Annotated in this window: 42 protein-coding genes (2 of these 42 cut by a window edge); 17 read left to right on the forward strand and 25 right to left on the reverse strand. The window is 61.7% G+C overall.

The features are described 5' to 3' along the window. The 4 genes from AC5O5R_RS25310 to AC5O5R_RS25325 all read right to left on the reverse strand — a co-directional run. Window positions 1-488 carry the beginning of an IS110 family RNA-guided transposase gene (locus AC5O5R_RS25310; protein WP_494514816.1) on the reverse strand. 538 nt of this gene lie to the left of the window's left edge, so 488 of the gene's 1,026 nt are visible here — the first part of the coding sequence; it begins with the start codon at window positions 486-488; its stop codon lies off the left edge, out of view. Window positions 489-637: 149 nt separating this feature from the next. Further along, a complete protein-coding gene (locus AC5O5R_RS25315; RefSeq protein ID WP_172287480.1) occupies window positions 638-1,234 on the reverse strand; it encodes a DUF924 family protein in 597 nt (198 codons plus the stop codon). Window positions 1,235-1,237: 3 nt separating this feature from the next. After that, window positions 1,238-2,248 carry a class 1 fructose-bisphosphatase gene (locus AC5O5R_RS25320; protein ID WP_012274595.1) on the reverse strand — a complete coding sequence of 337 codons (1,011 nt, stop codon included), beginning with the start codon at window positions 2,246-2,248 and terminating at the stop codon, window positions 1,238-1,240. A gap of 303 nt (window positions 2,249-2,551) precedes the next feature. After that, window positions 2,552-5,002: a glycogen/starch/alpha-glucan phosphorylase gene (locus AC5O5R_RS25325; RefSeq protein WP_172227176.1), complete on the reverse strand. Its 2,451-nt coding sequence runs from the start codon at window positions 5,000-5,002 to the stop codon at window positions 2,552-2,554. Window positions 5,003-5,181: 179 nt separating this feature from the next. Here AC5O5R_RS25325 and AC5O5R_RS25330 point away from each other — a divergent pair, with 179 nt between their 5' ends. Continuing rightward, a complete protein-coding gene (locus tag AC5O5R_RS25330; RefSeq protein WP_016712459.1) occupies window positions 5,182-5,586 on the forward strand; it encodes a YkgJ family cysteine cluster protein in 405 nt (134 codons plus the stop codon). 195 nt (window positions 5,587-5,781) lie between these two features. Here the strand turns inward: AC5O5R_RS25330 and AC5O5R_RS25335 are convergent, their stop codons facing one another. The 5 genes from AC5O5R_RS25335 to thiI all read right to left on the reverse strand — a co-directional run bounded on the left by AC5O5R_RS25335 (window position 5,782) and on the right by thiI (window position 11,408). Continuing rightward, on the reverse strand, window positions 5,782-6,282 hold the full coding sequence (locus AC5O5R_RS25335) for a hypothetical protein (protein WP_172227178.1): 501 nt from the start codon (window positions 6,280-6,282) through the stop codon (window positions 5,782-5,784). 94 nt (window positions 6,283-6,376) lie between these two features. Continuing rightward, window positions 6,377-7,207, reverse strand: coding sequence for a hypothetical protein (locus tag AC5O5R_RS25340; protein WP_172227180.1), 831 nt, complete (start codon window positions 7,205-7,207; stop codon window positions 6,377-6,379). A 6-nt stretch (window positions 7,208-7,213) separates the two neighbouring features. Beyond that, entirely contained in the window at window positions 7,214-7,798 is a 585-nt protein-coding gene (locus tag AC5O5R_RS25345; protein ID WP_172227182.1) for a 2OG-Fe(II) oxygenase, read from the reverse strand. Between the two features lie 203 nt (window positions 7,799-8,001). Then, window positions 8,002-9,825, reverse strand: coding sequence for a translational GTPase TypA (gene typA / locus AC5O5R_RS25350; RefSeq protein WP_172227184.1), 1,824 nt, complete (start codon window positions 9,823-9,825; stop codon window positions 8,002-8,004). Window positions 9,826-9,953: 128 nt separating this feature from the next. Beyond that, entirely contained in the window at window positions 9,954-11,408 is a 1,455-nt protein-coding gene (gene thiI / locus AC5O5R_RS25355) for a tRNA uracil 4-sulfurtransferase ThiI (RefSeq protein WP_172227186.1), read from the reverse strand. 470 nt (window positions 11,409-11,878) lie between these two features. On the opposite strand from thiI, the gene glnA reads away from it, so the two are divergent. The 3 genes from glnA to ntrC all read left to right on the forward strand — a co-directional run bounded on the left by glnA (window position 11,879) and on the right by ntrC (window position 16,159). After that, window positions 11,879-13,285 carry a type I glutamate--ammonia ligase gene (glnA, locus tag AC5O5R_RS25360; RefSeq protein WP_172227188.1) on the forward strand — a complete coding sequence of 469 codons (1,407 nt, stop codon included), beginning with the start codon at window positions 11,879-11,881 and terminating at the stop codon, window positions 13,283-13,285. Between the two features lie 355 nt (window positions 13,286-13,640). After that, window positions 13,641-14,726 carry a nitrogen regulation protein NR(II) gene (gene glnL / locus AC5O5R_RS25365; protein ID WP_172286635.1) on the forward strand — a complete coding sequence of 362 codons (1,086 nt, stop codon included), beginning with the start codon at window positions 13,641-13,643 and terminating at the stop codon, window positions 14,724-14,726. After that, window positions 14,723-16,159, forward strand: a complete 1,437-nt coding sequence (gene ntrC, locus AC5O5R_RS25370) for a nitrogen regulation protein NR(I) (protein ID WP_172233324.1) — start codon at window positions 14,723-14,725, stop codon at window positions 16,157-16,159. Before glnL ends, ntrC begins: the two co-directional genes overlap by 4 nt. A gap of 315 nt (window positions 16,160-16,474) precedes the next feature. On the opposite strand, the gene AC5O5R_RS25375 is transcribed toward ntrC, so the two are convergent. Continuing rightward, on the reverse strand, window positions 16,475-16,912 hold the full coding sequence (locus AC5O5R_RS25375; RefSeq protein ID WP_172219831.1) for a hypothetical protein: 438 nt from the start codon (window positions 16,910-16,912) through the stop codon (window positions 16,475-16,477). Here AC5O5R_RS25375 and trmL point away from each other — a divergent pair. Continuing rightward, window positions 16,911-17,372, forward strand: coding sequence for a tRNA (uridine(34)/cytosine(34)/5-carboxymethylaminomethyluridine(34)-2'-O)-methyltransferase TrmL (gene trmL / locus AC5O5R_RS25380; RefSeq protein WP_172219828.1), 462 nt, complete (start codon window positions 16,911-16,913; stop codon window positions 17,370-17,372). The two genes, AC5O5R_RS25375 and trmL, sit on opposite strands and share 2 nt — an antisense overlap. Window positions 17,373-17,535: 163 nt before the next feature. Here trmL and secB read toward each other — a convergent pair whose 3' ends face one another. From secB to AC5O5R_RS25395, 3 genes are read right to left on the reverse strand one after another with little or no spacing between them, the layout of a single operon-like run. Continuing rightward, on the reverse strand, window positions 17,536-18,021 hold the full coding sequence (secB, locus tag AC5O5R_RS25385) for a protein-export chaperone SecB (protein ID WP_172219825.1): 486 nt from the start codon (window positions 18,019-18,021) through the stop codon (window positions 17,536-17,538). Between the two features lie 39 nt (window positions 18,022-18,060). Continuing rightward, window positions 18,061-18,315 carry a glutaredoxin 3 gene (grxC, locus tag AC5O5R_RS25390; RefSeq protein ID WP_003249204.1) on the reverse strand — a complete coding sequence of 85 codons (255 nt, stop codon included), beginning with the start codon at window positions 18,313-18,315 and terminating at the stop codon, window positions 18,061-18,063. Window position 18,316: 1 nt separating this feature from the next. Beyond that, complete coding sequence (locus AC5O5R_RS25395) at window positions 18,317-18,730, reverse strand: rhodanese-like domain-containing protein (protein WP_172219822.1); 414 nt, start codon at window positions 18,728-18,730, stop codon at window positions 18,317-18,319. Window positions 18,731-18,938: 208 nt separating this feature from the next. On the opposite strand from AC5O5R_RS25395, the gene gpmI reads away from it, so the two are divergent. From gpmI to AC5O5R_RS25415, 4 genes are all read left to right on the forward strand, one after another. After that, on the forward strand, window positions 18,939-20,474 hold the full coding sequence (gene gpmI / locus AC5O5R_RS25400; protein WP_172219819.1) for a 2,3-bisphosphoglycerate-independent phosphoglycerate mutase: 1,536 nt from the start codon (window positions 18,939-18,941) through the stop codon (window positions 20,472-20,474). A 241-nt stretch (window positions 20,475-20,715) separates the two neighbouring features. Then, complete coding sequence (locus tag AC5O5R_RS25405; protein ID WP_172219816.1) at window positions 20,716-22,023, forward strand: murein hydrolase activator EnvC family protein; 1,308 nt, start codon at window positions 20,716-20,718, stop codon at window positions 22,021-22,023. Window positions 22,024-22,101: 78 nt separating this feature from the next. Continuing rightward, window positions 22,102-23,427 (forward strand): S41 family peptidase, encoded by a 1,326-nt coding sequence (locus AC5O5R_RS25410; RefSeq protein WP_172219813.1) that lies wholly within the window; start codon window positions 22,102-22,104, stop codon window positions 23,425-23,427. Between the two features lie 8 nt (window positions 23,428-23,435). Continuing rightward, entirely contained in the window at window positions 23,436-24,203 is a 768-nt protein-coding gene (locus tag AC5O5R_RS25415; RefSeq protein WP_172219810.1) for a divergent polysaccharide deacetylase family protein, read from the forward strand. 13 nt (window positions 24,204-24,216) lie between these two features. Here AC5O5R_RS25415 and AC5O5R_RS25420 read toward each other — a convergent pair whose 3' ends face one another. Together AC5O5R_RS25420 and AC5O5R_RS25425 are read right to left on the reverse strand one after the other, a co-directional pair. Further along, window positions 24,217-28,890 carry a dermonecrotic toxin domain-containing protein gene (locus AC5O5R_RS25420; RefSeq protein ID WP_494514817.1) on the reverse strand — a complete coding sequence of 1,558 codons (4,674 nt, stop codon included), beginning with the start codon at window positions 28,888-28,890 and terminating at the stop codon, window positions 24,217-24,219. Window positions 28,891-29,018: 128 nt separating this feature from the next. Beyond that, window positions 29,019-31,022, reverse strand: a complete 2,004-nt coding sequence (locus tag AC5O5R_RS25425; RefSeq protein WP_218584433.1) for a BCCT family transporter — start codon at window positions 31,020-31,022, stop codon at window positions 29,019-29,021. A gap of 476 nt (window positions 31,023-31,498) precedes the next feature. On the opposite strand from AC5O5R_RS25425, the gene betI reads away from it, so the two are divergent. The 7 genes from betI (at window position 31,499) to trxC (ending at window position 42,965) form a co-directional block, all read left to right on the forward strand. Next, window positions 31,499-32,155, forward strand: coding sequence for a transcriptional regulator BetI (betI, locus tag AC5O5R_RS25430; RefSeq protein ID WP_172219801.1), 657 nt, complete (start codon window positions 31,499-31,501; stop codon window positions 32,153-32,155). Window positions 32,156-32,194: 39 nt separating this feature from the next. Then, window positions 32,195-33,667 carry a betaine-aldehyde dehydrogenase gene (betB, locus tag AC5O5R_RS25435; protein WP_172219798.1) on the forward strand — a complete coding sequence of 491 codons (1,473 nt, stop codon included), beginning with the start codon at window positions 32,195-32,197 and terminating at the stop codon, window positions 33,665-33,667. Window positions 33,668-33,744: 77 nt separating this feature from the next. Further along, window positions 33,745-35,442 carry a choline dehydrogenase gene (gene betA, locus AC5O5R_RS25440; RefSeq protein WP_172219795.1) on the forward strand — a complete coding sequence of 566 codons (1,698 nt, stop codon included), beginning with the start codon at window positions 33,745-33,747 and terminating at the stop codon, window positions 35,440-35,442. Window positions 35,443-35,687: 245 nt separating this feature from the next. Further along, complete coding sequence (locus AC5O5R_RS25445; protein WP_172219781.1) at window positions 35,688-37,430, forward strand: potassium/proton antiporter; 1,743 nt, start codon at window positions 35,688-35,690, stop codon at window positions 37,428-37,430. Between the two features lie 35 nt (window positions 37,431-37,465). Next, entirely contained in the window at window positions 37,466-40,774 is a 3,309-nt protein-coding gene (mscK, locus tag AC5O5R_RS25450) for a mechanosensitive channel MscK (RefSeq protein ID WP_172219778.1), read from the forward strand. A gap of 166 nt (window positions 40,775-40,940) precedes the next feature. Further along, complete coding sequence (gene selO / locus AC5O5R_RS25455; RefSeq protein ID WP_172219776.1) at window positions 40,941-42,401, forward strand: protein adenylyltransferase SelO; 1,461 nt, start codon at window positions 40,941-40,943, stop codon at window positions 42,399-42,401. Between the two features lie 129 nt (window positions 42,402-42,530). Beyond that, window positions 42,531-42,965 (forward strand): thioredoxin TrxC, encoded by a 435-nt coding sequence (gene trxC / locus AC5O5R_RS25460; RefSeq protein WP_172219773.1) that lies wholly within the window; start codon window positions 42,531-42,533, stop codon window positions 42,963-42,965. Here the strand turns inward: trxC and AC5O5R_RS25465 are convergent. Further along, a complete protein-coding gene (locus AC5O5R_RS25465) occupies window positions 42,962-43,735 on the reverse strand; it encodes a ParA family protein (protein WP_172219770.1) in 774 nt (257 codons plus the stop codon). The two genes, trxC and AC5O5R_RS25465, sit on opposite strands and share 4 nt — an antisense overlap. Window positions 43,736-43,811: 76 nt before the next feature. After that, window positions 43,812-44,711, reverse strand: a complete 900-nt coding sequence (locus AC5O5R_RS25470; protein ID WP_172219767.1) for a LysR family transcriptional regulator — start codon at window positions 44,709-44,711, stop codon at window positions 43,812-43,814. 165 nt (window positions 44,712-44,876) lie between these two features. Here AC5O5R_RS25470 and AC5O5R_RS25475 point away from each other — a divergent pair, with 165 nt between their 5' ends. Beyond that, entirely contained in the window at window positions 44,877-46,064 is a 1,188-nt protein-coding gene (locus AC5O5R_RS25475) for an MFS transporter (protein ID WP_256678421.1), read from the forward strand. A 114-nt stretch (window positions 46,065-46,178) separates the two neighbouring features. Here AC5O5R_RS25475 and AC5O5R_RS25480 read toward each other — a convergent pair whose 3' ends face one another. The 8 genes from AC5O5R_RS25480 to AC5O5R_RS25515 form a co-directional block, all read right to left on the reverse strand. After that, complete coding sequence (locus tag AC5O5R_RS25480; protein WP_494511789.1) at window positions 46,179-46,526, reverse strand: YgiW/YdeI family stress tolerance OB fold protein; 348 nt, start codon at window positions 46,524-46,526, stop codon at window positions 46,179-46,181. Window positions 46,527-46,642: 116 nt separating this feature from the next. Beyond that, on the reverse strand, window positions 46,643-47,707 hold the full coding sequence (hemE, locus tag AC5O5R_RS25485; protein ID WP_172219758.1) for a uroporphyrinogen decarboxylase: 1,065 nt from the start codon (window positions 47,705-47,707) through the stop codon (window positions 46,643-46,645). 230 nt (window positions 47,708-47,937) lie between these two features. After that, on the reverse strand, window positions 47,938-49,356 hold the full coding sequence (locus tag AC5O5R_RS25490; protein ID WP_172219755.1) for an FAD-dependent oxidoreductase: 1,419 nt from the start codon (window positions 49,354-49,356) through the stop codon (window positions 47,938-47,940). Window positions 49,357-49,478: 122 nt separating this feature from the next. Further along, window positions 49,479-53,924 (reverse strand): glutamate synthase large subunit, encoded by a 4,446-nt coding sequence (gltB, locus tag AC5O5R_RS25495; protein WP_494514818.1) that lies wholly within the window; start codon window positions 53,922-53,924, stop codon window positions 49,479-49,481. Between the two features lie 374 nt (window positions 53,925-54,298). Continuing rightward, a complete protein-coding gene (locus AC5O5R_RS25500) occupies window positions 54,299-55,894 on the reverse strand; it encodes an SPOR domain-containing protein (protein ID WP_172228893.1) in 1,596 nt (531 codons plus the stop codon). 15 nt (window positions 55,895-55,909) lie between these two features. After that, the gene (gene aroB / locus AC5O5R_RS25505; protein WP_172228891.1) at window positions 55,910-57,007 is read right to left on the reverse strand and encodes a 3-dehydroquinate synthase; all 1,098 of its coding nucleotides are present in this window, start codon (window positions 57,005-57,007) and stop codon (window positions 55,910-55,912) included. A gap of 89 nt (window positions 57,008-57,096) precedes the next feature. Next, window positions 57,097-57,615, reverse strand: coding sequence for a shikimate kinase AroK (aroK, locus tag AC5O5R_RS25510; RefSeq protein WP_172228889.1), 519 nt, complete (start codon window positions 57,613-57,615; stop codon window positions 57,097-57,099). Window positions 57,616-57,619: 4 nt separating this feature from the next. Beyond that, window positions 57,620-57,671, reverse strand: the final stretch of a protein-coding gene (locus AC5O5R_RS25515) for a type IV pilus secretin PilQ (RefSeq protein WP_172228887.1). It continues 1,217 nt past the right edge of the window; the window shows 52 of its 1,269 coding nt (coding positions 1,218-1,269); the start codon falls outside the window, past its right edge; the stop codon is at window positions 57,620-57,622.

A 57,671-nucleotide genomic window follows, 5' to 3' on the forward strand; every position in this document is an offset into this window, starting at 1 on the left:
GCAGACAAACGTTTCATGACTGCCAGGCCCTGAGGCAAGCCGATGCCAAACTCAAGCAAGAACCCGTGCATCTGATTGACGGACTTGGTGCGATCGCGGATCAGCGACTCGCGTAGGCGATGCAACACAGAAAGAGTCTGCTGGGCTTCGGACTTGGGCGAAACGAAACGCATTGAAGGGCGCGAAGCGGCTTCGCAGATAGCTTGCGCATCGACGAAGTCGTTTTTGTTGCCTTTGACAAAGGGCTTAACGAACTGAGGAGAGATCAGCTTGGCCTGATGTCCCAGAGCGGTCAGCTCACGAGCGACGAAATGTGCGCCGGCGCACGCTTCCATCACCACGGTGCACGCTGGCAGGTTGGCGAAGAACCGCATCATTTGCTGTCGTGAGAGCTTCTTGCGAAACAGCTCCCGGCCGGGCTTATCTTGGCCGTGCAGATGAAATGTGTGTTTGCCGAGGTCGATACCGACCAGTGCCAAATCGCTCATGATGATGGCCTCCAGAATGAAAACACCCTGCGAAAGCGTAGCCCTCGCAGGGTGTCGGGGTGACCATCTCATTAGCCGCCCCTGTGAGGGGCGGCCTTCTCGTGACAAAGTACCGATCGCAATGGCCTGCTTGGCAGGCCCCGGAGGCTTCAGAACCTGGACCCGGGCTCCAGCAGAAAGTCCATCTCTTCGCTGGTGCTCGGCCGCTCCAGCATCAGGTTGCGGTGCGGGAAGCGCCCGAACCGGGCAATCACCCGCTGATGCTGCTCGGCATAGTCGAGGAAGCCTTCGAACAACCGGCGGTTGGCCTCGGGCTGTTCATCCAGCAGTAGCTGGTAGCGCTCGACACACAGGTTCTGCCAGTCGAGCACCTCGGCGTGCTCCAGCACCAGCAGCACGAACACACGCTGAATCGGCAGCAGCTGATAGTCCCAGCCCTTCTGCAGGCCCTGCATGGCCACCACCTGGGCACGCCGGTCGCCCTCGAAGGCGCGCGGCGTGTCGCGGTAGATCATGCGCGGCAGCTGGTCCAGCAGGATCAGCAGGCCAAGCCAGCCCTGCGGGCTCTGTTGCCACTCGTCGAGGCCGCCCGCCAGGGCGTGCTCGACCAGCTCGCCAAACACTGCCTGGGCTTCGGCATCATGATGCTTGCCGAACCACAGCGTGCTCTTCTCGTCAGCCACAGCCTGGGCACTGGTGCCCCAACCGAACCACCACTCCAGCAACGGCTGCCAAGGTGCGAGCATGGTTTACTCCTTGTGATACGCAGTGACGCGCTCGACCTCTTCCTTCGAGCCGAGAATCACCGACACACGCTGGTGCAGGCTTTCTGGCTTGATGTCGAGGATGCGATCGTAACCGTTGGTGGAAGCGCCGCCGGCCTGCTCGATGATGAACGACATCGGGTTGGCTTCGTACATAAGGCGCAGTTTGCCCGGCTTGCTCGGCTCGCGGGCGTCACGTGGGTACATGAACAGGCCGCCACGGGTGAGGATGCGGTGCACATCGGCCACCATCGAAGCGATCCAGCGCATGTTGTAGTTCTTTTTCAGCGGGCCGGTCTCGCCAGCCAGCAGTTCGCCCACGTAGCGTTGTACCGGGGCTTCCCAGTGACGCTGGTTGGACATGTTGATGGCGAACTCGGCGGTGGTTGCCGGTACCTGGATGTTCTCGTGGGTCAGGACGAAGCTGCCCAGTTCGCGGTCCAGGGTGAAGCCCTTGACGCCGTTGCCCAGGGTCAGGATCAGCATGGTCTGCGGGCCGTAGATGGCGTAACCGGCGGCGACCTGCTCGGTGCCTGGCTGCAGGAAGGCTTCTTCGTTGAGGCTTTCGTTCTGGCTCAGGTACTGGTTAGGGCAACGCAGGACAGAGAAGATGGTGCCGACCGAGACGTTGACGTCGATGTTCGACGAACCGTCCAGCGGGTCGAATACCAGCAGGTAGGCGCCTTTCGGGTACTTGCCCGGGATCTGGTAGGCGTTGTCCATTTCTTCGGAGGCCATGCCGGCCAGGTGGCCGCCCCACTCGTTGGCTTCCAGCAGGATATCGTTGGAGATCACGTCCAGTTTCTTCTGGACTTCGCCCTGCACGTTTTCAGTGCCCATGCTGCCCAGCACACCGCCGAGGGCGCCTTTGGACACGTGATGGCTGATTTCCTTGCACGCACGCGCCACCACTTCGATCAGGAAGCGCAGATCGGCAGGGGTATTGTTGCTGCGGGTCTGCTCAATCAGATAGCGACTCAGGGTAACGCGGGACATGTATGGCTCCGAACGGATTGGGGGATGAAAAACCCCCGCAGTTTACAGGGAGAGTTGCAGGCTAGCGAGTGATGAGACTCGCCACGGCTCTCTGACGGCACAATAGGTCGGTAGTTCAGCGTGCGCCAGGCCGGTGGTCTGATTGCTCCCGGCCTGTGCAACCCCTGTAGGAGCGGCCTTGTGTCGCGAAAGGGCCGCACAGGGGCCCCCGGGCTTCAGCCGCTCTGCAACCATTGCCGGGGCCGCTGTGCGGCCCGTTCGCGACACAAGGCCGCTCCTACAAGGAACGCGCAACCTGCAGCATCAGTCCAGTGCTTTCCAGATCTCGCTGGCATACTCGCGAATGGTCCGGTCCGACGAGAACCAGCCCATCCGCGCGGTGTTCAACACCGCCATGCGCCACCACTCCTGCGGTGTGTGCCACAGCTCCTCGACCCGCCGTTGGGCGTCCCAGTAGGCATCGAAGTCGGCACATACCAGGAAGCGATCGTAAGCCACCAGCCCGTCGATCAACCCGGTATAGCGCGACGGGTCGTCTGGCGAGAACACGCCGCTACGAATTGCCTGCAGCACGTCACCCAGCCGGCTGGACGCCGCAATGGCTGCGCTCGCACCGAAATCCCCGGCGCGTCGGCGCGCTTCGACCTGCTGCGCAGTGAGCCCGAAGATAAACATGTTATCGGCGCCGACATGCTCGCACATCTCCACGTTGGCGCCATCCAGGGTACCGATGGTCAGCGCGCCGTTGAGGCCGAACTTCATGTTGCTGGTACCGGAGGCTTCATAACCGGCGGTGGAAATCTGCTCGGAGAGGTCTGCCGCCGGGATGATGCTTTCGGCCAGGCTGACGTTGTAGTTGGGCAGGAACACCACTTTCAGCAGACCACGCACGGTCGGGTCATTGTTCACTACACGGGCGATGTCGTTGGTCAGCTTGATGATCAACTTGGCCTGGTGATAACTGGCGGCGGCCTTGCCGGCGAAGATTTTCACCCGAGGCACCCAGTTGGTGCCCGGATCGTTGCGCATGGCCTGGTACAGCGCCACGGTGTGCAGCAGGTTGAGCAGCTGGCGCTTGTACTCGTGAATGCGCTTGACCTGCACGTCGAACAACGCCTCGGGGTTGACCGTGACGCCGATGCGGTCCTGGATGATGCCGGCCAGGGCTCGCTTGCTGTGCAGCCGCTGGGCGGCGAACTGCTTGCGGAACCCGGCCTTGTCGGCAAATGGCACCAGGCTGGCCAGGCGACCCTCTGGGTCGTCCTTCAGCTCTGGCCCCAGTGCCTCGACCAGCATCTCGGTCAGCTGTGGATTGGACTGGTACAACCAGCGGCGGAAAGTGATGCCGTTGGTCTTGTTGTTGATACGCTGCGGGTAGAGCTTGTGCAACTCGGAGAACACCGTGCTCTTCATCAACTGGCTGTGCAGCGCCGACACACCGTTGACACTGTGCGAGCCGAGGAATGCCAGGTTGCCCATGCGTACCCGACGGCCATTGTCTTCCTCGATCAGCGACACTGCCCGAAGTACATCGAAGTCGTGCAGGCCTTTGGCTCGCAGGCTGTCGATATGGTAGGCGTTGATCAGGTAGATGATCTGCATGTGCCGCGGCAGCATGCGCTCCATCAGTGCCACCGGCCAGGTTTCCAGGGCTTCAGGCAACAGCGTGTGGTTGGTGTAGGCCAAGGTTCCGACGGTCAGCTCCCAGGCTTTGTCCCACGGGATTTCATGCTGGTCGACCAGCAGGCGCATCAACTCGGCCACGGCGATCGACGGGTGCGTGTCGTTGAGCTGGATGGCTGCCGCATCGGGCAGGTTGAGCAGGCTGTCATGCATGTTCAGGTGCCGGCGCAGCAAGTCTTGCAGCGATGCCGAGACAAAAAAGTACTCCTGGCGCAGGCGCAACTCCTGCCCGGCTTCGGTGCTGTCTGCCGGGTACAGCACCCGCGAAATGCTTTCTGCCCGCGCCACTTCGGCCACGGCGCCCAAGTGGTCACCGGCATTGAAGCGCTCCAGGTGCAACTCCTCCAGCGCCCGCGCCCGCCACAGGCGCAGGGTGTTGACGCTGGACCCGCGCCAGCCGACCACTGGAGTGTCATAGGCCACCGCCCGCACCGTCTCGCCCGGCGACCACACCTGACGCTGCTGCCCGTGGGCGTCGGTGAGCGTTTCGACGCTGCCGCCGAAGCTGATCGGGTAGATCACTTCGGCACGCTCGAACTCCCAGGGGTTGCCGAAGTCCAGCCAGTTCTCGGTCTGTTCCTGTTGCCAGCCATCGACAACCGCCTGGCGGAACAGGCCGTGTTCGTAGCGAATACCGTAACCGTGGGCAGCGATGCCCAGGGTCGACATACTCTCCATGAAGCACGCTGCCAAACGACCGAGGCCGCCGTTGCCCAGCGCCGCGTCGGGTTCAAGCAGACGGATGCGCTCAAGGTCCACGTCCAGGCCTTCCAGCGCATCGCGAGCGATGTCCAGCAGGCCCAGGTTGCTCAGGCTGTCATACAGCAGCCGGCCGATGAGAAATTCCAGAGAAAGGTAGTAGACCCGCTTCTGGCTGCGCCGATAGGCCCGGCGGGTGTGGTCCATCCAGTGCTCGACCATGTGATCGCGCGCCGCCAGGGCAATGGCTTCGAACCAGTCATGGTCGAAAGCGTGCTCCGGGTCCTTGCCGACCGCGTAGGTCAGCTTGTTCAGTACAGCAGCACGAAAGTCCGCGACTTCTGCGTCACGTGCTTTAGGTTCCTGGGACATGCGGCATCCTCGGGCAAGTTGACGAAAGCGGAGGGAGATTGTTCAGCCTAGTCGCTTCGACAGGGAGCGTAGGCCTGGGTTCGTGGTTTTCATGCGCCTTTGCGCATTCGGTCAAAAGGTTGTTCATAAATTGAACAATTCCGGTATGATCGCGCGCCCCAAGACAGCCCTCTATTAAAATGAAAACGACCCTGATTGCCGCCGCCGAAGTCGACCGCCTTGAGACTTGGCAGCGCTATGCCAGCCACATGTGTGGCGGCTGCCATTCAACCTGCTGCACCCTGCCGGTGGAGGTGAAGATCAAGGATCTGATCCGCATTGGTGTGGTCGACGAGTTCGAGAAAGACGAGCCGCCGAAGAATGTGGCAAAACGCCTGCAGAAGGAAGGCATCATCGAACGCTTCAACCAGAAGTCGGGCATCTTCACCCTGACCCGGATGAGCAACGATGACTGCATGTACCTGGATCGTAAAAGCCGGCTGTGCACCATTTATGACAAGCGCCCGGATACCTGCCGCAACCATCCCAAGGTCGGGCCGCGGCCGGGGTATTGTGCCTACAAGCCAAAGGTGGTTGGGCGCTGATCGTCAGCCTGATCTGGCCGCTTCGCCGGTGAACCCGAACAGCCCCCTGGAGTGTTCAGAGCCTATGCAATACCTGTGGGAGCGGGTTCACCCGCGAAGAGGCCAGCACCGACAGCACAAATCCTGCTGGTATACAAAAATGCCCCCGGCCAATCGACCGGGGGCGTCGTGTTTCTGCTTGAAACAATCCTGAGCTCAACCAGCCTGAAAAAGCTTGCCCCGATGACGTACAGCTACGATCAAAGCTGCGACAGCGAGCCCGAATGACATCAGACCTATTAATGCCACCTTGAACATTATCGATTGATTGTTCCAAGCGACGACTTGCTGATGAAATCGATCATCGAAAAGGACACGGCCATCCAAGGTGACCAGTTCACGCACTTGGCTACCGTCGTCCAGGCGCTCCACCGTCAAGAATACCTTCTTGTTTATCCGCAGCCCTGACTCCTTGTACAACGCCGGATACGTGTAGGTCCGTTTACCATACCGTACTCCATCCAGCGTGTATGCAACTGCAAAATACATGATCGAACGATTATGCTCCCAAGTATCCGGGTAGCCCGATACACGCCCTTCAACAAACGTCAATCTGGAGAAATCAGGAGCTTTGTATACTTTTAAGTCACTGCAATACAGCGCTGCAAATGGCAGCACCGTAAACATCATAATTAAAAGTAATTGAATCTGCTTCAACGGAGTGGAGGCTCTGTATATCTTGACAAACTCGGACGTTGAATACACAAACCCCTCCTTATGCCTCGCCGAAACAATGCAGCACTGCTGCGCTTCAGTGATACCTGTCAACACCCCAATTACTACCGCCAGGCTCGATAATTTGTATAGGGCCAATATCAATATTCCACTCTGGGAACTCTATAGGGCCGACGCCAATACCCCAACCGGAGACAGGCAGCGGAATGACCTGACTCCCTCCACTGTCGCCCTCTATGTATCCACCACCACTTCCCGAGTCTACTCCATACATGTAAATTGAATTACTGCCAAGCGAAACGTCATGAGTGTCAGGATTCCACTGACTCACCGCAATGCCACCTGAGTAGCTCGCAATTATTTGATCAAGAGAAGCAAGTGTCAAGTCCGGTGCAACCCAGTAGTCTGGAAACACTGCTTTTGTATCTGCAACAAAATATTTTTCCAAAACAGGGATAATTGCAGAATGATACAATTTCTTCGCCACATCAGAGTTAAAAACCCCCCACGCATTAGCACCCACACCTACAGCTGTAAATACCAGCGCAGTTGGGCCGGCACCCGCCAGTAAGGTAATCCCTCCGACAATCCCAGCAATATTTCCAATCAGACTTAAGACATCACCCTCTTCAAATTTCTGGTTCGTCTGGTACTCCGCTGTAATCTTTAGAAGCACTGTAGTTGCCGCCAGCGTATTCGTCTTTATGTTCAGAAAAGGTGTAAATCCCGCCGTCAGCTTTACAATTTGCGTGACGCCTGCCACCGCCGCACCTGTTTGGGCACTCTGATTGACCAACGCATAACCAGACTTGTCGCTATTGTACTGATCCAATATGGAGGTCGAACCCGCCCCCACCGCGACGGGTGCTTCGACATAGCCCAGGATTATTTCGACTGTTCTAGCCATCTGCTATCACTCCTTTATCATCGTCTTGAAGGCGATACTCATACGCAGACGGTTACAGCTTGCTGCGGGCGCCCGTGCGGCGTGCGGTACCTCGCCATTGAAGACGACGACCCTTCTTGGCTTGGGCTGTACCGACATAATGATGGTCTCCTTACCAGCGTCGTAGAACATTAACTCGCCTCCCCAGCAAGTGGCCCAATGTTCACTACAGAACAGCATGACAGTTCGTCCCGGCGCCTCTGCGGTATTATCCCGATGTATAGGTCCATCCTGACTGGCGGTTTGTCCGTTCGCGTAGACACCCAGCAATACTGCTGATGGCATATGAACGGCTTTGATTCGCGCCCATATATCCGCCAAGAAACCCCAGTCCGAGCGCTCACGCAGTTCCTGCTCGCAATCTTCCATCTTGTCTCTGCGAGAGCCTGCTATGAAACTGTGCCAGCAAGGGCGCTCAAGCGGCGAATAAGGATAAGGCCAGCCATATCGCCACACCGAATCAGTAAGGAGCTGCAAAATTTGCGTATGCTCGTCATCGGTAAAACCGTCATCAATAATGCAAATATCTTTACCGACAATCACTTCAGACATATTCAGCCTCCCACTATCATACAAATTAGAGAGACAGGAGACTAAAGAACAATCAAACACCCGAGCACATGGAAACACGCACTCACGGGGTAGTATTTTCCGGAAATCTGATACACCTGAAATGGAACTTTAGGTGATCGTAATACCAAAAAAAACGCCCCCGGCCATTCGACCGGGGGCGTTTTCATTCAGCCAGAACTAACTTAGCTGTTCTTGGCTTTCTTGGCAGCGCGGGTACGCTCGCTTTCGTCCAGGATCTTCTTGCGAAGACGGATGGACTTCGGCGTTACTTCGCACAGCTCGTCTTCCTGGATGTATTCCAGAGCCTGTTCCAGGGTGAAGCGAACAGGCGGAACCAGGGCGATGACTTCGTCTTTGCCCGAAGCACGCATGTTGTCGAGCTTCTTACCCTTGGTAGGGTTGACGCCCAGGTCGTTGTCACGGCTGTTCTGGCCGATGATCTGACCGTTGTAGATTTCCTGACCGTGCTCGACGAACAGCTTGCCACGCGCCTGCAGGGTTTCCAGCGAGTAGGTCAGCGCCTTGCCGGTTTCGACCGAAACCAGTACGCCGTTCTGACGGCCGGACATGTGGCCGGACTTGACGGTGTCGTAGCGATCGAAGATCGAAGTCAGGATGCCTGCACCGTTGGTCAGGGTCAGGAACTGGTTACGGAAACCGATCAGACCACGCGCCGGGATGTTGTATTCCAGGCGTACACGGCCCTTGCCATCCGGGACCATGTTGGTCAGGTCGCCTTTACGCAGACCCATCTCTTCCATGACCTTGCCCTGGGCTTCTTCAGGGATGTCGATGGTGACGTTTTCGAACGGTTCCTGCTTCACGCCGTCCACTTCGCGGATGATCACTTCAGGACGGCCCAGGGCCAGCTCGAAGCCTTCGCGACGCATGGTTTCGATCAGAACCGACAGGTGCAGCTCACCACGGCCCGAAACCTTGAACTTGTCTGGGGAGTCGGTTTCTTCAACGCGCAGGGCAACGTTGTACAGCAGCTCCTTGTCCAGACGGTCCTTGATGTTACGGCTGGTGACGAACTTGCCTTCCTTGCCGCAGAACGGCGAGTCGTTGACCTGGAAGGTCATCGAAACGGTAGGCTCGTCAACGGTCAGCGGCTTCATCGCCTCAACGGCAGTCGGGTCGCACAGGGTGTCGGAGATGAACAGCTCGTCGAAACCGCTGATGCAGACGATGTCGCCAGCCTGGGCTTCTTCGACGTCGACGCGGTGCAGACCGTGGTGACCCATCAGCTTGAGGATACGGCCGTTACGCTTCTTGCCGTCGGCGTCGATGGCAACAACCGGGGTGTTCGGCTTGATGCGACCACGGGCAATACGGCCAACGCCGATAACACCCAGGAAGCTGTTGTAGTCCAGTGCCGAGATCTGCATCTGGAACGGGCCGTCACGGTCAACAGCTGGCGCTGGAACGTGGTCGATGACAGCCTGGTACAGGGCAGTCATGTCTTCGCCCATTTCGGCGTGGTCCAGACCGGCAATGCCGTTCAGGGCCGAGGCGTAGACCACTTTGAAGTCCAGCTGCTCGTCGGTGGCGCCGAGGTTGTCGAACAGGTCGAAGATCTGGTCCAGAACCCAGTCAGGACGCGCGCCCGGGCGGTCAACCTTGTTGATTACCACGATCGGCTTCAGGCCGGCTTCGAAGGCCTTCTTGGTCACGAAGCGGGTTTGCGGCATCGGGCCGTCCTGGGCGTCGACCAGCAGCAGCACGGAGTCGACCATCGACATTACACGCTCAACCTCGCCACCGAAGTCGGCGTGGCCGGGGGTGTCGACGATGTTGATGTGGTAGCCGTTCCAGTTAATGGCGGTGTTCTTCGCCAGAATGGTAATACCGCGCTCTTTTTCCTGGTCGTTGGAGTCCATGACGCGCTCGTCGTTGAGCTCGTTACGCTCCAGGGTGCCGGACTGACGCAGGAGTTTGTCGACCAGGGTGGTTTTACCATGGTCAACGTGGGCGATGATGGCGATGTTACGCAGATTTTCGATCACAAGTGTATCTCGATCAGAGGATTCGGTTGCCGCCTAGTCTAGGCGACCAATATGTAAGGTATAAGGCTCAGCGGGCCCGGCGGTCGGGAGGGCGATGGCGGATGCTGCCGCCATACAGCCCTGGCATCTTATGTCGGACGATAAACACGCACATTGGCATGTCCCTCACTGAGCAGGTGGTGTGCGTGCAAACGGCTCATCACACCCTTGTCGCAATACAGCAAGTACTGGCGCGTAGGGTCCAGGTGCTTGAACTTGCTGTTGATCGCATAGAACGGCATGGCCTGGATTTCGACACCTTCCAGCACCAGAGGCTCGTCTTCCTGGGCATCGGGGTGACGAATATCGATGACGATCTGGCCTGGCAACGCCTCGGCCACTTCCTCGATTTCGATGTCCTTGCCCAGTTCATCGATCACGTGGTCGATGGAAATGAACTTGGCGCGTTCCAGGGCGCGCTCCAGCACGGCCATGTCGAACTGCTTTTCTTCGTGCTCCATACGGTGACGCTTGGCATGGGTGGTCGGATTCACCGAGATCACGCCGCAGTATTCCGGCATGTGCTTGGCGAAGTCGGCGGTGCCGATTTCGGTCGCCTGGTCGATGATGTCCTGCTTGTGGCTGGCCAGCAGCGGGCGTAGCACCAGCTTGTCGGTGGCCGAGTCGATGATCGACAGGTTCGGCAGCGTCTGGCTGGACACCTGGGAAATCGCCTCGCCGGTGACCAGCGCCTCGATCTGCAGGCGGTCGGCCATGTGGGCAGCGCCGCGCAGCATCATGCGCTTGAGGGTCACGCCCATGTAGCTGTTATCGACCTTGTTGAGAATCTCGCCGACCACTTCTTCGAACGGCACGCTGATGAACAGCACGCGCTGGCTGCTGCCGTACTTCTTCCACAGATAGTGGGCCACTTCCATCACGCCCAGCTCGTGGGCACGGCCGCCGAGGTTGAAGAAGCAGAAGTGGGTCATCAGGCCGCGGCGCATCATCTGGTAGGCCGCCACGGTAGAGTCGAAACCACCGGACATCAGCACCAGGGTCTGCTCCAGGGCGCCCAGCGGATAGCCGCCAATGCCGTTGTGCTGATTGTGAATCACGTACAGGCGCTGGTTGCGAATTTCGATGCGCACCAGCACTTCCGGGTTCTTCAGCTCGATGCCGGCGGCGCCGCACTGCTGGCGCAACTGGCTGCCGACGTAACGGTCGACGTCCATCGAAGTGAAGTCATGGTGGCCGCCGCGCTTGCAACGTACGGCAAAGTGCTTGCCGGCCAGCAGGTGGCCGAAGTGCTGCTTGCACTTGGCGACGATGTCGTCGAAGTCACCCAGCGGGTACTCTTCTACCTGCAGGAAGTGGGTGATACCCGGGGTGCAGGTGAGGCGTTCGATGATCTCGCGCTGAACCTTTTCGTCTTCGACGCGGGTGACCACCTCGAGATTGTCCCAGACACCATCGACCGCGAGCTCGGGATCCAGATCCTTGAGCACGTTGCGGATGTTCTTGGCGAGCTGGCGGATGAAGCGCTTGCGCACCGGCCGGCTCTTGATGGTGATTTCTGGGAAGACTTTGACGATAAGTTTCATTGGTTAACAGTGCGCGCAGGGCCTGCCGAAAATGAGGGGCGCGAATTATATCGGAAATTGCTCAGGATTTGACCAACTTTTGTACAGAAGGTCGGATTTATATTACCTGCACCGGCCTCATCGCCGGCAAGCCAGCTCCTACAGGCCCTCCACAGGTATCAAGAGCTGGCGCCCTACCTGTGGGAGCTGGCTTGCCGGCGATGAGGCCCTCAAAAAAACACATCAAACAACCAATGCACAATATTGGTGCGCAGCCTGCAGAATTCGCATCTTTAGGGTGCATTTTTCAGGCTCACCCAACCTTCAAATGCCCGCAAACGCCTCCTTTTATCCCTACCTCGCCATTTTCGGGCACTGGCATGCAATTTGCTCCCTTGTGAGGCAGGTAAGCTTGGCCGACTATCCGCGCCTGGCAACACCCTTTTTCCAGGGCAGCGGCCCACCGCGCTCTAGACCCTCCGGAGGACAACATGTCGAAGTCGGTTCAACTCATCAAAGATCATGACGTCAAGTGGATTGATCTGCGTTTCACGGACACCAAAGGCATTCAGCACCACGTGACCATGCCGTCGCGTGACGCCCTGGACGAAGACTTCTTCGAAGTCGGCAAGATGTTCGACGGCTCCTCCATCGCTGGCTGGAAAGGCATCGAAGCCTCCGACATGATCCTGATGCCGGTCGACGACACTGCCGTGCTGGACCCGTTCACCGAAGAGCCGACCCTGATCATCACCTGTGACATCGTCGACCCATCGAGCATGCAGGGCTACGACCGCGACCCACGTGCGATCGCCAAGCGTGCCGAAGAGTACCTGAAGAGCACCGGTATCGGTGACACCGTGTTCGCAGGCCCTGAGCCTGAGTTCTTCATCTTCGACGAAGTGAAGTTCCATTCCGACATCTCCGGCTCGATGTTCAAGATCTTCTCCGAGCAAGGCTCGTGGATGACCGGTGCTGACGTGGAAGGCGGCAACAAAGGCCACCGTCCAGGCGTGAAAGGCGGCTACTTCCCGGTTCCGCCGTTCGACCACGACCACGAAATCCGTACTGCCATGTGCAACGCACTGGAAGAAATGGGCCAGATCGTCGAAGTTCACCACCACGAAGTGGCGACTGCCGGCCAGAACGAAATCGGCGTCAAATTCAACACCCTGGTGAAGAAGGCTGACGAAGTACAGGCCCTGAAGTACGTCGTGCACAACGTTGCCGACGCCTACGGCCGTACCGCCACCTTCATGCCGAAGCCACTGTACGGCGACAACGGCTCGGGCATGCACGTGCACATGTCGATCTGGAAAGAAGGCAAGAACACCTTCTCGGGTGAAGGCTATGCCGGCCTGTCCGACACCGCCCTGTACTTCATCGGCGGCATCATCAAGCACGGCAAAGCCCTGAACGGCTTTACCAACCCGTCGACCAACTCCTACAAGCGTCTGGTCCCAGGCTTCGAAGCCCCGGTAATGCTGGCCTACTCGGCTCGCAACCGTTCCGCCTCGATCCGTATTCCTTACGTCGGCAGCCCGAAAGCCCGCCGTATCGAAGCACGTTTCCCGGACCCATCGGCCAACCCGTACCTGGCCTTCGCGGCCCTGCTGATGGCTGGCCTGGACGGCATCCAGAACAAGATCCACCCAGGCGATGCTGCCGACAAGAACCTGTACGACCTGCCACCGGAAGAGGCCAAGGACATTCCGCAAGTATGCGGCAGCCTGAAAGAAGCCCTGGAAGAGCTGGACAAAGGCCGTGCGTTCCTGACCAAAGGCGGCGTGTTCTCCGACGACTTCATCGATGCCTTCATCGAGCTGAAGAGCGAAGAAGAGATCAAGGTCCGTACCTTCGTGCACCCGCTGGAATACGAGCTGTACTACAGCTGCTGATCTGATCGGCGCCTGGCGCCGATGACATGATCCAGACGGCCTCCCTCGGGAGGCCGTTTTCGTTTCTGCTCCCACAAAAACCTGTACCAGCCACGCTATGCTCTATCTTGGTGCACATTTTTGCTCCGTGCTCCCATTTGCTCGCCAAACTGGTTCAGAAGAAACGTTTCATCCAGAGTTTTTGATCCGATATCGCGCAGATCCAGGCCTTTCTCGTTAAATCCCGCTTCTTTTCGGAGCTTTGGTTTGTTTCTTGCATTTTCTTGTACAAGAATTCGCACCAGCGGATCCAACCTGCGCCCGGCCCTTGCCAAAGGAGTGCCAGGCAAGCGCCAAAAGAGGTCACCGACGCCATATGACCATCAGCGATGCACAGCACCGTCTGCTTCTGGACAACCTGACCACCGCCACGCTGCTGCTCAATGCGGATCTGCGCCTGGAGTACATGAACCCGGCCGCAGAAATGCTGCTGGCCGTTAGCGGCCAACGCAGCCATGGCCAGTTCATCAGCGAACTGTTCACTGAATCGACCGAAGCGCTCAGCTCGCTGCGCCAGGCGGTGGAGCAGGCGCACCCCTTCACCAAGCGCGAAGCGCAACTGACATCGCTGACCGGGCAGACCATTACCGTCGATTACGCCGTCACGCCCATCCTGCACCAGGGCCAGACCCTGCTGCTGCTGGAGGTGCACCCACGTGACCGGTTGCTGCGCATCACCAAGGAAGAGGCCCAGCTGAGCAAGCAGGAAACCACCAAGATGCTGGTGCGCGGCCTGGCCCATGAGATCAAGAACCCGCTCGGCGGCATTCGCGGCGCCGCACAGTTATTGGCGCGCGAGCTGCCCGAAGACGGCCTGCGCGACTACACCAATGTGATCATCGAAGAGGCCGACCGCCTGCGCAACCTGGTCGACCGCATGCTCGGCTCGAACAAGCTGCCATCGCTGGCAATGACCAATATTCATGAGGTGCTGGAACGGGTCTGCAGCCTGGTCGAGGCCGAAAGCCAGGGCTGCATCACTTTGGTGCGCGATTATGACCCGAGCCTGCCCGATGTACTGATCGACAGTGAGCAGATGATCCAGGCCGTACTCAACATCGTGCGCAACGCCATGCAGGCCATCAGCTCGCAGAATGAGCTGCGCCTGGGCCGCATCACTCTGCGCAGCCGCGCCCTGCGCCAGTTCACCATCGGCCATGTGCGTCATCGCCTGGTGGCACGGGTGGAGATCATCGACAACGGCCCGGGCATTCCCTCGGAACTGCAGGACACCCTCTTCTATCCCATGGTCAGCGGCCGCCCGGACGGTACCGGGCTGGGCCTGGCCATTACCCAGAACATCATCAGCCAGCACCAGGGCCTGATCGAGTGTGAAAGCCATGCCGGCCACACCGCCTTCTCGATCTACCTGCCCCTGGAACAAGGAGCCACCGCCTCATGAGCCGAAGTGAAACCGTATGGATCGTCGACGATGATCGTTCCATCCGCTGGGTCCTGGAAAAAGCCCTGCAACAGGAAGGCATGACCACCCAGAGCTTCGACAGCGCAGACGGTGTGATGGGGCGCCTGGCACGCCAGCAGCCGGACGTGATCATTTCCGACATCCGCATGCCCGGCGCCAGCGGCCTGGACTTGCTGGCGCAGATACGCGAGCAGCACCCGCGCCTGCCGGTCATCATCATGACCGCGCATTCAGACCTGGACAGCGCTGTGGCGTCGTACCAGGGCGGTGCCTTCGAATACCTGCCCAAGCCGTTTGATGTGGACGAGGCTGTCTCGCTGGTCAAACGCGCCAACCAGCATGCGCAGGAGCAACAAGGGCTGGATGTGCCGCAGAACCTGGCACGCACCCCGGAGATCATCGGTGAAGCACCGGCGATGCAGGAGGTGTTCCGCGCCATTGGCCGCCTCAGCCATTCCAACATCACTGTGCTGATCAACGGTGAATCGGGTACCGGTAAAGAGCTGGTCGCCCACGCCCTGCACCGCCACAGCCCGCGCGCAGCATCGCCGTTCATTGCCCTGAACATGGCGGCCATCCCCAAGGACTTGATGGAGTCCGAGCTGTTCGGCCATGAAAAGGGCGCCTTCACCGGGGCGGCCAACCTGCGCCGCGGCCGTTTCGAACAAGCGGACGGCGGTACGCTGTTCCTTGACGAGATTGGCGACATGCCCGCCGACACCCAGACCCGCCTGCTGCGGGTGTTGGCCGATGGCGAGTTCTACCGGGTGGGCGGCCACGTGCCGGTCAAGGTCGATGTGCGCATCATCGCCGCTACCCACCAGAACCTGGAGTCGCTGGTGCAGGCTGGCAAGTTTCGCGAGGACTTGTTCCACCGCCTGAACGTGATCCGCATTCACATTCCGCGCCTGGCCGACCGCCGCGAAGACATTCCCACCCTTGCACGCCACTTCCTGGCCCGCGCGGCCCAGGAGCTGGCCGTCGAGCCAAAGGTCCTGAAGCCGGAGACCGAAGAGTTCATCCGTAACCTGCCATGGCCGGGTAACGTGCGGCAGATGGAGAACACCTGCCGGTGGATCACCGTGATGGCCTCCAGCCGCGAAGTGCTGATCGGTGACCTGCCGCCCGAGCTGCTGAACCTGCCGCAGGACGCCGCGCCGGTGACCAACTGGGAGCAGGCCCTGCGCCAATGGGCTGACCAGGCGCTGGCCCGTGGGCAGACCAACCTGCTGGACAGCGCGGTACCGAGCTTTGAGCGGATCATGATCGAGACGGCGCTCAAGCACACCGCCGGGCGGCGCCGGGATGCCGCACTGTTGCTGGGGTGGGGACGCAATACCCTGACGCGCAAGATCAAGGAGCTGGGAATGAATGTGGCGGGTGGGGATGATGAGGAAGGTGAAGACCATTAATCCTTGACGACCTGAACTGACGCATTCGCGGGTGAACCCGCGAATGCGTTTGTGGCGCAAAACCAGACACCGCCCCAATGCACCGATCCTGTGCCCACTGCACCTCCCGAAGGCACAAACCCCCTCAACATCCGGCCAAATCCCCCTGAAAGCCCAGTATTCACGGGCTTTGCAAAACTGGCACGCCCCCTGCAATAGCTATTGCATCACCAGTTTCGGGGGCCCTGGTACAGGCAGGCCGGGTGACCCCTCTTTTATTCGCAACACCGCCCGTTTTGGGGACCCTGGTACAGGCAGGCCGGGACATCCCCTCTTTTATTCGTGCAGCTTCACCTGCACCCGCCAACGCCCATCGTCCTCTGCACCGGCCCACTCGCCGTGCAGGGGGCGCGCGGCCACCACCGTCAGCAACAACCCTTCCTTGCTCCGCTGTACCCGCCAGCTGACGGGCTTGCCCTGCAAGCTAAGTTGCCCCTGCTGGACCTTGCCCTCGGCCTGGAACAACAGCGCAACGGTGCCTTCCACATTCTCCCCATGCAGTTTGGGTTCTGCATTGAACCACAGTTCCAGGCCGTCCTGGACCACCGCCACCTGCTGCAGTTCGCGCTCCTCTGGCGCGGTCAGGCGGCCGATCATCAGCCCGACCATCAAGCCGACAATCGCCAACGACAGCATCACCCGCGGGAACGCCTTCGAACGCACGTCCGGTTCAGGGGTAGAATGCCCGTCATCTTCACGCTTGGAGCCGTGCATGTTTCACGTCATCCTTTTTCAACCAGAAATTCCGCCGAATACCGGCAATATCATTCGCCTGTGTGCCAACAGCGGCTGCGAGCTGCACCTGATCGAGCCCATCAGCTTCGAACTGGATGACAAGCGCCTGCGGCGTGCGGGGCTGGACTACCACGAGTATGCCACGCTCAAGCGCCACGAGAGCCTGGCCGGATGCCTGGCAAGCCTGGGCAACCCACGGTTGTTCGCCTTTACCACCAAGGGCTCGCACTCGTTCCACGAAGTGGCCTACCAGCCGGGCGACGCGTTCCTGTTCGGGCCGGAAAGCCGTGGCTTGCCGGCCGACGTGCTGGACAGTTTGCCGGCCGAGCAACGCCTGCGCCTGCCGATGCGACCAGGGTGCCGCAGCCTGAACCTGTCCAATACCGTGGCGGTGACGGTGTATGAGGCGTGGCGGCAGAACGGGTTTGCCGGGAGCTGATGAACTGCCTGTACCGGCCCTGTCGCCGGCAAGCCAGCTCCCACAGGGACCGCATACAGCTCAGGTCCTGTGCAGTACCTGTGGGAGCTGGCTTGCCGGCGACAGGGCCGGTACAGGCAACAAAAAAGCGCCCCGAAAGGCGCTTTCTTGATAGAGCCAGCGATTACTGCACAGTCGGCGCTTCGCCAGCTTCCTGCATGCGCTGCATTTCTTGCGCGTACAGGGCGTCGAAGTTGACCGGCGACAGCATCAGGGCCGGGAACGAACCGCGGGTCACCAGGCTGTCCAGGGTCTCACGGGCGTAAGGGAACAGGATGTTGGGGCAGAACGCGCCCAGGGTGTGGCTCATCGAAGCTGCATCGAGGTTGGCGATCAGGAAGATGCCAGCCTGCTGCACTTCAGCGATGAAGGCCACTTCGTCACCGTTCTTGACGGTAACCGACAGGGTCAGCACCACTTCGTGGAAGTCACCTTCCAGGGCTTTCTGCTTGGTGTTCAGGTCCAGCGCAACGCTCGGTTCCCAGGTCTGGCGGAAGATCTGCGGGCTTTTCGGGGCCTCGAACGACAGATCGCGCACATAGATACGCTGCATGGAGAACTGCGGGCTGTTGTCTTCTGCAGCAGCGCCGTTGGTCTGTTGGTCAGTCATGGCAGATCCTTATCCTAATGTTTTTGAATGCAGTGCAAATCAGGCCGCCAGCAGCGCGTCGAGCTTGCCGGCGCGCTCCAGGGCATAGAGGTCATCGCATCCACCGACATGGGTGCTGCCGATCCAGATCTGCGGTACCGATGTACGGCCGGCCTTCTGGCTCATCTCGGCGCGAACCTGCGGCTTGCCGTCGACCTTGATTTCCTCGAAGGCCACGCCCTTGCTCTCGAGCAGGTACTTGGCGCGCATGCAGTAGGGGCAGTAGTCGCTGGAATAGACGATGACAGGCTTCATATCACTTCACCAGGGGCAGGTTATCGGCTTTCCAGCTGGAAACGCCACCGCTCAGTTTGGCGGCGTTGTAACCGGCTTTTAGCAGCTCGCGGCAATGCGTGCCGGACTGCTGGCCCATCGCATCGACGATGATCAGGGTCTTCTCTTTGTGCTTTTCCAGCTCGCTCATGCGGGCGGCAAGCTTGTCCTGCGGGATGTTCACCGCACCGACGATGTGACCGGCGGAATATTCCTTGGCCGGGCGAATGTCGATCACCAGGGCCTTGTCGGCGTTGACCAGGGCAGTCAGCTGGCCATTGCTCAGGCTCTGGCCGCCACGACGGATTTCATTGATAAGCAGCAGGACCAGCAGAATGAGGAAGATCGCAACCAGGATGTAGTGATCTGTCGCGAATTGAATCAGGTGAGCAACCATCAGCGGTGTTCCAGGCGATTGAAAATGCCGGCCAGTATACACAGCCCCATGGTGCCACCAAAGCCCGACGGGCCGGCGGGAAAACCAACCTTCATGTTGCTACCACGGGTGCGCCGGTCGGGGGAATGGGACGAATATTCGCCGTGGGTGGCGTATTTGCCCTAAAATGCGTTTCTTTATCATCTTTGAACAACCGTGAGTTTGATTGATGACGAGTACGCCCAAACCCCTGGTCCTGATTATCCTGGACGGCTTCGGCCACAGTGAAATCCCCGAACACAACGCCATCTTTGCCGCCAATACCCCGGTCTATGACCGCCTGCGCGCCAACCAGCCGCACGGCCTCATTTCTGGTTCAGGCATGGATGTCGGCCTGCCGGACGGGCAGATGGGCAACTCCGAAGTCGGTCACATGAACCTCGGTGCAGGGCGCGTCGTCTATCAGGACTTCACCCGGGTGACCAAGGCCATCCGCGACGGCGAGTTCTTCCACAACCCGGTGCTCACCGGCGCCGTGGACAAGGCAGCCAGTGCCGGCAAGGCTGTGCATATCCTTGGCCTGCTGTCCGATGGCGGCGTGCACAGCCACCAGGACCACCTGGTGGCCATGGCCGAGCTGGCCGCGCAGCGCGGCGCGGAAAAGATCTACCTGCACGCCTTCCTCGATGGCCGCGACACCCCGCCACGCAGCGCACAATCGTCCATCGAACTGCTCGACGCCACCTTTGCCAAGCTGGGCAAGGGCCGCATCGCCAGCATCATCGGCCGCTACTTCGCCATGGACCGCGACAACCGCTGGGACCGCGTCAGCGCCGCCTACAACCTGATCGTCGACAGCACCGCCGAGTACAGCGCCGACACCGCCCAGGCAGGCCTGGAAGCCGCCTACGCCCGTGACGAGAGCGACGAGTTCGTCAAGGCCACGCGTATCGGCGAAGCGGTCAAGGTGGAAGACGGCGATGCCGTGATCTTCATGAACTTCCGCGCCGACCGTGCTCGCGAGCTGTCGCGCGCCTTCGTCGAGCCCGACTTCAACGAATTCCCCCGTACCCGCCTGCCAAAACTGGCGGCCTACATCGGCCTGACCCAGTACTCGGCCAAAATCGCGGCCCCTGCCGCCTTCGCCCCGGCCAGCCTGGACAACGTGCTGGGCGAGTACCTGGCGAAAAACGGCAAGACCCAGCTGCGCATTGCCGAGACCGAAAAGTACGCACACGTGACATTCTTCTTCTCCGGTGGCCGTGAAGAGCCATTCGAAGGCGAAGAGCGCATCCTGATCCCGTCGCCGAAGGTCGCCACCTATGACCTGCAACCGGAAATGAATGCACCTGAAGTGACTGACCGCATTGTCGAAGCCATCGAGCAGCAGCGTTACGACGTGATCGTGGTCAACTACGCCAATGGCGACATGGTCGGCCACACCGGCGTGTTCGCAGCCGCGGTCAAGGCGGTTGAAGCGCTGGACACCTGCGTCGGGCGCATTGTCGAGGCCTTGGCCAAAGTGGACGGCGAAGCGCTGATTACCGCCGACCATGGCAACGTCGAGCAGATGGAAGACGAATGCACCGGTCAGGCGCACACCGCGCACACGACCGAGCCCGTGCCGTTCATCTATGTGGGCAAGCGTAACGTCAAGGTACGTGACGGCGGGGTGTTGGCTGATGTCGCGCCGACCATGCTGAAGCTGCTGGGGCTGGAAAAGCCGGCGGAAATGACCGGTACTTCGATCCTGATCGACGCTTGATTCTGAGTAGGGGGCCGCGCTGCGGCCCATCGCCGGCAAGCCAGCTCCCACAGGTAACGTGCACAATTTCAAGGCTTGTGGTGATTTTGTGGGAGCTGGCTTGCCGGCGATTGGGCTGCAAAGCAGCCCCTTTGCACATGAATTCCAGACAAACGCCCCCCTGCACCCGCAGCGAGGCGTTTTTTTTGCCTGCCCAGGCGGGCATACTAGGCCAGTCTCCATCCCTGGTACGCCAAACCCCATGCTTCGCGCCCTGATTCTCCTAGCCCTGTCATGCCTGCTCAGCCCGGCCTTCGCCGACGAGCGTGCGCAGACCCAGCAGCAACTGGACGCCACCCGCCAGGATATTGCCGAGCTCAAGAAGACGCTGGGCAAGCTCCAGGAAGAAAAGGCCGGTGTGCAAAAGGACCTCAAGACTACCGAGACCGATATCGGCAAGCTGGAAAAGCAGGTGGAGGCCCTGCAACAAGAACTAAAAAAGACCGAGGGCGAGCTGGAGCGCCTTGATACCGAGAAAAAAAAACTCCAGAGCGCCCGCGTTGAACAACAGCGGCTGATCGCCATCCAGGCCCGTTCGGCCTATCAGAACAACGGCCGTGAGGAATACCTCAAGCTGCTGCTCAACCAGCAGAACCCGGAAAAGTTCGCCCGCACCCTCACCTACTACGACTACCTGAGCAAGGCGCGCCTGGAGCAACTGCGCACCTTCAACGAGACCTTGCGCCAGCTGGCCAACGTCGAGCAGGAAATCTCCAGCCAGCAGGAACAACTGCTGGCCCAGCGTGCCGACCTCGACAGCCGCCGCCAGGCCCTGGAAGCCGAGCGCGGCAAGCGCCAGCAGGTGCTGGCCAAGCTCAACAGCGACGTCAAAGACCGCGACCAGAAGCTGCAGGCGCGCGAGCAAGACCAGGCCGACCTGGCCAAAGTCCTCAAGACCATTGAGGAAACCCTGGCGCGCCAGGCCCGCGAGGCCGAAGAAGCACGCCAGAAAGCCCTGCTGGCCCAGCAGGAAGCCGAAAAACGCCGCCAACAGGAAGCCCTGGCCGCCGCCGCTGCCCGCGACCAGGCCCGCGAACCCGTGGAGCCGCCGAAAAAGGCCCGCACCACCCTCGGCCCGATGGTTTCCAGCGACAGCGCCAGCTATGGCGGAGCTTTTTCTGCCGCACGGGGCAAACTTCCGTGGCCAGTCAATGGTCGATTGCTGGCACGCTTCGGTGATGCCCGCGGCAGCGATGCACGCGCCAAGTGGGACGGGGTGATGATCAGCGCCAACCCAGGCACCCAGGTGCGGGCCGTGCACGGCGGGCGGGTGGTCTTCGCTGACTGGTTGCGCGGCGCGGGGCTTCTGGTCATTCTCGACCATGGCAACGGTTACCTGAGCCTGTACGGCCACAACCAGAGCCTGCTGAAGAGCGCCGGTGATATCGTCAAGGCCGGTGAAGCCATTTCCACCGTTGGCGACAGCGGTGGCCAGGACACGGCAGGCTTGTACTTCGCCATCCGCCAGCAGGGCCGGCCTACCGACCCTTCGCAGTGGTGCCGGGGCTAGTCACATTTATACGGGGTAGCCTGAGGGCTGCACCGATGCTCCGCAGGGAGCGCTTACAGGATCAGGAGTTCGTTCGACATGCTGCACTCGCCTCGTCTCACCCAGCTGGCCCTGTCCATCGCCCTGGCGGTCGGCGCGCCCCTGGCCATTGCTGCGGAAAAGGCCCAGCCTGCTCCGGCGGCAGCCGTACCGGCCACCGAGGTGACTGCCAAGGCACCGCTGCCGCTCGAAGAATTGCGCACCTTCGCCGAGGTGATGGACCGTATCAAGGCGGCCTATGTCGAGCCGGTGGACGACAAGACCCTGCTGGAAAACGCCATCAAGGGCATGCTCAGCAACCTCGACCCGCACTCGGCCTACCTCGGCCCCGAGGACTTTCAGGAGCTGCAGGAGAGCACCAGCGGCGAGTTCGGCGGGCTGGGCATCGAAGTGGGCCAGGAAGACGGCTTCATCAAGGTGGTGTCGCCGATCGATGACACCCCGGCCTCGCGTGCCGGTGTGCAGGCGGGCGACCTGATCGTCAAGATCAACGGCGCCCCGACCCGCGGCCAGACCATGACCGAAGCTGTCGACAAGATGCGCGGCAAGATCGGCGAAAAAATCACCCTGACCCTGGTACGCGACGGCGGTAACCCGTTCGATGTCACCCTGGCCCGCGCGGTCATCCAGGTCAAGAGCGTGAAAAGCCAGCTGCTGGAGAACGACTACGGCTACATCCGCATCACCCAGTTCCAGGTCAAGACCGGCGACGAAGTCGGCAAGGCCCTGGCCAAGATGCGCAAGGACAACGGCAAGAAGTTGCGCGGCGTGGTGCTGGACCTGCGCAACAACCCGGGCGGCGTGCTGCAGTCGGCGGTAGAAGTGGCCGACCACTTCCTGACCAAGGGCCTGATCGTCTATACCAAGGGCCGCATCGCCAACTCCGAGCTGCGCTTCTCGGCCGACCCGGCCGACGCCAGCGAAGGCGTGCCGCTGGTGGTGCTGATCAACGGCGGCAGCGCTTCGGCCTCGGAAATTGTCGCCGGGGCCCTGCAGGACCAGAAGCGCGCCGTGCTGATGGGTACCGACAGCTTCGGCAAAGGCTCGGTGCAGACCGTGCTGCCGCTGGCCAACGACCGTGCCCTGAAGCTGACCACCGCGCTGTACTACACCCCCAACGGCCGCTCGATCCAGGCCCAGGGCATTGTCCCCGACATTGAAGTGCGCCCGGCCAAGCTCACCGCCGAAATCGACACCGACAACTTCAAGGAAGCCGATCTTCAGGGCCACCTTGGCAACGGCAACGGCGGCGCCGACCGCCCGACCGGCAGCAGCAAACGCAAGGAGCGCCCGCAGGATGACGACTTCCAGCTGAGCCAGGCACTGAGCCTGCTCAAGGGCCTGAACATTACCTCGGGTAAATGATCCAGCCCATGCGTTATCTGCTGTGCCTGCTGTTCTGCCTGGTCGCCGGTGTCGCGCAAGCGGCACCGGCGGGCAAGGCGTACATGAGCATCATCATCGACGACCTCGGCCAAAGCCCCGAGCGTGACCGCCGCACCCTTGCCCTGCCCGGCCCGGTAACCATGGCGATCATGCCCGACACCCCCCACGCCAGCGACTTCGCCCGCCAGGCGCACAAGGCCGGCAAGACGGTGATTCTGCACATGCCCATGGACCCGGCCACCGGGCCGTACGCCTGGCACCCGGGCCTGCCCATCGAGGAACTGGCCAGGCGCCTGGAGGCCGCGCTGCTCAAGGTCCCCTACGCTGCAGGCATCAACAACCACATGGGCAGCCGCATGACCGCACAGCGCGCGCCGATGGCCTGGCTGATGGCCCAGTTGCAGCAACGTCACCTGTTCTTCGTCGACAGCCGCACCAGCGCCGCCACGGTGGCGGCCGCCGAGGCACAAGCGCAAGGGTTGGCGCATGTCTCGCGCGATGTGTTTCTGGACGACGTACGCACCACCGAGGCGATTACCGGGCAGCTGCAGCAGGGCATTGCCCTGGCGCGCAAGCAAGGCTCGGCGGTGCTGATCGGACACCCGTATCCACAGACGCTCGAGGTACTGGCACGCGAGCTGCCACACTTGAAAAGCCAAGGCATCACCCTGGTCACACTGCACCAGATGATCGCCGAGCGAAGCAATCAGGCCATGCCGGCGCATGGTAAGCATGGCCGCTACAGCAACCGCTGAACGGCCTGCCTGCTCAAACGAAAGGAATGATTCCCCTGGCCTGCTCCAGGGTCAACCTGCCGCGGTGCACCCGCTCACCCGCAGCAGATTCCGCGCGGTTGCTCATGCTGCGCTGGCGCCACGTCTTCAGGTGACCGTGAGTAAATTCCTCGGCAAAGGCATCAGCAGCCAGAAAATGAAAATGCGCGGCCCACAGATTCCGGCCCTGAGAATCGCCGGGTTTGGTCAAGCGCATGATCTTGTACTCGTCGAACGTGCTGCCGTCGTGCATCGTCTTTCTTGCGATGTATTCGACCTTGATCAGCCCCTGCTGATGCAGGAACTGCAATGCCTGGGCAGAGGGGTAGTGTGTGCCGGTATAAAGCGTCGTCAGTTGCAGGTTTTTGTCCGACCGAAGCCGATCCGCAGCGCTTTCCAGTTGCCTGACCAAAGCGTCGCCAGAGCCTTCTTCACGCAAGTCGGCCACCACCCGGTCGAGCTTCTCGAGCTGCCCATCGAATAGTTGAGCGAGCAAGCCCGCCTTGATGTCGTTGGCGACATAGGCTTTGGCCTTGCTCTCGATAACGGCATTTTCGTCCAGCAGCGCTTGTACGCGCATTGCCAGATCCGTTGAAGGGGCGGGCCCGGGCGATGGAATCGGCTGCGCTTGTCGTTGCCGCCATTGGCCGTCTACCCAGTCGAATGTGGCCAGGACTTCGTTGGAAAAGGACTCGCGAATTTCGACGATACGCTGCCCGTCCTGCTCGACTTCAGTACCGATCAGCAACTGCCCCTGGTTGTTGCGTACCACCCGGTGCTGGCCGCTGGAGGCACTGTAAGGCGCTCGCGTGCCAGTGGCTGCAGACCCCTCCTGCTCCTGAACGGCTTCGACCAGACGACGGCCAGCATCCAGTTTGAGCTTCTCGACATGTGCTCGATATCGCTCAAGCATGGCGGGTTCTATGTGTTGCCCTCCGGCCGTCAGGATGCTGCTACTGTTGAGTATTGCCGCCGAGTATTCGTCCCACGCTTCCTGCAGGATACCAATGCGGTCTTCAGCCGACAGGTTGACAAAATCGAGTACGCCATGCGCGCCTGCAGCGTTGCGCAGTGACGAACCTTTGAGTTCGCTTCTGTAGGTAGCAAGCGTCTCTCCCACACCAGCAACATCATCATGCAGTGACAGGTCAGCCAGGGTAATTATCTGATTGAAGCGCAACTGAACTGTAGAGACATTGCGCAAGGAGATCATTTGCCTGACGGTCAACGTCTCCCCGCCCAATAGACCGTTGATCTGGAGCTCATCAGAAGCATTGGCCAAGAGATTGTCCAGACGTTCGTACGCCAGAAGCATACGGTCCTTGAACCCTGCCAGCACCTCGAGTTTGCTCCGCCACAGCAAATAGACTTCGATGATTTCGTCTCCCGTGGCGGCTATCAGACGCTCCTGTAATTCGCTGAGCTCCCTGATTTCTGCCAACGTCTGTAGCTCGCGGAAGACGAAGTGGCTGTCGCGGATCAGCCGGACCCTGAGCGCAACCTCGGTCTCCGGCACGATCGTTCCCCAATGCCCTGCTGCGCGCTCAGTGGCGTACTTCGCCTCCTGCATGGCGGTCAGTAGCGGCAACAGTTGCTCTTCCTTGTGCAGTACCTGCTCGAGCTTGGCGACCGTTTCTTTGCGCAGGTTCAAAAGGTCCGCTTGCCATTGCGCAATGCGCTCGTCGTATTGGCTTATGGCCGCCCGCGCAGCGGCAGTATCACTGCCCTGGGGTTGCTCATCCACTTTCGCCTGAGCACCCGCCCTGATCCCTTGGAGTTTTGAAAGTTTATCCCGCTGCGCAATGATGCTCTTGCCCAGCGTGGCGAATTCGGTTCTCAGACTGCGGGCCTGCACTTCGAGCGCGCTGGCCGAGGACGACAGCTTCTTGAAGCGCTTGCTGATATTCAGGCTCAGGGCGCTAGCCTCCATCCCCCCGATACCCATGCCCGCATTCACTCGCCAAACGCCATCGAAAGGAATCAGCCATGCCCCGTAGCGGCCCTGAGCATCAACCACACGCGCGCCGATGCTCGAAAGCTCTACGCGATATACCTCACCGGCAAGGCTTGCATAGTAGCTGTCACCCATCTGGTACAGGCCAGCCGCATCACCCACGGTATGAGGTTTGACTCCGTTGAGTGACACGCTTGAACGCATGGCCAGCAGCTTTTCCCTCTGACGCAGGGGCAACGAGTTGAACCCCTGGCGGCCTCGGAATGAAAAGTCTGTGTATTGCCCGAAATAGGCGGGCAAAACCTCGCCAGCGTTTTCAGCGCTTTGAACTGGCTTCACCGCTAGCTCCGAAAACGCTCCGCTCTGTGGCGGAGGGCATTCGAACGCCGAGGCATCAGGCAACCCGCTCTCAGGGGTAACCTCCAGCTTCGGATGATGAGCATGCAAAAGGGTCATGCCCATGTTCAGCAACAGGTCGGCAATTGCAGCAGACCGCTCAAAGTCATTTCCTTGCTCAAGCGCCTGAAGGTCCGCTTGCAAGGCGCTCAGCGATTGTACCAACCAGGCCACGCTGGCCACCGGCCCGCGAACCAGCAATGTCGCCACATCGAACAACAGCCATGCACCTTCGCACAGGGTTTGCCAGCGGCTCTCTGCGTTGGACACCGACTGCTGGTCCGCCAGCATCAACAAGACGTCGCGGTTAGCTGCGTAAAGCCTTTCATCCACATTATTCCGCCAGAACTCAATCGCCAGTTCAACGGGCTCTGGGCGCTCTGGCAGCGCATAGGGGTCGATGCCGATGGCAGTGACATGCGGTTCACTGAAACCGCCGTTGTCGTAGACGCTGCGCACGGCGGGGTCCATCCAGTCGAGGATGCCGGCCTGCAACAGCCGGGATTCGCGCACATGTTCAAGCACCGCGGGAAGGCTTGCATACTCGCGAAGCGTGTCTTGCCTGAACAAGGGCCGATAAAGCAGTACCAAAGAAGGCTCGGCGCAAAACAACATATACATGCAATGAACCGGATCACTTTGACGCGAGTGCTGGCTACGCCTGAACGCCAGGGGAACCAGCATCATCCGCGGGGTGTCTGGGTCTACATGTCCTGCGCAATAGTCGACAACGCATTGCAACCCGCCCTCCTTCACCTTGCCATCGAGCTTGGCAGTGATGGCACTCTGTAGCAGCGCGCTGCGCCACTCTCTTGCAAAGCGCCTTATCCGTTCAGGCCGCCGGCCACTGTCATCAAGTTGGCCTGCAACATAGGCCGGATAACGGCCACCGATGTCTACCTGAGTGACCAATCGCCTGGCTGCTTCGGCGTCCAGCCACGGCGGCGCCTCACTGCCGTCTCGGCGGCGAACCTTTTCGATAGCCGCGCCCTTCAGGGAGACAAGATTGCCAATGGCGAACTCAGTAAGGCTCTTGCTGCCGACGAATACCAGTGGCTCGCCGCCACCCGCACCTGCTGCCGGCCCGCCAGGCTCCCCACGCGCCAGGTACAGGTCCAACAGCAAATCGTCGGGCGAGCTGTCGTCACTGTAGTCAGCGTGTATCTGTTCAACGAGTTGCTCGCGGGCGTATTCATTCAATGTCTGGACGCCATCCAAGGCTGCAACACCGTCCGAATCGAGCTGGTCGAGCGCAAGTTGCAACAAGCCGGCGTGGCAGGCAAAGCTGTTTTCAGCCGTGCTTCTGCGCCAGCCGGGGGGGGGCTGTACCGCAGCGGTATCATCGGCATAGCTGATGAACCAGGATGACGGGGCGCTCAACTGGGCAAAGCGCTGCTCAAGTTCCGTCACATCGGTAATGCCCCGGTAGGCTAACCTCTCGACCCTGTTGAACAGGGTTTCGAGCAACAGTGAAACCTGCTGAGCAAAAATGTTGCCTTCGGCCGCGTAGCGAGTCCAACTCAGCTGCTCGAAGCTGTAGCGTTGCGCTAGCTCGTCACGCAGGGCGCGGCCGAATGCGCCCAACGACCCGAAGCTTCGCACCACACCCGACGGCGCACACCAAAGCACCACCTGCTGCTCGTCCCACTCGCCGGTCACCAGCAAATTGCACAATGTTTCCTCGGTGGTCACCGTAGCGCTGGTCAAAGTCGCTTTCACCAACCATACCGAGGGCTGATCTGCCCCGCCACGGATCAGGCCGCGAATGCAGGCTTGCTCCTTTTTATCCAGCGCCTGCAACGGCAAGCCACGCAGTAGAGCGGACTTCAGCAGCAGCTGTAACCAAAGATCGCGGCTTACCCCAGCGCTCCCCTGCTCGCTCCAGTAGGCCAGTTGCGCCTCACAAAAAAGCTGAGGCAACTGTTTTACAAGATTATCGAGCACGTTCGACACACCGCTCAATTGGCGGGTATCGAACTCGCTGGTTGAGCCGGCAAAGCGATGCGTGGCCAACAGCCCCAGATTATGGTGACGCCCGTCGACGGGTTCGATATCCAGCGGCGGTGGTTCAAGCAGAGCCAGCAGCACCCTGTCGACAAATGGCTGGGTCGTCCAATAGTCCGTGTCGGGCTCCGGGCTATCGAGCATCAGCGGATCAGCGCTGATCAGGGTAGGACTGACAAATGCCAGCCATGGCAGTTCGGCCAGCAACACCTTGAGCAGTTGCTCGCTGGCAACCTGTCGCAGCGTCGGGCGATCACCAAACTGCAGGGCCGCAGCGTGTTTGAAGTCGAAGGTAGGAATGTCGGGAGCGATCATGCAGCAGGCCTCCAATGGCAAAGCCGGTAGGCTGCTGCAAGCAATCACGGTGCCCGCGCTACATAAAGCTCAGACATGAAAAAGGCCTTGCTCTCTCGAGCAAGGCCTTGGGCGTTACAGTTTGTGTATCAGCTATACACACGCCCCAGCAACTGCCGGTGGCTTTCGAACTGGTCCAGCACATCGCGTACGATCTGCTCCGGCGCAAAGCCCATCAGGTCGTATTCCTGGCTGCCGTCGTGCAGGTACACCTCGGCACGGTAGAAGCGCTGGCGCACTTCCGGCTCGCCTTCGACCGGCGCTTCGCTCGGCGCAGCCATGTAGCCGTCCAGGCTCACTTCATAGACGAACGGGTTGCCCTCTTCCATCATCACCCGCAGGCCCATCATGTTGCGCGACTGGCCAACCCGGGTTTCCACGTCGAAGCCCAGGGTCTGCAGTTGCGCAGCGGCTTCTTTCAGCGCCGGGCTGACCTGCTTGTCCATGAACCGCTGGACCACGGCCTGGGTCGGCTGCAATTCCAGCTGGCCCAGGCGCTCGCTGAAGCCGCGACGGCCACGGGCGGCCAGTTCGGCGCGCTCCTGCTCGACGACCACGTCCTGCTTCATGGCCTTGTACAGGCCGAACATGAACAGCACCAGCACCACCGAGAACGGCAAGCCGGCCAGCACCACCATGGTCTGCATGGCTTCGAAGTTGCCGGCGAACAGCAGGCCAATGGTGACCAGGGTGATGATGACCGACCAGAACACCACCATCCAGTGCGGGGCGTCTTCGTCGACCTTGCCGCCCTTGCACGAAAGGTTGGCCATCATCACCGCGCCCGAGTCGGCCGGGGTGAGGAACAGCACGAAGCCGACGAACACTGCCACACCAATCACGATCTTCGCCGCGGGGAAGTATTCCAGCAGCTGGTAGATCGACATCGACGGCTGCTCCAGCGCGGTCTTGCCCAGCTCGACAGCACCCTGGTTGATCACCAGGTCCAGCGCGGTGTTGCCGAAGATCGACAGCCAGGCCAAGGTGAAGCCCAGCGGGATCAGCAGCACACCCATTACCAGCTGGCGCACGGTGCGGCCTTTGGAGATACGGGCAATGAACATGCCGACAAACGGGCCCCAGGAAATCCACCAGGCCCAGTAGAACACGGTCCACAGGCCCAGCCAGCGCTCGGACTTGTCGCCCGACCCTTCATACACGTACAGGTCGAAGGTCTTCAGGACGATGCCGTTGAGGTAATCCCCCACGTTCTGCACCAGGCCATTGAGCAGGTGCAGGGTCTCGCCACCCAGCAGGACGAAGATCAGCAAACCGCTGAATAGCATGATGTTCAGGTTGGACAGGCGGCGGATGCCGTTTTCCACACCCGAGACCGCAGCCACGGTAGCCACACCGGCCATGACCAGGATCACCATCAGCAAGTTGGTCTTGCTGTGGTCCATGCCGAACAGGTATTCCAGGCCCGAGGACACCTGCATCGAGCCGATGCCCAGGTTGGTCACCAATCCCAGCAAGGTCACGAACATGCCGAAGATATCCACCGCGTTGCCGGCGGCGCCCTTGACCCAACGCTCCCCCACCAGCGGGTAAAGCGCCGAACGCAAGGCCAACGGCTGGTTGTGGCGGTAGGCAAAGTAACCCACGGCCAGGCCGACCAGGGCGTAGATCGCCCAGCCATGCAGGCCCCAGTGCAGGAAGGTCAGCTGCAGCCCCTGGCGCGCGGCCTCGAGGCTGGCAGGCGTGCCTTCGGGCGGGTTGAAATAGTGGTCCAGCGGCTCGGAGGCGCCAAAGTACAGCAGCGAGATGCCGATACCCGAAGAGAAAAGCATGCCGGCCCAGGCGCCGTAGCTGAAGTCGGGCTGGTCGTCCTTGCCGCCCAGCTTGAGGCTGCCATAGTCGGAAAACGCCAGGTAGACGACGAACACCAGGTAGCCGCAGATGACCAGCATGTAGTACCAGCCAAAGGTGCGCGTCAGCCACTTCTGGGCCACGCCCAGCACCTGGCCGGCGGTTTCGGGTACAGCGATCAGCAAGGCAGTCAGAACGAGGATCATCAGCGCCGAGGTGAAGAACACCACGCGGTTGACCCGTACCCTCTCGGCGGGGGGTTTGGTAAGGGAGGCAGAACTCATTGCACGAATGCTCCGGGCAGTACGGCTGTGGAGGCTAATCAGTCTTTCCCGAGCAATTGGTGGAATATCCCCACTGCGTCAGGTGTTATAAAAGCACCCTGGAAACCGCGATCCCGAATCGATACGTTGCAAAAAACAGACAGGTGGCCCGTTGAAAAATGCCACGCCGCCGCTTGGGTGCGCGCATTCGTCACAGATTACCGCGCCCGCTCCAAGGGCCTGTCGCAGGGCGCAAGACCGTACGGCAGAATCTGCATTTCGCATCGCTCATGCCCGTCAACGCCTTGTATTCCGGGGGTTACGCGATTTCCTGGGGTGTCAATCCGTGCCCTGATGACCGCTCGAAAGAGTGTCAATGGCACAAATTGTCGCAGAGCTTATTCTTTATTGATTGAACGTTCAATCAAAACAAAATAGACTGGTCTTCGCCGAGTCAGCCGCCCGTCGTCTGCTCGCAGGCCTGAGGAGATAGCAAGATGCCCAAGGTCGGTATGCAACCCATCCGCCGCCAGCAGTTGATCGAAGCCACGTTGCAGGCGGTCGATCAGGTCGGACTGGGGGACGCCAGCATTGCGCTGATTGCCCGTTTGGCCGGTGTGTCGAACGGCATCATCAGTCACTACTTTCGGGACAAGAACGGCCTGATCGCAGCGACGATGGGTTACATCATGAGCATGCTCAACGAAGGGGTGCGGGCACGCCGCCTGGCCCTGACGGACGACAGCCCGCGTGCCCACCTGAAAGTGATCATCGAGGGCAACTTCGATGCCAGCCAGGTGAACGGCCCGGCGATGAAAACCTGGTTGGCCTTCTGGGCTTCCAGCATGCACCAGCCCGATTTGCACAGGTTGCAGCGGATCAACGACCACCGCTTGTATTCCAACCTGTGCTGCCAGTTCCGCCGCGCCCTGCCGCTTTACCATGCGCGCAAGGCTGCCCGCGGCCTGGCGGCTCTCATTGATGGCCTGTGGCTGCGTGGTGCCCTGTCGGGTGATGCATTCGACACCGACCAGGCGATACGGATTGCTTACGAATACATGGATCTACAACTGGCTAAACAGCACACCCTGGGCACCCATGACCAGGCTGCTGATCAAGCACGCACGGCCCTTGCCAACTCGGCAGGAGCGTGACGCGCAAGCCAAACCACACACTGCACTTGCGAGGACACTATGGCCCGTTTCGGAACGCAAAAACTCTACATTGATGGCGCTTACGTCGACGCTGGCAGCGATGCCACCTTCGAAGCCATCAACCCGGCGACCGGCGAAGTCCTCGCCCACGTGCAACGTGCCACCGAGGCTGACGTCGAGAAAGCCGTCGAAAGCGCCGAACGTGGCCAGAAGGTCTGGGCTGCGATGACCGCCATGCAGCGTTCGCGCATCCTGCGCCGCGCCGTCGACATCCTGCGCGAGCGCAACGACGAACTGGCCATGCTGGAAACCCTGGACACCGGCAAGTCGTACTCGGAAACCCGCTACGTCGACATCGTCACCGGCGCCGACGTGCTGGAGTACTACGCTGGCCTGGTACCGGCCATCGAAGGCGAGCAGATCCCGCTGCGCGAATCGTCCTTTGTCTACACCCGCCGCGAGCCGCTGGGCGTGACTGCCGGTATCGGTGCCTGGAACTACCCGATCCAGATCGCCCTGTGGAAATCCGCCCCGGCCCTGGCCGCCGGCAACGCAATGATCTTCAAGCCGTCGGAAGTCACCTCGCTAACTACCCTGAAACTGGCCGAGATCTACACCGAAGCCGGCCTGCCGAACGGCGTGTTCAACGTTCTCACCGGCAGCGGCCGTGAAGTCGGCACCTTGCTGACCGAGCACCCGCGCATCGAAAAGGTTTCCTTCACCGGCGGCACCACCACCGGCAAGAAGGTCATGGCCAGCGCCTCAAGCTCGTCGCTCAAGGAAGTCACCATGGAACTGGGCGGCAAGTCGCCACTGATCATCTGCGCCGACGCCGACCTGGACAAGGCCGCCGACATCGCCATGATGGCCAACTTCTACAGCTCGGGCCAGGTGTGCACCAACGGCACCCGCGTGTTCATCCCGGCTGAAATGAAGGCAGCCTTCGAGGCCAAGATCGCCGAGCGCGTTGCCCGCATCCGTGTCGGCAACCCGGAAGACGAGAACACCAACTTCGGCCCGCTGGTCAGCTTCCAGCACATGGAAAGCGTGCTGGGCTACATCGCCAAGGGTAAAGAAGAAGGTGCCCGCGTGCTGTGCGGCGGCGAGCGTCTGACCGAAGGTGAGTTCGCCAAGGGCGCCTTCGTCGCGCCGACCGTGTTCACCGACTGCACCGACGACATGACCATCGTCAAGGAAGAGATCTTCGGCCCGGTGATGAGCATTCTCTCCTACGAAACCGAAGAAGAAGTGATCCGTCGCGCCAACGATACCGAGTACGGCCTGGCCGCCGGTGTCTGCACCAACGACATCACCCGCGCCCACCGCATCATCCACAAGCTGGAAGCCGGCATCTGCTGGATCAACGCCTGGGGTGAATCGCCGGCGGAAATGCCGGTAGGTGGCTACAAGCAGTCGGGCGTCGGCCGTGAGAACGGCGTCAGCTCGCTGGCTCAATACACTCGCATCAAGTCGGTCCAGGTCGAGCTGGGCGGCTACAACTCGGTTTTCTAAACCTTGTCTAGCCACGCCCGTGCCGCTGTGCACGGGCGTTTCCGCTCCCTGATCACCGCCAACACGAGGGTACTTTCATGTCCCAAGAATTCGATTACATCATCGTCGGTGCCGGCTCGGCCGGTAACACCCTGGCAACCCGCCTGACCGAAGACGCCGGCGTCACCGTGCTGTTGCTGGAAGCCGGTGGCCCCGACTACCGCTTCGATTTCCGCACCCAGATGCCGGCCGCCCTGGCCTTCCCGCTGCAGGGGCGCCGCTACAACTGGGCCTACGAGACCGACCCGGAGCCGTACATGGACGGCCGCCGCATGGAATGTGGCCGCGGCAAGGGCCTGGGTGGTTCATCGCTGATCAACGGCATGTGCTACATCCGCGGCAACGCCATGGACTTCGACGGCTGGGCAGAACTGCCAGGTCTCGAGGACTGGACCTACCTCGACTGCCTGCCCTATTTCCGAAAAGCTGAAACGCGCGATATCGGCCCGAACGAGTACCACGGTGGCGAAGGCCCGGTCAGCGTCGCCACGCCAAAAGCTGGCAACAACCCGCTGTTCCACGCCATGGTCGAGGCCGGTGTACAGGCCGGTTACCCGCGCACCGAAGACCTCAACGGCTATCAGCAGGAAGGTTTCGGCCCGATGGACCGTTCGGTGACCAAGAACGGCCGCCGTTCCAGCACCGCCCGCGGCTACCTGGACCAGGCCAAGAAGCGCCCTAACCTGACCATCGTCACCCACGCCCTCAGCGACCGCGTTCTGTTCGACGGCAAGCGCGCCATTGGCGTGACCTACCTGGTCGGCGACAGCGAAGAACGTGTTGAAGCCCGCGCCCGCAAGGAAGTGATCGTCAGCTCCGGCGCCATCGCGTCGCCGCAGCTGCTGCAGCGCTCCGGTGTCGGCCCGCGCGCCCTGCTGGAAAGCCTCGACATCCCCGTGGTCCACGACCTGCCGGGCGTCGGCGAAAACCTGCAGGACCACCTTGAGCTGTACCTGCAGTACGCCTGCACCCAGCCGGTGTCGCTGTACCCGTCGCTGCTGTGGTGGAACCAGCCGGCCATCGGTGCCGAGTGGATGTTCAAAGGTACCGGCATCGGCGCCAGCAACCAGTTCGAGGCCGGTGGTTTCATCCGCACCCGGCCTGAATTCGAATGGCCGAACATCCAGTACCATTTCCTGCCGGTCGCGATCAATTACAACGGCTCCAACGGCGTCAAGGAGCACGGCTTCCAGGCGCACATGGGCTCGATGCGTTCGCCAAGCCGCGGCCGTATCCAGGCCAAGTCGAAGGACCCGCGCCAGCACCCGAGCATCCTGTTCAACTACATGGCTACCGAGCAGGACTGGCAGGAATTCCGTGACGGCATCCGCCTGACCCGTGAAATCATGGCCCAGCCGGCGCTGGACCCGTACCGCGGCCGCGAGATCAGCCCGGGCCCGGATGTGCAAACCGATGAGCAGCTCGACAAGTTCATCCGCGAGCACGCCGAAACCGCGTTCCACCCGTCCTGCTCGTGCAAGATGGGCACCGACGACATGGCGGTGGTCGATGGCGAAGGCCGTGTGCACGGCATGAAGGGCCTGCGTGTGGTCGATGCGTCGATCATGCCGATCATCATCACCGGTAACCTCAACGCCACCACGATCATGATCGCCGAGAAAATCTCGGACAAGATCCGCAACCGCAAGCCGCTGCCGCGCAGCACTGCCAAGTACTACAAGGCTGAGGGCGCGCCGGTGAAGGGCAAGCCGATGCGAGAAGTGAAGCAGGCGTGATCCTGCACCGGCCCTTTCGCGGGTGAACCCGCTCCCACATGAGTAGCACCACCTTGTGGGAGCGGGTTCACCCGCGAAAGGGCCCGCATAGGCGACACATCAAAAGGCACCCTCCGCGGTGCCTTTTGCACATCTGCAGAAACGCTTTACATGCTGCCAATTCATCAGGTTAGAATCGATTGGCACGCGACCTGCTAGCGAGATGCTATCGAGTTCCTTTCCCCGTTGTCCCGGAGTACCTGCCTTTGGATGCAAGCACCATCAACAGCCTGTTCCTGATCGGCGCATTGCTGGTGGGCGCAAGTATCCTGGTCAGTTCGCTGTCGTCGCGCCTGGGCATCCCTATCCTGGTCATCATCCTCGCGGTCGGTATGGTCGCCGGCGTGGACGGTGGCGGCATCATCTTCAACAACTACCCGACCGCCTACCTGGTGGGCAACCTGGCGCTGGCGGTGATCCTGCTGGACGGCGGCCTGCGCACACGGGTGGCAAGTTTTCGCGTAGCGCTGTGGCCGGCACTGTCGCTGGCCACTGTCGGCGTGATGATCACCACGGCCCTCACCGGCCTGGTCGCGGCCTGGCTGTTCAACCTGAGCCTGATCCAGGGCCTGCTGATCGGCGCCATCGTCGGCTCTACCGACGCCGCAGCTGTGTTTTCGCTGCTCGGCGGCAAGGGCCTGAACGAGCGGGTTACTGCCACCCTGGAGATCGAGTCGGGCAGCAACGACCCGATGGCAGTGTTCCTTACCGTGACCCTGATCGACATGATCGCCAGCGGCCAGACCGGCTTGCACTGGGGCCTGCTGGGCCACCTGCTGCGCGAGTTCGGTATCGGTGGCCTGCTGGGCCTGGGGGGTGGCTGGTTGATGCTGCAAATGGTCAACCGCATCAACCTGGCAGGCGGCCTTTACCCCATTCTGGTGGTGGCCGGCGGCCTGGTGGTGTTCTCGCTGACCAACGCCCTGCACGGCAGCGGCTTCCTTGCCGTGTACCTGTGCGGCCTGGTGCTGGGCAACAAGCCGATCCGCAGCCGCCACGGGATTTTGCACATGCTCGACGGCATGGCCTGGCTGGCCCAGATCGGCATGTTCCTGGTGCTGGGCCTGCTGGTCACGCCCCACGACCTGCTGCCCATCGCCCTGCCGGCGCTTGGCCTGGCCCTGTGGATGATCCTGGTCGCCCGGCCGCTGTCGGTGGTCGCCGCGCTGCTGCCATTCAAGGCCTTCCACGGCCGTGAGAAAGGCTTCATTTCCTGGGTTGGCCTGCGCGGCGCAGTACCGATCATCCTCGCGGTGTTCCCGTTGATGGCCGGCCTGCCGGACGCCCAGCTGTTCTTCAACCTGGCCTTCTTCATCGTGCTGGTGTCGCTGTTGGTGCAGGGCACCAGCCTGCCGTGGATGGCCAAGCTGTTGAAAGTGACGGTACCGCCAGACCCGGCGCCGATCTCCCGTTCCGCGCTGGAAGTGCACATCACCAGCGAATGGGAAATGTTCGTCTACCGCCTGGGCGCGGAAAAGTGGTGCATCGGCGCCGCCCTGCGCGAACTGAAGATGCCCGAAGGCACGCGCATCGCCGCGCTGTTTCGTGGCGAGCAACTGTTGCACCCTTCGGGCAGTACCGTGCTGGAAGTGGGCGACATGCTCTGCGTGATCGGCCACGAGCACAACCTGCCAGCCCTGGGCAAACTGTTCAGCCAGGCGCCACAGCGTGGCCTGGACCTGCGTTTCTTCGGCGATTTCGTGCTCGAAGGCGATGCCGAACTGGGTGCGGTGGCAGCGTTGTACGGCCTGAAACTCGACGGCCTGGACGCGAAAATGCCGCTGGCGCAGTTCATCCGACAGAAGGTCGGAGGCGCTCCAGTAGTAGGTGACCAGGTCGATTGGCATGGCACGATCTGGACCGTGGCGACCATGGACGGGAACAAGATCCAGAAAGTAGGCGTCAGATTCCCCGAAGGAACGCGACCCGGACCAGGATTGTTCCTCTAAACTTCGTTTCTGCCGGATCCACAAGTAGCCTGCCTATGTCCCTGCGCGTGTACCTCCGCACAGCCCTGCTCGGGCTGTGCCTGTCTCTTTCCTTTGCCGCCACTGCGGCTGAAGCCCCGACCACCGCCAGCATCCAGCACAGCCTCGACAAGATCGCCGACCGCAAGCTGCCCGAAGCCGACCAGAAGGCGCTGCAGCAGGTGCTCGAACAAACATTGAGCCTGCTGGCCAGCAAGGAGGACAACGAGAAAAAACTGGCTGCACTGAAGCAGCAACTTGCAGGTGCCCCCAAGGAAACCAGCGACAGCCAGAAAGAGCTCGCCAAGCTCAAGGAAAGCAAGCCGCAGCCCGTTACCCAGCGCTACGCCAACCTTACCGTGCCGCAGCTCGAGCAGCTGCTCAGCGAGCGCAACACCCTGCAGGGTGAGCTGCAAAAAGCGCTGTCCGAAGCCAACAGCCTGATCATCAACTCGCAAACCCGCCCCGAGCGCGCGCAAGCCGAGATCAGCAGCAGCCAGACCCGCACCCAGCAGATCAACAACATCCTCAAAGCCGGCAAGGACGGCGGCAAATCCATCAATGCCGACCAGCGCAACCAGCTCAATGCCGAACTGGCCTCGCTCAACGCACTGACCCTGCTGCGCCGTCAGGAGCTGGCCGGCAACAGCCTGCTGCAAGACCTCGGCAACGCCCGGCACGACCTGCTGATCGAGCGCGCCGCGCGCCTGGAGCAGGAGATTCAGGACCTGCAGACCCTGATCAACGACAAGCGCCTGGCCCAGTCGCAGGAAGCGGTTACCCAGCAGTCGATCGAGGCCCAGAAAGCCGGTGGCAGCAGCCTGCTGGCCAGCGAAAGCGCGGCCAACCTCAAGCTTTCCGACTACCTGCTCAAAAGCACCGACCGCCTCAACGAACTGACCCAGCAGAACCTGCATACCAAACAGCAGCTGGACAGCCTGACCCAGGCGGACCAGGCGCTGGACGAGCAGATCAACGTGCTCAAGGGCAGCCTGCTGCTGTCCAAGATCCTCTACAAGCAGAAGCAGACCCTGCCGCACCTGAAAGTCGATCGCGACCTGGCCGACCAGATCGCCGATATCCGCCTGTACCAGTTCGAGATCAACCAGCAGCGCGAACAGATGAGCAGCCCGGTCACCTACGTCGACAAGCTGCTGGCCAACCAGCCCCAGGAAGATGTCACCCCGGCACTGCGCAAGGCGCTGCTGGAAGTCGCCATCACCCGCAGCGACCTGCTCGAACGGTTGAACCGCGAACTGTCGGCGCTGCTCAATGAATCGATCACCCTGCAGCTTAACCAGAAGCAGCTGCTGGGTACGGCGCAGGGCCTGCGTACCACGCTCGATGAACAGATGTTCTGGATCCCCAGCAACAAGCCGCTGGACTGGGACTGGTTGAAATACGTGCCGGAGCGCTTCGCCAAGCAGGTGGCCGACCTGCCGTGGGGCTCGGGTATCAAGGAGCTGGCCGATGGCCTGAGCCAGCGGCCGTTGCTGTTCCTGCCGTTGCTGCTGGTTATCGGCGGCCTGCTGTGGCGGCGCAAGTACCTGTATCAGCGCCTGAGCAAGGTGCACCAGGATATCGGCCACTTCCGCCGCGACAGCCAGTGGCATACACCTCAGGCCATCCTCATCAACATCCTGCTGGCGATGCCGGTCAGCCTGGGCCTGGCCCTGTGCAGCTACGCCCTGCAGATCGACGCCCGCGGGCAGAACGCCAACCTGGGCGCCGCACTCTGGCAGCTGGCCCAGGCCTGGCTGGTGTTCTATACCGCCTACCGCATCCTCGCCCCCGGCGGCGTGGCCGAAATCCACTTCCGCTGGCACAAGCCGCAGGTCGAGTTCCTGCGCGGCTGGGTGCGCCGCCTGGGCACCGTGGTGCTGGCCCTGGTCGGTGTGGTGGCGGTGGCCGAGCACCAGCCTTCGGCGCTGGCCGACGACGTACTGGGCATCGGCGTGGTGCTGACCTGCTATGCACTGATGGCCTGGCTGCTGAGCCGGCTGTTGCTCAGCAGCCCGGCGCACCGTGATGCCTCGCTGTTCCGCAGGGCTGTAGGGGTGGCGTTCACCGCGTTGCCCATCGCCCTGTTCGTGGCGGTGTGCTTCGGCTACTACTACACCGCGCTGAAGCTTACCGACCGCCTGATCTACACCCTGTACCTGCTGATGTTCTGGCTGGTGATCGAAGCCGCATTCGTGCGCGGCCTCTCTGTGGCGGCGCGGCGCCTGGCCTATCAGCGCGCCCTGAGCAAGCGCGCAGCTGCCAAGGAAGGGCTGGACGGCGAAGTCATCACCGAAGAGCCGACCCTGGACATCGAGCAGGTCAACCAACAGTCGCTGCGCCTGATCCGCCTGGCCCTGCTCGGCGGCTTCATCGCCGGGCTGTACTGGGTGTGGTCCGACCTGATCTCGGTGTTCGCCTACCTCAACAACTTCGTCCTGTACGAATACACCAGCGGTACCGGCGCCGCCGCCAGCATGGTGCCGATCAGCCTCGGCGACCTGCTGGGCGCGCTGGTCATCGTCGGCATCACCTTTGCCCTGGCCGGCAACTTGCCGGGCCTGCTGGAGGTACTGGTGCTGTCGCGACTGAACCTTGCCCAGGGCAGCGCCTACGCCACCACCACGCTGTTGTCGTACACCATCGTCGGCATCGGTATCGTCAGTACCCTGTCGACCCTCGGGGTGAGCTGGGACAAGCTGCAATGGCTGGTGGCCGCACTGTCGGTAGGCCTGGGCTTCGGCATGCAGGAAATCTTCGCCAACTTCATCTCCGGCATCATGATCCTGTTCGAGCGCCCGGTGCGCATTGGCGACACCATCACCATCGGCAACCTGTCCGGCACGGTGAGCAAGATCCGCATTCGCGCCACCACCATCACCGACTTCGACCGCAAGGACATCATCGTCCCCAACAAGACCTTCATCACCGGCCAGCTGATCAACTGGTCGCTGACCGACACGGTCACCCGGGTGACGCTGAAGCTGGGCATCGACTACGGCTCCGACCTCGACCTGGTGCGCGACCTGCTGCTCAAGGGCGCGCATGAGAACCCACGGGTGCTCAAGGACCCGGAGCCGATCGTGTACTTCCTCAATTTCGGCGAGAGCTCGCTGGACCATGAGCTGCGCATGCATGTGCGTGACCTGGGCGACCGCAACCCGACCCTGGACGAACTCAACCGCTATATCAGCCGTGAGTTCAAGGCGCACGACATCAAGATCTCGGTGCGCCAGGTGGAGGTGTTCCTGATGGACCCGAAAGGTGGCAAGCAGCAGCTGATTCCCATGGAACAGCCGAAACCGGATGGCACTCAACCTGTGTGAGTGGACTCCATAGGGCATGAACGCCCAAAATGCCTGCGAGGGCTTCGCCCTCGATCGCCGGCAAGCCAGCTCCCACACCGACCCCCTGTGTATTCTCTGTGGGAGCTGGCTTGCCGGCGATGGGCCGCAAAGCGGCCCCCTAGGCATCGATCTCCAGGAGCAGCCCGTGAAAGCCCTCGACCAACTCACCTTCGACAACCGCTTCGCCCGCCTGGGCGACGCGTTCTCCACCCAGGTCCTGCCCGAACCCATCGCGGACCCGCGCCTGGTGGTTGCGAGCGAGTCGGCCATGGCCCTGCTTGACCTCGACCCCGCCCAGGCCGAACTGCCGGTGTTCGCCGAGCTGTTCAGCGGCCACAAGCTGTGGGAACAGGCCGACCCACGCGCAATGGTGTATTCCGGCCATCAGTTCGGCTCCTACAACCCGCGCCTGGGCGATGGCCGTGGCCTGCTGCTGGCCGAAGTGCTGAACGACCAGGGCCAACACTGGGACCTGCACCTCAAGGGCGCCGGGCAGACGCCGTATTCGCGCATGGGCGACGGCCGCGCCGTGCTGCGCTCATCCATTCGCGAATTCCTCGGTTCCGAAGCCCTGCACGCCCTTGGTATCGCCACCAGCCGGGCACTGTGCGTGATCGGCTCCAGCACGGCGGTGTGGCGCGAAGCCCGCGAAAGTGCCGCCATGCTCACGCGCCTGGCGCAGAGCCATGTGCGCTTTGGCCACTTCGAATACTTCTATTACACCAAGCAGCCTGAACAGCAACGGCTGCTGATCGATCACGTGCTGGAGCATCACTACCCCGAATGCCGCGGTGCCGAGCAGCCATACCTGGCCATGTTCCGCACCATCGTCGAGCGCAACGCCGAGCTGATCGCCCGCTGGCAGGCCTATGGGTTCTGCCACGGGGTGATGAATACGGACAACATGTCGATCCTCGGCATTACCTTCGATTTCGGCCCTTACGCTTTCCTCGACGACTTCGACGCCAATTTCATCTGCAACCACTCCGACGACCGTGGCCGCTACAGCTATGCCAACCAGGTGCCGATTGCCCACTGGAACCTCAGCGCGCTGGCCCAGGCGCTGACCACGGTGATCGAGGTGGAGCCACTGAAGGAAGCGCTGGGGTTGTTCTTGCCGCTGTACCAGGCTCATTACCTGGACCTGATGCGCCGGCGCCTTGGCCTGACCACGGCCGAGGACGACGACATGGCGCTGGTCGAACGCTTGCTGCAGTGCATGCAGCGTGGGGGCGTGGACTACAGCCTGTTCTTCCGCAAGCTGGGCGAACAACCGGCGGCCGAAGCGCTGAAGGTGGTGCGTGACGACTTCATCGACCTGGCAGCTTTCGATGCCTGGGGCGCCGACTACCTGGCCCGCTGCGAGCGCGAAGCGGGCAATGCCGAGGGGCGGCGTGAACGGATGCACGCAGTAAACCCGCTGTACGTGCTGCGCAACTACCTGGCGCAGAAAGCCATCGAAGCGGCTGAGGCGGGGGATTACAGCGAAGTGCGGCGGCTGCATCAGGTGTTGAGCAAACCGTTTGAAGAGCAGCCGGGGATGCAGGCCTACGCCGAGCGACCGCCGGAGTGGGGCAAGCACCTGGAAATCAGCTGCTCTTCATAAATCCTGGGGCCGCTGCGCGACCCTTTCGCGACACAAGGCCGCTCCTACAGAACGCCGCGAATCCTTGTAGGAGCGGCCTTGTGTCGCGAAAGGGCTGCGCAGCGGCCCCAAAAACCTCGAGGAGAAGACATGTCCGACCCACTGGTAATCCCCTGCCCGCACTGCAACGGTCTGAACCGCCTGCCCGCCGAACGTTTGAGCGACGCCCCCAAATGCGGCCGCTGCAAGCAGGATGTGCTGCTGGCCCAGCCCTTCGAGCTGACCGAGGCCAGCTACGCCAGCCAGATCAAAGGCGACCTGCCGCTGCTGGTCGACGTCTGGGCCGACTGGTGCGGCCCCTGCAAATCCTTCGCCCCCACCTTCGAACAAGCTGCGCGGCAGCTGGCGGGTCGCTGCCGCCTGGCCAAGCTCGACAGCGAAGCAAACCGCAACCTGGCGGGGCAACTGGGCATACGCTCGATCCCCAGCCTGCTGCTGTTCAAGAACGGTCGCGAAGTGAGCCGCCAGGCCGGAGCGTTTCCACTCCAGTCGTTGCTGGCGTGGTTGCGCAGCCAAGGGGTCTAGGCGTTCTCTTCGAGCAGCGAATGCAACTCGACAAACTGCTGGGTCAGCTTGTGCCGCGGCTCGAGGTGAATCAGCGGCAGGCTGGCATGATGCGATTCGCGCATTTTCACCGAACTGCTGAGGTACACCGGTAGTACCGGCATGCCCTCGGCCAGCAGCTCGTCGAGCATCTGCTGGGGCAGGCTGGCGCGGGACTGGAACTGGTTGACCACGATGCCTTCGACCACCAGTGATTCGTTGTGGTCCTCCTTGAGGTCTTCGATCTCGGCCAGCAACCCGTAAAGGGCCTGCCGCGAGAAACTGTCGCAGTCGAAAGGGATCAGCACACGATCAGCTGCGATCAACGCAGAAACTGCGTAGAAATTCAGCGCCGGCGGGGTATCGATGTAGATGCGCTCGTAGTCCTCGTCCAGCTCGTCGAGCAGCTTGCGCAGCTTGTTGATCTTGTGTTTTGCCTCAAGCTTGGGCTGCAGGTCGGCCAGCTCTGCCGTGGCGGTGACCACGTGCAGGTTGTCGAACGGGGTTTCGTAGATGTCGACCTTGTTCTTCTTGCTGAACGGCCCGCTGGACAGGCTCTGCTTGAAGAAGTCGGCAATCCCCATGGGGATATCCTCGCCGGTGAGGCCGGTCAGGTACTGGGTCGAGTTGGCCTGGGCATCCAGGTCGATCAACAGTGTCCGGTAGCCTTCATTGGCACTGACCGCCGCCAGGTTGCAGGCGATGCTCGACTTGCCCACGCCACCTTTCTGATTGAACACCACGCGCCGCATGATTGACCTCCGTGTTTCGACGAATGCCCGAGTATGTGGCGAGGCCGCGGCAATGGCCAGTGCCATTTGGCCTGCGTCAGCCCTGGCCGACCGCCTGCCCGGTAAGCAGCTCGGCAAATGCCTTGGCCATCGCCGAGCCTGCGTGCTCACGCTGCACCAGCCACACCGCAGACATCGCCCCTTCATCCAGCAAGGTGCGGTACACCACGCCTTCAATGCGCATGCGCTGGAACGACGCCGGCAGCACCGAAACCCCAAGCCCCGCCGACACCAGGCCGATGATGGTCATGGCCTCTCCAGCTTCCTGGGCAAAATGCGGGCTGAAGCCGGCCTGCCGCGCCAGGCTCAGCAACTGCGCATGCAGGCCGCTGCCATAACTGCGAGGGAAGAACACGAACGGCTCATCGGCCAGCGCCGCCATGTGCAGGCCATGTTCAGTGCCTTCGGCAAGCGGGTGCGAAGCGTTGATCACCGCCACCAGCGGCTCACGGAACAGCTCCGTGGCCAGCAAGCCTGCCGGCAGCGGCATCGGCCGCATCAGCCCCACCTCGATGGACTCGTCGAACACCCCTGCGGCAACGTCGCGGCTGCTCATCTCCTTGAGGTTCAGGTGCACAGCGGGGAAGCGCTGGCGAAAGGCATGAATGGCCTTGGGAATCTTCGAGGTGAACGGTGCCGAGGAAGTAAAACCTATCTTCATCTCGCCTAGCTCGCCCAACTGCGCACGACGGGCTACATCCGCCGCTTTCTCGACCTGCGCCAGCACTTGCCGAGCCTCCTCCAGAAACAGCCGGCCGGCCTCGCTCAACTCGACCCGACGATTGGTACGCTCGAAAAGCCGTGCGCCCAGTTCCTGCTCCAGTGCCTGGATCTGCTGGCTGAGGGGTGGCTGTGAGATACCCAGCTGCTGGGCGGCGCGTCCGAAGTGCAGCTCTTCAGCCACAGCGATGAAGTAACGCAAATGGCGCAGTTCCATGATCGGCTCCGAACAGGTCGAAAAACGTCTTAAATAGGTCGAACAATATATTGGATCTAATCATTAGCCAGCTATATGCTTTTTTCATTGCGCCAGAGGTACCCGCCCGTGAAAACTGCTGTAGCCCCCCTTCCCGCCGAGCCAGAGCCCACTCCCCTGAACGAAATGTGGATCGAAAAAGGCACCCCCGCCTTCATGAAAACCGTGCTGGCGCTGTTCAGCGGCGGCTTCGCCACCTTCGCCCTGCTGTACTGCGTACAGCCGATGATGCCGCTGCTCTCTCGGGAATTTGCCATCAATGCGGCGCAGAGCAGCCTTGTGCTGTCGGTGTCCACGGGCATGCTGGCGTTCGGATTGTTGATCACCGGGCCCATCTCCGACCGCATCGGGCGCAAGCCGGTAATGGTGTTTGCCCTGGTCTGCGCCGCCCTCTCCACCTTGGCCAGCGCGGTGATGCCAAGCTGGGAGCTGGTGCTGGCCACCCGCGCGCTGGTGGGCCTGTCGCTGAGCGGCCTGGCGGCAGTGGCGATGACTTACCTGAGCGAAGAAATCCACCCGCAGCACATCGGCCTGGCCATGGGCCTGTACATCGGCGGCAACGCCATCGGCGGCATGAGCGGGCGGCTTATCACCGGCGTGCTGATCGACTTCGTCAGCTGGCACACGGCGATGCTGACCATCGGCGGCCTGGCCCTGATGGCGGCGCTGGTGTTCTGGAAGGTGCTGCCCGAGTCCCGCAACTTCCGCCCACAGGCACTGCACCCGCGCAGCCTGCTGGACGGCTTTGTCGTGCATTTCAAGGATGCCGGGCTGCCTTGGCTGTTTCTTGAGGCCTTCCTGCTGATGGGCGCATTCGTCACCCTGTTCAACTACATCGGCTACCGCCTGCTGGCGGAGCCCTACCACATGAACCAGGCGCTGGTCGGTTTGCTGTCGATAGTGTACTTGTCGGGCATCTACAGCTCGGCGCAAGTCGGCGCGCTGGCTGACAGACTGGGCCGACGCAAGGTGTTCTGGGCCAGTATCGTCGTGATGGCCGCAGGCCTGCTGATGACCCTGGCCAGCCCGCTGGCGATGGTGATCGTGGGCATGCTGGTATTTACCTTCGGCTTCTTTGGCGCGCATTCGGTGGCCAGCAGCTGGATTGGGCGGCGAGCGTTGAAGGCCAAGGGGCAGGCTTCGTCGCTGTACCTGTTCAGCTATTACGCAGGGTCGAGTGTGGCGGGTACAGCGGGCGGGGTGTTCTGGCACCAGTGGGGGTGGAACGGGATCGGGTTGTTCATTGGCAGCTTGCTGGCGGTGGCGTTGCTGGTGGCGCTGCACCTGAGCAAGTTACCGCCCAAAGCAGCCTGAGAATGGGGCTGCCTTGCAGCCCATCGCCGGCAAGCCAGCTCCCACAGGTGCCCCAAGGCTCATGGCCTGTGAAGTAGTTGTGGGAGCTGGCTTGCCGGCGATAGGGCCATCGGATCAGTTGATGATCTCGACGATATCCACATCCACTTCCCGGCTCATCAGGTGCTTCTCCACCTCACCGGTCAGCTTGACCTTGGTCTTGTCGTTGAACGGAGTAGCCGGAAGGTCTTCATCGTCGATTTCGACGGTGATGACGCCGGTGTTGTCCTTGAACTCGTACTTGTCATCGTTGTTGATCTTCTTGGTCACATAACCCTGCAGCACCACCGGCGTGTCATCTGCGGCGTCGTTGGCGGCAGCAACGGTGGTCACCGACTGTGCACCTGGGCCGGTGTAACCCGCAGCCAATGCTGCAGTGCTGAACAGAGGGGCGAGGATCAAGGCAAGGTAGCGAGCTTTCATGAGGATCGGGTCCTGTTTCGGTTTCGATGGCCCCAGATTAACGACGATCGCTGAATTGAAACTTAATGCAATAAAAAGCCCGGCACAGGGCCGGGCTTCGGTGTTCAGCCATCAGTTTACTGATGGTATTGCGCCGACAGCTCGTGCACGGCGTTGATGAACACGCCGGCATGCTCCGGGTCGACTTCCGGGGTGATGCCGTGGCCCAGGTTGAACACGTGGCCGGTGCCGTGGCCATAGCTGGCCAGGATGCGCGCCACTTCCTGGCGAATGGCCTCGGGTTTGGCGTACAGCACGGTCGGGTCCATGTTGCCTTGCAGTGCCACTTTGTCACCCACACGGCGGCGGGCGTCGCCGATTTCGCAGGTCCAGTCCAGGCCCAGCGCGTCGGCACCGGCGTCGGCGATGCTTTCCAGCCACAGGCCGCCATTCTTGGTGAACAGAATTACCGGCACCTTGCGCCCTTCATGCTCGCGGATCAGGCCGCTGACGATCTTGCGCATGTAGGCCAGCGAGAATTCCTGATAGGCCGCCGCCGACAGGTTGCCGCCCCAGGTGTCGAAGATCTGCACGGCCTGGGCGCCGGCCAGGATCTGGCCGTTGAGGTAGCTGGTAACCGACTGGGCCAGCTTGTCCAGCAACAGGTGCAGGGCCTGAGGGTTGTCGTACGCCATCGCCTTGGTCTTGCGGAAGTCCTTCGACGAGCCGCCTTCGACCATGTAGGTGGCCAGGGTCCACGGGCTGCCGGAGAAACCGATCAGCGGCACGCGGCCATTGAGCTCGCGGCGGATGGTGCTGACCGCGTCCATGACGTAGCCAAGGTCTTTCTGCGGGTCGGGGACCTGCAGCGCTTCGATATCGGCCGGGGTGCTGATGACCTTCCTGAAACGCGGGCCTTCGCCGGTTTCGAAGTACAGGCCCAGGCCCATGGCGTCAGGGATGGTGAGGATGTCCGAGAACAGGATCGCCGCGTCCAGCGGGTAGCGGTCCAGCGGCTGCATGGTCACCTCGCAGGCGAATTGCGGGTTCATGCACAGGCTCATGAAGTCGCCGGCCTTGGCGCGGCTGGCGCGGTACTCCGGCAGGTAGCGGCCGGCCTGGCGCATCATCCACACAGGGGTGACGTCTACGGGTTGCTTGAGCAGTGCACGCAGGAAACGATCGTTCTTCAGGGCAGTCATGTCGGCATCCGGAAAAATAGTGCGGGCATTTTCTCAGACGCACAAAGAAAAGGCACGGCTGTTTGCCGTGCCTTTTCTTTATAGGTATGTCGTGGATCAATAGATTTTGTATACAAAAACTTAATGATGCACGATACCGATGGCCCTATCGCCGGCAAGCCAGCTCCCACAGGGTAGCCGCAGCTCTTGTGGGAGCTGGCTTGCCGGCGATGAGGCCAGTGCAGGCAGCATCAGACTTCGAGGTAGTCCAGGATCCCTTCGGCAGCGGTACGCCCTTCGAAGATCGCCGTCACAACCAGGTCCGAACCGCGCACCATGTCGCCACCGGCAAACACTTTCGGGTTGCTGGTCTGGTGCTTGAACTTGCCCTGCTCCGGCGCCACCACTCGGCCCTGGCTGTCCATCTGGATACCATGCTGCTCGAACCACGGTGCCGGGCTCGGGCGGAAGCCGAAGGCGATCACCACGGCATCGGCCGGCAGGATTTCCTCGGAACCCGGGATCGGCTCGGGGCTGCGGCGGCCACGGGCATCCGGCTCACCCAGACGGGTCTCGACCACTTTCACGCCTTCAACCTTGTCCTCGCCGACAATGGCGATGGGCTGGCGGTTGTAAAGAAACTTCACGCCCTCTTCCTTGGCGTTCTTCACCTCTTTGCGCGAGCCTGGCATGTTGGCCTCGTCACGGCGATAGGCACAGGTTACCGCTTGCGCGCCCTGGCGAATCGAAGTGCGGTTGCAGTCCATCGCAGTGTCGCCACCGCCCAGTACCACGACCTTCTTGCCCTGCATGTCGACGAAGTCTTCCGGCGACTTCTCGAAGCCCAGGTTGCGGTTGACGTTGGCGATCAGGAAGTCCAGCGCGTCATGCACGCCTGGCAGGTCCTCGCCCGGGAAGCCGCCCTTCATGTAGGTGTAAGTACCCATGCCCATAAACACCGCGTCGTATTCGGCCAGCAGTTGTTCCATGCTGACGTCCTTGCCCACCTCGACGTTCAGGCGGAACTCGATGCCCATGCCGGTGAACACCTCGCGGCGGTTGCTGAGCACGGTCTTTTCCAGCTTGAACTCGGGGATGCCGAAGGTCAGCAGGCCACCGATTTCCGGGTTCTTGTCGAACACCACCGGAGTCACCCCGGCACGCACCAGCACGTCGGCGCAACCCAGCCCAGCCGGGCCTGCGCCGATGATGGCGACGCGCTTGCCGGTGGGCTTGACCTTGGACATGTCCGGGCGCCAGCCCATGGCGAAGGCGGTGTCGGTGATGTACTTCTCCACCGAGCCGATGGTCACCGCGCCGAAGCCGTCGTTCAGGGTGCAGGCACCCTCGCACAACCGGTCCTGCGGGCATACCCGGCCGCACACTTCCGGCAGGGTGTTGGTCTGGTGCGACAGCTCAGCCGCGGCCAGGATGTTGCCTTCGGAAACCAGCTTCAACCAGTTGGGGATGAAGTTGTGCACCGGGCACTTCCACTCGCAGTAAGGGTTACCGCAGCCCAGGCAGCGGTGCGCCTGCTCCACGGATTGCGCCGGTTTGAAGGGTTCGTAGATTTCCACGAACTCCTTCTTGCGCTGGCGCAGCAGCTTTTTCTTCGGGTCCTTGCGGCCCACTTCGATGAACTGGAAGTCGTTGTTCAGACGTTCAGCCATTTTTCAAAACCTCTTTACAGCAGCTGCAAGCTACAAGCTGCAAGCCGCAAGACGATCACTTAAGCCGGGCAAACCTCGAGCGCTTCTACGTGCAGTTCGGGGCTTGCCACTTGCAGCTGTTGTTACTGCGGGTTGGCACGGGTGCTGGACAGCAGTTGCTTCAGGTTGGCCGCCTTCGGCTTGACCAGCCAGAAGCGCCGCACGTAGTCGTCCAGGTTCTCCGAGAGCTCGCGCCCCCACTCGCTGCCGGTTTCTTCCACATACTCGCCAAGGACCCGCGCCAGGTGGCTACGGTAGGCTTCCATCGCTTCACCACTGATACGCTGGATTTCCACCAGCTCGTGGTTGAGCTTGTCGACGAAGCTGTTGTCCATGTCGAGCACGTAGGCGAAGCCGCCAGTCATGCCAGAACCGAAGTTGTAACCGGTCTTGCCCAGGACGCAGACAAAGCCGCCGGTCATGTATTCACAGCAGTGATCGCCAGTACCCTCGACAACAGCGTGGGCGCCGGAGTTACGCACAGCAAAACGCTCGCCCGCAGTACCGGCGGCGAACAGCTTGCCGCCAGTGGCACCGTACAGGCAGGTGTTGCCGACGATGGCGCTGTGCTGGGTTGCGAACGGGCTACCGGCTGGCGGCACGATGGTGAGCTTGCCACCGGTCATGCCTTTGCCAACGTAGTCATTGGCGTCGCCTTCCAGCAGCAGGTTAAGGCCACCGGCGTTCCACACGCCGAAGCTCTGCCCTGCAGTGCCTTTGAAGCGGAAGGTGATCGGGTTGGCGGCCATGCCCTGGTTGCCGTACAGCTTGGCGATTTCACCAGAGATACGGGCGCCAATGGAGCGGTCGCAGTTGCAGATATCGAGGCTGAACTCGCCACCGGCCTGGTCGCGAATGGCCGGCATGGCCATTTCCACCATTTTCTCGGCCAGTTCACCCTTGTCGAAAGGCGGGTTCCTGTCGACTTCGCAGAACTGCGGCTTGTCCGCCGGAATGTGCGAGCTGCCCAGCAGCGGGGTCAGGTCCAGGTATTGCTGGCGCTCGGTGTCGCCTGGCAGCACGTCGAGCAGGTCGGTACGGCCGATCAGCTCGCCAAGGCTGCGTACGCCCAGCTTGGCCAGCCACTCACGGGTTTCTTCGGCGACGAAGATGAAGAAGTTGATCACCATGTCGACGGTGCCGATGTAGTGGTCCTTGCGCAGTTTGTCGTTCTGCGTGGCTACACCGGTGGCGCAGTTGTTCAGGTGGCAGATGCGCAGGTACTTGCAGCCCAGGGCGATCATCGGCGCGGTGCCAAAGCCAAAGCTTTCGGCGCCGAGGATGGCTGCCTTGATCACGTCCAGGCCGGTTTTCAGGCCGCCGTCGGTCTGTACCCGTACCTTGCCGCGCAGGTCGTTGCCACGCAGGGTCTGGTGGGTTTCAGCCAGGCCCAGCTCCCACGGGGCGCCGGCGTACTTGATCGAGGTCAGCGGCGACGCGCCGGTACCACCATCGTAACCGGAAATGGTGATCAGGTCGGCATAGGCCTTGGCGACGCCAGCGGCGATGGTGCCGACGCCGGCTTCTGCCACCAGCTTGACCGAAACCAGGGCCTGCGGGTTGACCTGCTTGAGGTCGTAGATCAGCTGGGCCAGGTCTTCGATCGAGTAGATGTCGTGGTGCGGCGGTGGCGAAATCAGGGTCACGCCCGGTACCGCATAGCGCAGCTTGGCGATCAGGCCGTTGACCTTGCCGCCTGGCAGCTGGCCGCCCTCACCGGGCTTGGCGCCTTGGGCAACCTTGATCTGCAGCACCTCGGCGTTGACCAGGTATTCCGGGGTCACGCCAAAGCGGCCGGTGGCCACCTGCTTGATCTTCGAGCTGCGAATGGTGCCGTAGCGCGACGGGTCTTCACCGCCCTCGCCGGAGTTGGAGCGCGCGCCCAGGCGGTTCATCGCCTCGGCCAGGGCTTCGTGGGCTTCTGGCGACAGTGCACCCAGCGAGATACCGGCGGAGTCGAAGCGCTTGAGGATGGCGTCCAGCGGCTCGATCTGCTCCAGCGGCAGCGGCTGGTCGGCAACTTTCACCTTCAGCAGGTCGCGGATCATCGACACCGGGCGCTGGTCGACCAGCGTGGTGTATTCCTTGAACTTGGCGTAGTCGCCCTGTTGCACGGCGGCTTGCAGGGTATTCACCACGTCCGGGTTGTAGGCGTGGTACTCGCCACCGTGAACAAACTTCAGCAGGCCACCTTGCTGGATCGGCTTGCGCGCGCTCCAGGCTTCGGCAGCCAGCAGCTTCTGGTCGCTTTCCAGGTCTTCAAAGCGTGCACCCTTGATGCGGCTGGATACACCCTTGAAGCTCAGGCCAACCACTTCTTCGGCCAGGCCAATGGCTTCGAACAGCTGCGCACCACGGTACGAGGCGATGGTGGAGATGCCCATCTTCGACAGGATCTTCAGCAGGCCCTTGGAGATACCCTTGCGGTAGTACTTGAAGACTTCGTCCAGATCGCCCAGCACTTCGCCGGTGCGGATCAGGTCGGCCAGCACTTCATAAGCCAGGTACGGGTAAACGGCCGAAGCACCGAAGCCCAGCAGCACGGCAAAGTGGTGCGGGTCACGGGCGGTGGCGGTTTCCACCAGGATGTTACTGTCGCAACGCAGGCCCTTTTCGGTCAGGCGGTGGTGCACCGCACCCACGGCCAGCGAGGCGTGCACCGGCAGTTTGCCCGGGGCAATGTAGCGGTCGCTCAGCACCAGCTGGGTCTTGCCGGCGCGCACGGCTTCTTCGGCCTGGTCGGCGATGTTGCGGATGGCCGCTTCCAGGCCCACGCTCTGTTCATAGTTGAGGTCGATCAGCTGGCGCTCGAAGCCTTCGCGCTCCAGGTTCATCAGCGAGCGCCACTTGGCGGGCGAAATGACCGGCGAGCTGAGGATTACCCGCGAAGCGTGCTCCGGGGACTCCTGGAAGATATTGCGCTCGGCGCCCAGGCAGATTTCCAGCGACATCACGATCGCTTCGCGCAGCGGGTCGATCGGCGGGTTGGTCACCTGCGCGAACTGCTGGCGGAAGAAGTCGTACGGCGAACGCACGCGCTGCGACAGAACCGCCATCGGCGTGTCGTCACCCATCGAGCCGACCGCTTCCTGGCCCTGTTCGCCCAGTGGGCGCAGCACCTGGTCACGCTCTTCAAACGTGACCTGGAACATTTTCATGTATTGCTTGAGCTGGTCAGCGTCGTAGCTGGCCGCGCCTTGGTCATCGGTCAGCGTCGCCTGGATGCGCGTGGCGTGCTGACGCAGCCAGCGTTTGTACGGGTGGCGCGACTTCAGGCGGTTGTCGATGGCGTCGGTGTCGAGAATTTGCCCGGTTTCGGTGTCCACGGCAAGGATCTGGCCCGGGCCCACACGGCCTTTGGCCAGAACGTCCTCGGGCTGGTAACCCCATACGCCGATTTCCGAGGCGATGGTGATGTAGCCATTGGTGGTAGTCACCCAGCGCGCCGGGCGCAGGCCGTTGCGGTCGAGCAGGCACACCGCGTGGCGGCCTTCGGTCATGACGATACCGGCCGGGCCATCCCACGGTTCCATGTGCATGGAGTTGTATTCGTAGAAGGCGCGCAGGTCGGCGTCCATGGTCTCGACGTTCTGCCAGGCTGGCGGTACCAGCATGCGCACGCCGCGGAACAGGTCGATGCCGCCGGTGACCATCAGCTCGAGCATGTTGTCCATGCTGGAGGAGTCGGAACCGACGCGGTTGACCAGCGGGCCGAGCTCTTCGAGGTCGGGGATCTGGTCGTTGGCGAACTTGGTGCGACGGGCCATGGCCCAGTTGCGGTTGCCGGTAATGGTGTTGATCTCGCCGTTGTGGGCGAGAAAGCGGAACGGCTGCGCCAGCGGCCATTTCGGCAAGGTATTGGTGGAGAAGCGCTGGTGGAACACGCAGATCGCGGTCTGCAGGCGCGGGTCATCCAGGTCAGGGTAAAACGCCGCGAGATCGCGCGGCATCATCAGGCCTTTGTAGATGATGGTCTTGTGCGAGAAGCTGCAGATGTAATGGTCGGCGTCGTGGGCGTTGGCCACGGAAGAACGGCGACGCGCACTGAACAGCTTGATGGCGAATTCCTGGTCGCTCAGGCCTTCACCGCCGATGAACACCTGCTCGATCTGCGGCAGGCGCTCCAGGGCCAGACGGCCGAGCACGCTGGTGTCGATCGGCACCTTGCGCCAGCCGACCAGCTTCAGGCCGGCCGCGAGGATTTCGCGGTCCATGTTGGCGCGGGCAGCTTCGGCTTTGACCGGGTCCTGGTTGAAGAACACCATGCCGACGGCGTACTGCTTTGGCAGCTCGACGGCGAAGTGTTCCTGGGCCACGGCACGCAGGAATTGATCGGGCTTCTGCATCAGCAGACCGCAACCGTCACCGGTCTTGCCGTCGGCGTTGATACCGCCGCGGTGGGTCATGCAAGTCAGGGCCTGCATGGCGGTTTGCAGAAGGTGGTGGCTCGGTTCGCCCGTCATATGGGCGATCAGGCCAAAACCACAGTTGTCCTTGAATTCTTCGGGATGGTACAGACCTGTTTTCATAGACACATTCTCACCAGGTTCACCTCTCAACGGAGGTAAATCTCTTTTTTAACAACCACTTACCATCCACGCCGATCAAACGCCAGCTTTTTTGCGGTGGTCATGGAAAACCATTGTTGCACAGCGACAGCGATGCCCACAAATTTTCATGTCTCACCATTGAAAATTTATGTCGCAATTTTGAATGTTTTTGCGCCATGCGCCGTGATAACGGCTTGGCCGGAGTCTGAAGCGTTTCAGCCATGACTGCAACTAGGGGCTTGTGGCCGGCAGTCCGGGACAGAAAAGCCTGCCGCGCTCAGGCGCAGCAGGCTAGACGAAAAGTCAGTTATCGCTCAGCAACTGGGCGGCGGGGTGTTGCCGCCCGGCAGGTATCAGCGGGCCGAGGCCAGCTCTTGTTGGACGCTGGCGACGGTACGTGGCCAAGGTTTACCAGCCTGGACCTTCGCTGGCAAGTTCTTGATTGCCGCAACCGCAGCGTCACGGTTGGCGAAGCTGCCGTAAGTGACGACGTACAGGGGCTTGCCCTGCAGGTTTTTCTTGAAGTAGCGATAGTCGCCACCCTGGGCCTTGACGAACGCCTGGGCCGAAGCCTCGGAGCTGGTACCCAGGATTTGCACCACGTAGTTGCCTGGTTTTTGCCCGGAGTACCAACCACCGCCAGCGCTGCCAGTGGCCGCTGGTTTCTCGGCAGGCTTGGCAGCTGCGACCTGGGCCGGCGCTGGCGCAGGCTTGGCAGGCGCAACCGGCTTGGCAGGCTGGGTTGCGACCGGTTTTGGCGCAGGCGCAACCGGACGTGGCTGGGCAGGGGCCGTGGCAATCGGCTGCGCAGGCGCAGGCGCCGGGCCGGCTGGTACACCTTGAGGCGGTGCGATGGTGGTAACGGTCGGCGGCGGGTTGCCAGGCTGCAGGGCCGTATCGCCAGCCGGGCTGCCTTCTTCACCCTCACCCATGCCTGCGGCCTGGGCCAACGGTTCGCGCATCACCGGTTGCGACTGGCCCCCCAGCGGCAGGGGCGTCGGCTGGGACGAGCCGGAGAATTCGATGGCAGCGCCAGGCTTGCCTTCGCCGAGCGGCAGCTGGGCCTGGGCGGGCGCTTCGGCAGGTGGCTTGTCGCCTTTCTTGGGCATCAATACCGCAGCCGCAACGGCGACCACAACCACAGCGGACAGTGCGAGCACATGTTTTTTAGGCATCTTGAACCCCATGGATGGTCGCTTGGCCGTCGAGCGGCTGGCGATCATGGCTTCGATCAAAGTGTCACGGGCGACCTGGTTGATGTTGCCAGGCCAGCCGTCGGAGTTTTCATGGATATCGACGATCTGTTCACGGCTGAACACCTCGATGCCCCGGCCAGCCCCTTCCAGGCGCTGTTCCAGGTACTCGCGGGTCTCTTCTTCACTGTAGGGGGCAAGCTCGATGATGTGGAAACGTTCTTCCTCGACATTGAGTTCGTCCAACCCGGCAATCAGTGAGGGCTCACCGAACAGGAATACGTGCGGGCGCCCTTCTGGCACGCCCGCTGCCAACTCCAGCAACGCTTGGAGTGCCGACTCGTCGAGTTGTTCCGCATCGTCCACCAGCAAATACACTTCCTGCCCGGTCAACGCCAGCTGCACGACCTTGGACAGGATCGCCTGCATTTCAGCCTGGGCCACATCCAGCTCCTGCGCGACCTGCGCAAGCACGCTGCCGGCATCGCTGGCACTACGGGCGGACACCACCACACTCTGCACGGCCTGCTTGTTGGTGCTGGCCACCAGGGCCTGGCGCAGCAGCGACTTGCCGCTGCCCAGCGGGCCGGTGACCACCAGCATCAACTGGCTGTAGCGTGCCAGGTGGTGCAGCTGCCCGAGCACGGGCTTGCGCTGGGCCGGGAAAAACTTGAAGCCGGGCACACGCGGCGCGAACGGATCGTGGCTCAACTGGTAATGGTCGAGAAAGGCCTCATCGGCATGCAAACTGGTCATTGCGCTGTCACAACCTCAAAGCTGGGCCACGATCGCGCGGTAATCCGCCGACAGCGTGGCCTGTAGAATCTCTTTCGGATAGTCGTCGGTCACCACGGCTTCCCCCACCTGGCGCAACAGCACCAGACGCAGACGCCCGTCGAGCACCTTCTTGTCGACCGCCATGTGTTCCATGAAATGCGCCGGTGTCATTTCCTGTGGTGGCACCACCGGCAAATCTGCGTTCTGCAACAGGCGGATACCGCGATCACGTTCGGCCTGGCTGATCCAGCCGAGGCGCATGGACATTTCCAGGGCCATTACCGTGCCGGCCGCCACGGCTTCACCGTGCAGCCAGACGCCGTAGCCCATGTGAGTCTCGATGGCATGCCCGAAGGTATGCCCCAGGTTCAGCGTGGCTCGCACGCCGGCTTCGCGCTCGTCGGCACCGACCACTGCAGCCTTGGCCTCGCAGGAGCGGCGGATGGCTTCGGTCAGGGCTTTCTGGTCGAGGGCGCGCAGGGCCTGCATGTTGTCTTCGAGCCAGGCGAGGAACGACTGGTCGCAGATCAGGCCGTACTTGATCACTTCGGCCAGGCCTGCAGACAACTCGCGGGCCGGCAGGGTCTTGAGGCTGGTGGTGTCGATCAGCACTGCATTGGGCTGATAGAACGCGCCGACCATGTTCTTGCCCAGCGGGTGGTTGATACCGGTCTTGCCGCCCACCGAGGAGTCGACCTGGGACAGCAGGGTGGTCGGCACCTGGATGAAGTCGACGCCGCGCTGGTAGCAGGCCGCGGCGAAGCCGGCCATGTCACCGATCACGCCGCCGCCCAGGGCGACCACGGTGGTGCGCCGGTCATGCCGGGCAGTCAGCAGGCCGTCGAAGATCAGCTGCAGGGTTTCCCAGTTCTTGTGGGCTTCGCCGTCGGGCAATACCACCGGCAGCACCGAGTAGGCACCCAGGGTCTTGCTCAGGCGTTCGAGATACAACGGCGCGACGGTCACATTGGAAACAATCGCCACCTGCCGCCCGGCAATGTGCGGCGCCAGCAACTCGGGCTGGTCCAGCAGGCCTTCGCCAATGTAGATCGGGTAGCTACGCTCGCCCAGGTCGACCTTAAGTGTCTGCATGTATCCCCACAATGTACTTGGGCGCGGGGGCGACCCGCGCGGTAACGTTGAACCTCGCCTCGGCGCTGGTCGCCGAGAATAGTCCCGGCTTAACGGGGCGGCAACTGCTGCAAGCGCTCGAGAATATCGATCACCACCATGCGTGGCGGCCGCTCGTCGGTTTCTACTACCAGGTCGGCGATCTCGCGATAGAGCGGGTCACGGGCTGCCAGCAGGGCACGCAAGGTTGCTTCGGGGTTGGCAGTGCGCAGCAGCGGGCGATTACGGTCGCGCGCGGTACGGCCAACCTGTTGTTCCACCGAGGCATGCAGGTAGATTACCCGGCCACCCTGGCGCAGTGCCTGGCGGTTGGCTTCGCGCATTACCGCGCCGCCACCGGTGGCCAGCACCACGCCGTCAAGTTCGCACAATTCAGCGATCATCGCCTGCTCGCGATCACGGAAACCGGGCTCTCCTTCCTTGTCGAAAATCCACGGGATGTTGGCGCCGCATCGCAGTTCGATTTCCTTGTCGGAATCCTTGAACAGCAGGCGCAGCTCTTTGGCCAAAAGGCGTCCGATGGTGCTTTTACCAGCGCCCATGGGCCCCACAAGTATCAAATTTCGCACAGAATCAACGACTCACAGCAATCGCCTGGTCACTCATGATACGCGGAGTCAGGAAG

The organism is Pseudomonas sp. 8_5_2 (assembly GCF_059295255.1).

Excerpts from the sequence above, each read along its gene's own strand:
- AC5O5R_RS25315 (WP_172287480.1), bottom strand. The coding sequence starts at position 1,234 with ATGCTCGCACCTTGGCAGCCGTTGCTGGAGTGGTGGTTCGGTTGGGGC.
- AC5O5R_RS25320 (WP_012274595.1), bottom strand. The coding sequence starts at position 2,248 with ATGTCCCGCGTTACCCTGAGTCGCTATCTGATTGAGCAGACCCGCAGC.
- AC5O5R_RS25325 (WP_172227176.1), bottom strand. The coding sequence starts at position 5,002 with ATGTCCCAGGAACCTAAAGCACGTGACGCAGAAGTCGCGGACTTTCGT.
- AC5O5R_RS25330 (WP_016712459.1), top strand. The coding sequence starts at position 5,182 with ATGAAAACGACCCTGATTGCCGCCGCCGAAGTCGACCGCCTTGAGACT.
- AC5O5R_RS25340 (WP_172227180.1), bottom strand. The coding sequence starts at position 7,207 with ATGGCTAGAACAGTCGAAATAATCCTGGGCTATGTCGAAGCACCCGTC.
- AC5O5R_RS25345 (WP_172227182.1), bottom strand. The coding sequence starts at position 7,798 with ATGTCTGAAGTGATTGTCGGTAAAGATATTTGCATTATTGATGACGGT.
- thiI (WP_172227186.1), bottom strand. The coding sequence starts at position 11,408 with ATGAAACTTATCGTCAAAGTCTTCCCAGAAATCACCATCAAGAGCCGG.
- glnA (WP_172227188.1), top strand. The coding sequence starts at position 11,879 with ATGTCGAAGTCGGTTCAACTCATCAAAGATCATGACGTCAAGTGGATT.
- glnL (WP_172286635.1), top strand. The coding sequence starts at position 13,641 with ATGACCATCAGCGATGCACAGCACCGTCTGCTTCTGGACAACCTGACC.
- ntrC (WP_172233324.1), top strand. The coding sequence starts at position 14,723 with ATGAGCCGAAGTGAAACCGTATGGATCGTCGACGATGATCGTTCCATC.
- trmL (WP_172219828.1), top strand. The coding sequence starts at position 16,911 with ATGTTTCACGTCATCCTTTTTCAACCAGAAATTCCGCCGAATACCGGC.
- AC5O5R_RS25375 (WP_172219831.1), bottom strand. The coding sequence starts at position 16,912 with ATGCACGGCTCCAAGCGTGAAGATGACGGGCATTCTACCCCTGAACCG.
- secB (WP_172219825.1), bottom strand. The coding sequence starts at position 18,021 with ATGACTGACCAACAGACCAACGGCGCTGCTGCAGAAGACAACAGCCCG.
- grxC (WP_003249204.1), bottom strand. The coding sequence starts at position 18,315 with ATGAAGCCTGTCATCGTCTATTCCAGCGACTACTGCCCCTACTGCATG.
- AC5O5R_RS25395 (WP_172219822.1), bottom strand. The coding sequence starts at position 18,730 with ATGGTTGCTCACCTGATTCAATTCGCGACAGATCACTACATCCTGGTT.
- gpmI (WP_172219819.1), top strand. The coding sequence starts at position 18,939 with ATGACGAGTACGCCCAAACCCCTGGTCCTGATTATCCTGGACGGCTTC.
- AC5O5R_RS25405 (WP_172219816.1), top strand. The coding sequence starts at position 20,716 with ATGCTTCGCGCCCTGATTCTCCTAGCCCTGTCATGCCTGCTCAGCCCG.
- AC5O5R_RS25410 (WP_172219813.1), top strand. The coding sequence starts at position 22,102 with ATGCTGCACTCGCCTCGTCTCACCCAGCTGGCCCTGTCCATCGCCCTG.
- AC5O5R_RS25415 (WP_172219810.1), top strand. The coding sequence starts at position 23,436 with ATGCGTTATCTGCTGTGCCTGCTGTTCTGCCTGGTCGCCGGTGTCGCG.
- AC5O5R_RS25420 (WP_494514817.1), bottom strand. The coding sequence starts at position 28,890 with ATGATCGCTCCCGACATTCCTACCTTCGACTTCAAACACGCTGCGGCC.
- AC5O5R_RS25425 (WP_218584433.1), bottom strand. The coding sequence starts at position 31,022 with ATGAGTTCTGCCTCCCTTACCAAACCCCCCGCCGAGAGGGTACGGGTC.
- betI (WP_172219801.1), top strand. The coding sequence starts at position 31,499 with ATGCCCAAGGTCGGTATGCAACCCATCCGCCGCCAGCAGTTGATCGAA.
- betB (WP_172219798.1), top strand. The coding sequence starts at position 32,195 with ATGGCCCGTTTCGGAACGCAAAAACTCTACATTGATGGCGCTTACGTC.
- betA (WP_172219795.1), top strand. The coding sequence starts at position 33,745 with ATGTCCCAAGAATTCGATTACATCATCGTCGGTGCCGGCTCGGCCGGT.
- mscK (WP_172219778.1), top strand. The coding sequence starts at position 37,466 with ATGTCCCTGCGCGTGTACCTCCGCACAGCCCTGCTCGGGCTGTGCCTG.
- trxC (WP_172219773.1), top strand. The coding sequence starts at position 42,531 with ATGTCCGACCCACTGGTAATCCCCTGCCCGCACTGCAACGGTCTGAAC.
- AC5O5R_RS25465 (WP_172219770.1), bottom strand. The coding sequence starts at position 43,735 with ATGCGGCGCGTGGTGTTCAATCAGAAAGGTGGCGTGGGCAAGTCGAGC.
- AC5O5R_RS25470 (WP_172219767.1), bottom strand. The coding sequence starts at position 44,711 with ATGGAACTGCGCCATTTGCGTTACTTCATCGCTGTGGCTGAAGAGCTG.
- AC5O5R_RS25475 (WP_256678421.1), top strand. The coding sequence starts at position 44,877 with ATGTGGATCGAAAAAGGCACCCCCGCCTTCATGAAAACCGTGCTGGCG.
- AC5O5R_RS25480 (WP_494511789.1), bottom strand. The coding sequence starts at position 46,526 with ATGAAAGCTCGCTACCTTGCCTTGATCCTCGCCCCTCTGTTCAGCACT.
- hemE (WP_172219758.1), bottom strand. The coding sequence starts at position 47,707 with ATGACTGCCCTGAAGAACGATCGTTTCCTGCGTGCACTGCTCAAGCAA.
- AC5O5R_RS25490 (WP_172219755.1), bottom strand. The coding sequence starts at position 49,356 with ATGGCTGAACGTCTGAACAACGACTTCCAGTTCATCGAAGTGGGCCGC.
- gltB (WP_494514818.1), bottom strand. The coding sequence starts at position 53,924 with ATGAAAACAGGTCTGTACCATCCCGAAGAATTCAAGGACAACTGTGGT.
- AC5O5R_RS25500 (WP_172228893.1), bottom strand. The coding sequence starts at position 55,894 with ATGACCAGTTTGCATGCCGATGAGGCCTTTCTCGACCATTACCAGTTG.
- aroB (WP_172228891.1), bottom strand. The coding sequence starts at position 57,007 with ATGCAGACACTTAAGGTCGACCTGGGCGAGCGTAGCTACCCGATCTAC.